General features: G+C 49.4%; 53 protein-coding genes and 2 pseudogenes (1 of these 55 running past the window's edge). 17 read left to right on the forward strand and 38 right to left on the reverse strand.

What is annotated here, in order from left to right; genetic code table 11:
* Positions 1-76 precede the first annotated feature (76 nt).
* Positions 77-373 (forward strand): annotated as a pseudogene (locus QN379_RS09125) (hypothetical protein); the annotation flags it as partial.
* Positions 374-448: 75 nt separating this feature from the next.
* Here the strand turns inward: QN379_RS09125 and QN379_RS09130 are convergent.
* The 17 genes from QN379_RS09130 to QN379_RS09210 all read right to left on the reverse strand — a co-directional run bounded on the left by QN379_RS09130 (position 449) and on the right by QN379_RS09210 (position 15,657).
* Entirely contained in the window at positions 449-865 is a 417-nt protein-coding gene (locus QN379_RS09130) for a biopolymer transporter ExbD (protein WP_322240253.1), read from the reverse strand.
* Positions 865-1,605 (reverse strand): MotA/TolQ/ExbB proton channel family protein, encoded by a 741-nt coding sequence (locus tag QN379_RS09135; protein ID WP_322233611.1) that lies wholly within the window; start codon positions 1,603-1,605, stop codon positions 865-867. Before QN379_RS09135 ends, QN379_RS09130 begins: the two co-directional genes overlap by 1 nt.
* A gap of 134 nt (positions 1,606-1,739) precedes the next feature.
* Entirely contained in the window at positions 1,740-2,426 is a 687-nt protein-coding gene (locus QN379_RS09140; RefSeq protein ID WP_416348540.1) for a TonB family protein, read from the reverse strand.
* A 28-nt stretch (positions 2,427-2,454) separates the two neighbouring features.
* Complete coding sequence (locus QN379_RS09145; protein ID WP_323506521.1) at positions 2,455-2,694, reverse strand: (2Fe-2S)-binding protein; 240 nt, start codon at positions 2,692-2,694, stop codon at positions 2,455-2,457.
* Positions 2,695-2,801: 107 nt separating this feature from the next.
* Entirely contained in the window at positions 2,802-3,134 is a 333-nt protein-coding gene (locus tag QN379_RS09150; RefSeq protein ID WP_322233604.1) for a hypothetical protein, read from the reverse strand.
* A 138-nt stretch (positions 3,135-3,272) separates the two neighbouring features.
* Positions 3,273-3,476 carry a hemin uptake protein HemP gene (gene hemP / locus QN379_RS09155; protein WP_322233603.1) on the reverse strand — a complete coding sequence of 68 codons (204 nt, stop codon included), beginning with the start codon at positions 3,474-3,476 and terminating at the stop codon, positions 3,273-3,275.
* 455 nt (positions 3,477-3,931) lie between these two features.
* Positions 3,932-5,185 (reverse strand): class I SAM-dependent RNA methyltransferase, encoded by a 1,254-nt coding sequence (locus tag QN379_RS09160; RefSeq protein WP_323506522.1) that lies wholly within the window; start codon positions 5,183-5,185, stop codon positions 3,932-3,934.
* 241 nt (positions 5,186-5,426) lie between these two features.
* On the reverse strand, positions 5,427-6,035 hold the full coding sequence (locus tag QN379_RS09165; protein ID WP_322233600.1) for a 2-hydroxychromene-2-carboxylate isomerase: 609 nt from the start codon (positions 6,033-6,035) through the stop codon (positions 5,427-5,429).
* A gap of 87 nt (positions 6,036-6,122) precedes the next feature.
* Complete coding sequence (locus tag QN379_RS09170) at positions 6,123-6,545, reverse strand: CopD family protein (RefSeq protein ID WP_322233596.1); 423 nt, start codon at positions 6,543-6,545, stop codon at positions 6,123-6,125.
* Positions 6,546-6,628: 83 nt separating this feature from the next.
* A complete protein-coding gene (locus QN379_RS09175) occupies positions 6,629-7,900 on the reverse strand; it encodes a glutamate-5-semialdehyde dehydrogenase (RefSeq protein WP_322233595.1) in 1,272 nt (423 codons plus the stop codon).
* Between the two features lie 118 nt (positions 7,901-8,018).
* Positions 8,019-9,035, reverse strand: coding sequence for a DNA polymerase III subunit delta (holA, locus tag QN379_RS09180; RefSeq protein WP_323506523.1), 1,017 nt, complete (start codon positions 9,033-9,035; stop codon positions 8,019-8,021).
* Positions 9,036-9,047: 12 nt separating this feature from the next.
* The gene (gene lptE / locus QN379_RS09185) at positions 9,048-9,656 is read right to left on the reverse strand and encodes an LPS assembly lipoprotein LptE (protein ID WP_323506524.1); all 609 of its coding nucleotides are present in this window, start codon (positions 9,654-9,656) and stop codon (positions 9,048-9,050) included.
* A 238-nt stretch (positions 9,657-9,894) separates the two neighbouring features.
* The gene (leuS, locus tag QN379_RS09190) at positions 9,895-12,540 is read right to left on the reverse strand and encodes a leucine--tRNA ligase (RefSeq protein WP_323506525.1); all 2,646 of its coding nucleotides are present in this window, start codon (positions 12,538-12,540) and stop codon (positions 9,895-9,897) included.
* Between the two features lie 192 nt (positions 12,541-12,732).
* Positions 12,733-13,164 (reverse strand): biopolymer transporter ExbD, encoded by a 432-nt coding sequence (locus QN379_RS09195; protein ID WP_322233587.1) that lies wholly within the window; start codon positions 13,162-13,164, stop codon positions 12,733-12,735.
* A gap of 54 nt (positions 13,165-13,218) precedes the next feature.
* Positions 13,219-13,911: a MotA/TolQ/ExbB proton channel family protein gene (locus QN379_RS09200; protein ID WP_322233585.1), complete on the reverse strand. Its 693-nt coding sequence runs from the start codon at positions 13,909-13,911 to the stop codon at positions 13,219-13,221.
* Positions 13,912-14,234: 323 nt separating this feature from the next.
* Positions 14,235-15,041 carry a 4-hydroxy-tetrahydrodipicolinate reductase gene (dapB, locus tag QN379_RS09205; RefSeq protein ID WP_322233583.1) on the reverse strand — a complete coding sequence of 269 codons (807 nt, stop codon included), beginning with the start codon at positions 15,039-15,041 and terminating at the stop codon, positions 14,235-14,237.
* Between the two features lie 22 nt (positions 15,042-15,063).
* Positions 15,064-15,657 carry an outer membrane protein assembly factor BamE gene (locus QN379_RS09210; RefSeq protein ID WP_323506526.1) on the reverse strand — a complete coding sequence of 198 codons (594 nt, stop codon included), beginning with the start codon at positions 15,655-15,657 and terminating at the stop codon, positions 15,064-15,066.
* A gap of 74 nt (positions 15,658-15,731) precedes the next feature.
* Here QN379_RS09210 and fur point away from each other — a divergent pair, with 74 nt between their 5' ends.
* Positions 15,732-16,151 (forward strand): ferric iron uptake transcriptional regulator, encoded by a 420-nt coding sequence (gene fur, locus QN379_RS09215; RefSeq protein ID WP_322233579.1) that lies wholly within the window; start codon positions 15,732-15,734, stop codon positions 16,149-16,151.
* Between the two features lie 127 nt (positions 16,152-16,278).
* On the opposite strand, the gene hrcA is transcribed toward fur, so the two are convergent.
* Together hrcA and QN379_RS09225 are read right to left on the reverse strand one after the other, a co-directional pair.
* On the reverse strand, positions 16,279-17,301 hold the full coding sequence (gene hrcA / locus QN379_RS09220; protein WP_322233576.1) for a heat-inducible transcriptional repressor HrcA: 1,023 nt from the start codon (positions 17,299-17,301) through the stop codon (positions 16,279-16,281).
* Positions 17,302-17,452: 151 nt separating this feature from the next.
* Complete coding sequence (locus QN379_RS09225; RefSeq protein WP_322233575.1) at positions 17,453-18,190, reverse strand: HAD family hydrolase; 738 nt, start codon at positions 18,188-18,190, stop codon at positions 17,453-17,455.
* Positions 18,191-18,254: 64 nt separating this feature from the next.
* Here QN379_RS09225 and QN379_RS09230 point away from each other — a divergent pair, with 64 nt between their 5' ends.
* The 7 genes from QN379_RS09230 to can all read left to right on the forward strand — a co-directional run bounded on the left by QN379_RS09230 (position 18,255) and on the right by can (position 28,030).
* Positions 18,255-19,181 carry an NAD kinase gene (locus QN379_RS09230; RefSeq protein WP_322233573.1) on the forward strand — a complete coding sequence of 309 codons (927 nt, stop codon included), beginning with the start codon at positions 18,255-18,257 and terminating at the stop codon, positions 19,179-19,181.
* 137 nt (positions 19,182-19,318) lie between these two features.
* Entirely contained in the window at positions 19,319-20,998 is a 1,680-nt protein-coding gene (gene recN / locus QN379_RS09235; RefSeq protein ID WP_323506527.1) for a DNA repair protein RecN, read from the forward strand.
* 154 nt (positions 20,999-21,152) lie between these two features.
* Positions 21,153-22,259, forward strand: coding sequence for a ferrochelatase (gene hemH / locus QN379_RS09240; RefSeq protein WP_322233569.1), 1,107 nt, complete (start codon positions 21,153-21,155; stop codon positions 22,257-22,259).
* A gap of 563 nt (positions 22,260-22,822) precedes the next feature.
* Positions 22,823-23,362 (forward strand): nucleotide exchange factor GrpE, encoded by a 540-nt coding sequence (gene grpE, locus QN379_RS09245; protein WP_322233567.1) that lies wholly within the window; start codon positions 22,823-22,825, stop codon positions 23,360-23,362.
* A 144-nt stretch (positions 23,363-23,506) separates the two neighbouring features.
* On the forward strand, positions 23,507-25,450 hold the full coding sequence (dnaK, locus tag QN379_RS09250; protein ID WP_322233565.1) for a molecular chaperone DnaK: 1,944 nt from the start codon (positions 23,507-23,509) through the stop codon (positions 25,448-25,450).
* Positions 25,451-25,785: 335 nt separating this feature from the next.
* Positions 25,786-26,925: a molecular chaperone DnaJ gene (gene dnaJ / locus QN379_RS09255; RefSeq protein ID WP_322233563.1), complete on the forward strand. Its 1,140-nt coding sequence runs from the start codon at positions 25,786-25,788 to the stop codon at positions 26,923-26,925.
* A gap of 436 nt (positions 26,926-27,361) precedes the next feature.
* Entirely contained in the window at positions 27,362-28,030 is a 669-nt protein-coding gene (gene can / locus QN379_RS09260) for a carbonate dehydratase (RefSeq protein WP_322233561.1), read from the forward strand.
* 224 nt (positions 28,031-28,254) lie between these two features.
* On the opposite strand, the gene panB is transcribed toward can, so the two are convergent.
* From panB to QN379_RS09295, 7 genes are all read right to left on the reverse strand, one after another.
* Positions 28,255-29,094, reverse strand: coding sequence for a 3-methyl-2-oxobutanoate hydroxymethyltransferase (panB, locus tag QN379_RS09265; protein ID WP_322233559.1), 840 nt, complete (start codon positions 29,092-29,094; stop codon positions 28,255-28,257).
* 1 nt (position 29,095) lies between these two features.
* Entirely contained in the window at positions 29,096-29,743 is a 648-nt protein-coding gene (locus QN379_RS09270; RefSeq protein ID WP_323506528.1) for a deoxynucleoside kinase, read from the reverse strand.
* A gap of 216 nt (positions 29,744-29,959) precedes the next feature.
* Positions 29,960-30,439, reverse strand: coding sequence for a 2-amino-4-hydroxy-6-hydroxymethyldihydropteridine diphosphokinase (folK, locus tag QN379_RS09275; RefSeq protein ID WP_323506553.1), 480 nt, complete (start codon positions 30,437-30,439; stop codon positions 29,960-29,962).
* Positions 30,440-30,450: 11 nt separating this feature from the next.
* Positions 30,451-31,830, reverse strand: a complete 1,380-nt coding sequence (gene pcnB, locus QN379_RS09280) for a polynucleotide adenylyltransferase PcnB (protein ID WP_322233556.1) — start codon at positions 31,828-31,830, stop codon at positions 30,451-30,453.
* Between the two features lie 217 nt (positions 31,831-32,047).
* Positions 32,048-32,719 (reverse strand): HAD family hydrolase, encoded by a 672-nt coding sequence (locus QN379_RS09285; RefSeq protein ID WP_322233553.1) that lies wholly within the window; start codon positions 32,717-32,719, stop codon positions 32,048-32,050.
* Positions 32,716-33,456 (reverse strand): DnaA regulatory inactivator Hda, encoded by a 741-nt coding sequence (hda, locus tag QN379_RS09290; protein WP_322233551.1) that lies wholly within the window; start codon positions 33,454-33,456, stop codon positions 32,716-32,718. Before hda ends, QN379_RS09285 begins: the two co-directional genes overlap by 4 nt.
* A gap of 107 nt (positions 33,457-33,563) precedes the next feature.
* Positions 33,564-34,646, reverse strand: a complete 1,083-nt coding sequence (locus QN379_RS09295; RefSeq protein ID WP_323506529.1) for an AI-2E family transporter — start codon at positions 34,644-34,646, stop codon at positions 33,564-33,566.
* A 153-nt stretch (positions 34,647-34,799) separates the two neighbouring features.
* Here QN379_RS09295 and purM point away from each other — a divergent pair, with 153 nt between their 5' ends.
* Positions 34,800-35,843, forward strand: a complete 1,044-nt coding sequence (gene purM, locus QN379_RS09300; RefSeq protein WP_322233547.1) for a phosphoribosylformylglycinamidine cyclo-ligase — start codon at positions 34,800-34,802, stop codon at positions 35,841-35,843.
* Positions 35,844-36,186: 343 nt separating this feature from the next.
* Here the strand turns inward: purM and QN379_RS09305 are convergent, their stop codons facing one another.
* From QN379_RS09305 to QN379_RS09345, 9 genes are all read right to left on the reverse strand, one after another.
* Positions 36,187-37,056: a peptidase gene (locus QN379_RS09305; RefSeq protein WP_322233543.1), complete on the reverse strand. Its 870-nt coding sequence runs from the start codon at positions 37,054-37,056 to the stop codon at positions 36,187-36,189.
* Positions 37,057-37,277: 221 nt separating this feature from the next.
* Complete coding sequence (locus tag QN379_RS09310; RefSeq protein WP_323506530.1) at positions 37,278-38,096, reverse strand: transglutaminase family protein; 819 nt, start codon at positions 38,094-38,096, stop codon at positions 37,278-37,280.
* 30 nt (positions 38,097-38,126) lie between these two features.
* Positions 38,127-39,152, reverse strand: coding sequence for an alpha-E domain-containing protein (locus QN379_RS09315; RefSeq protein WP_323506531.1), 1,026 nt, complete (start codon positions 39,150-39,152; stop codon positions 38,127-38,129).
* Position 39,153: 1 nt separating this feature from the next.
* On the reverse strand, positions 39,154-40,569 hold the full coding sequence (locus tag QN379_RS09320; protein ID WP_322233535.1) for a circularly permuted type 2 ATP-grasp protein: 1,416 nt from the start codon (positions 40,567-40,569) through the stop codon (positions 39,154-39,156).
* 163 nt (positions 40,570-40,732) lie between these two features.
* Complete coding sequence (locus QN379_RS09325; protein WP_322233533.1) at positions 40,733-41,212, reverse strand: cupin domain-containing protein; 480 nt, start codon at positions 41,210-41,212, stop codon at positions 40,733-40,735.
* A 321-nt stretch (positions 41,213-41,533) separates the two neighbouring features.
* A complete protein-coding gene (locus QN379_RS09330; protein ID WP_416186784.1) occupies positions 41,534-43,585 on the reverse strand; it encodes a sodium:solute symporter family protein in 2,052 nt (683 codons plus the stop codon).
* Positions 43,575-43,907, reverse strand: coding sequence for a DUF4212 domain-containing protein (locus QN379_RS09335; RefSeq protein WP_322233531.1), 333 nt, complete (start codon positions 43,905-43,907; stop codon positions 43,575-43,577). The genes QN379_RS09330 and QN379_RS09335 overlap by 11 nt, the downstream gene beginning before the upstream one ends.
* Positions 43,908-44,170: 263 nt before the next feature.
* Entirely contained in the window at positions 44,171-45,769 is a 1,599-nt protein-coding gene (locus QN379_RS09340) for a sensor histidine kinase (RefSeq protein WP_322233529.1), read from the reverse strand.
* A gap of 9 nt (positions 45,770-45,778) precedes the next feature.
* A complete protein-coding gene (locus tag QN379_RS09345) occupies positions 45,779-46,495 on the reverse strand; it encodes a response regulator transcription factor (RefSeq protein ID WP_322233527.1) in 717 nt (238 codons plus the stop codon).
* Positions 46,496-46,930: 435 nt separating this feature from the next.
* Here QN379_RS09345 and QN379_RS09350 point away from each other — a divergent pair, with 435 nt between their 5' ends.
* The gene (locus QN379_RS09350; protein ID WP_322233525.1) at positions 46,931-47,272 is read left to right on the forward strand and encodes a hypothetical protein; all 342 of its coding nucleotides are present in this window, start codon (positions 46,931-46,933) and stop codon (positions 47,270-47,272) included.
* A gap of 397 nt (positions 47,273-47,669) precedes the next feature.
* On the forward strand, positions 47,670-48,662 hold the full coding sequence (locus QN379_RS09355) for a Tim44-like domain-containing protein (protein WP_322233523.1): 993 nt from the start codon (positions 47,670-47,672) through the stop codon (positions 48,660-48,662).
* Between the two features lie 157 nt (positions 48,663-48,819).
* Here the strand turns inward: QN379_RS09355 and QN379_RS09360 are convergent, their stop codons facing one another.
* Positions 48,820-50,238, reverse strand: coding sequence for a PLP-dependent aminotransferase family protein (locus QN379_RS09360; RefSeq protein ID WP_322233521.1), 1,419 nt, complete (start codon positions 50,236-50,238; stop codon positions 48,820-48,822).
* Positions 50,239-50,465: 227 nt separating this feature from the next.
* Here QN379_RS09360 and QN379_RS09365 point away from each other — a divergent pair, with 227 nt between their 5' ends.
* From QN379_RS09365 to QN379_RS09375, 3 genes and pseudogenes are all read left to right on the forward strand, one after another.
* A complete protein-coding gene (locus tag QN379_RS09365) occupies positions 50,466-51,785 on the forward strand; it encodes an aspartate aminotransferase family protein (protein ID WP_323506532.1) in 1,320 nt (439 codons plus the stop codon).
* A 306-nt stretch (positions 51,786-52,091) separates the two neighbouring features.
* Positions 52,092-52,301 (forward strand): annotated as a pseudogene (locus tag QN379_RS09370) (Zn-dependent hydrolase); the annotation flags it as partial.
* 50 nt (positions 52,302-52,351) lie between these two features.
* On the forward strand, positions 52,352-53,848 hold the full coding sequence (locus tag QN379_RS09375) for a M81 family metallopeptidase (protein WP_323506533.1): 1,497 nt from the start codon (positions 52,352-52,354) through the stop codon (positions 53,846-53,848).
* 151 nt (positions 53,849-53,999) lie between these two features.
* Here QN379_RS09375 and QN379_RS09380 read toward each other — a convergent pair whose 3' ends face one another.
* Together QN379_RS09380 and kbl are read right to left on the reverse strand one after the other, a co-directional pair.
* Complete coding sequence (locus tag QN379_RS09380) at positions 54,000-54,947, reverse strand: NAD-dependent epimerase/dehydratase family protein (RefSeq protein ID WP_322233515.1); 948 nt, start codon at positions 54,945-54,947, stop codon at positions 54,000-54,002.
* Positions 54,948-54,960: 13 nt separating this feature from the next.
* Positions 54,961-56,169 carry a glycine C-acetyltransferase gene (gene kbl, locus QN379_RS09385; RefSeq protein ID WP_322233513.1) on the reverse strand — a complete coding sequence of 403 codons (1,209 nt, stop codon included), beginning with the start codon at positions 56,167-56,169 and terminating at the stop codon, positions 54,961-54,963.
* Positions 56,170-56,564: 395 nt separating this feature from the next.
* On the opposite strand from kbl, the gene QN379_RS09390 reads away from it, so the two are divergent.
* Together QN379_RS09390 and recA are read left to right on the forward strand one after the other, a co-directional pair.
* Positions 56,565-57,140: an XRE family transcriptional regulator gene (locus QN379_RS09390; RefSeq protein ID WP_322233511.1), complete on the forward strand. Its 576-nt coding sequence runs from the start codon at positions 56,565-56,567 to the stop codon at positions 57,138-57,140.
* Between the two features lie 329 nt (positions 57,141-57,469).
* Positions 57,470-57,671 carry the start of a recombinase RecA gene (gene recA / locus QN379_RS09395; RefSeq protein ID WP_322233509.1) on the forward strand. It continues 923 nt past the right edge of the window, so the window shows 202 of its 1,125 coding nt (coding positions 1-202); the start codon lies at positions 57,470-57,472; its stop codon lies beyond the right edge, outside the window.

Here is a 57,671-nt window from a genome sequence, read left to right on the forward strand (position 1 = left end):
TTTAACCGCGTAACAACATCGCAGGCGCAGCGGTCACGATCGGCCAGAATGAGCGGTCACGTTGACCAGAATACGCATCAACGGAGACAAGCTGGCGACTCTTCAGTATTTCACTCTCCTCGCTGCACAGCATCGCGGGATTTGGGTGGGCATGGGAATGAAATCATCCAATACGAAGGCTTCTCAACGAGATGACATAAATCGCATGGGTTCCTTCCTTGGCCCAATGGCTCAGACGCCAGCCGATGCATCTCCTGAAGAAATGTCTTCGGGAGACCTGGAAACCGCGCGTCTATACGGCTTGCGCGTTGCTGAGATAGCAGCCAAATTGTTCTCGATTGATCCACAAGGTGGCTCGCTCAATAGCCTGTGAGATAGTGAGGCAGGGCTTTTTCGCTGAATTTGAAGTTAGTGCGGCCAAAGCCTGACCCAATGCGGTCAGGCTGGCTTATTTAGATTCAGGATCGGTGACAAAGCCAATTTTCCCTAATCCGCCAGATTGCGCCGCCGCCATTACCTGCGCTATTTTTTCGTATTCAGTGGTGCGTTCAGCGCGCAAATGTAATTCAGGCTGCGGTTCTTTTTTTGCCGCCGCCGCAATCTTTAGTTGGAGTGCGTTGCGATCAACTATTTCATCGTTCCAGTAAACTTTGCCGGCAGCATCAATTGACAGGCTAATGCTTTCTGGCTTCACCTGATCTGGCTGGTTGGTGGCACGTGGCAAATCGATTTTGACAGCGTGATTCATCACCGGAATCGTCATGATAAAAATGATCAGCAGGACCAACATTACGTCGACTAATGGTGTGGTGTTGATCTCTGGATTAAAGTCGTCGTCCGAGTCGGACAGGGAGCCCATTGACATCATGCACCTTTCACAGCGACTAACTTGGAAGTCGTTTCAGGGCTTGTTCCGTTGCCAATTTTGTTGGCATCAGCACGTGACCCTGTGACGAATAATGCATGTAAGTCAAAGCCAAATTTATTGAGTTTGGCGATGATGGTTTTGTTGCCGCGCACCAATGCGTTATAGCCAAAGGTAGCTGGAATAGCGACCGCGAGACCTAACGCGGTCATGATGAGCGACTCACCCACCGGCCCGGCGACTTTGTCGATGCTTGCCTGACCGGAAGTGCCAATCGCCACCAACGCGTGATAAATCCCCCACACGGTACCGAACAATCCAACGAACGGTGCCGTCGAACCGACTGAAGCCAACACCGCCATGCCTGTTTGCAATTTGCTGGAGGCCTCATCAATTGCCTGGCGCAAAGACAAGGTTACCCAGTCACTGGTGGAAAGTTGATCGTGTAAATGACCGCTATGAGCGGTGTGATGGCGCATGGAAACGACGCCAGCTTGGGCAACGTCGGCAAACGGATTTTCGGTGCCTAAAGTGGCAATACCTTCAGGTAGATTGGTCGTATCCCAGAACTGATGTCCTGCTGCGTGCGCTGCGCGCTGCAAGCGGATAAGTTGGATTGCCTTGGTCAGGATAACGTACCACGAAGAGATGGACATGATGACCAGCAATAACGCGACACTTTTAATCACGATATCGCCCTGTGACCAGAGCGCTTCTAAACCGTATGGACTTACTTCCATGATTGTTCCTTTATTTCTGACAATGCGATCGTTGATTTGGTTGGTGCGGCGCTTCGGTGCATAGATTGCGCGCCACACTAACGGTATGGAATACGTTTGCTAAATGGTGCTAATAGGGTGTTTGAATGCTTTATTTAATTTGAAAGCTGAAAATTGATAGGTACTATTGCATACACTGGCAGGGCTTTGCCATCCTCCATGTAGGGCTTGAAAAGCGCCCGCAAAAGCGCCTGTTTGGCTGCTTCGTCCAGACGTGCCGAACCGGAACTTTTTTGTATCTCTACGCGTTCTGCGCGCCCCTTTTCATTGATCAGCACGCGCATGACGACTGTTCCTTCTTCGCCCATACGTTTGGCAGCAGCAGGATATTCAGGACTAGGAGGTCGAATATACTCCACTCCAGAGCTGATCGTCCGGGGAACAGCAGGTGCGGCCGGTGCCGCAACCGGTGCCGGCGCAGGTGGCGAGTATTCTTCTTTTTGTGGCGGCTGCGGCGGTGCCACAGGAACAGAAATAGCTTGCTCGGAAGGCGTATTATTTACGATTACCGGTGTAGGGTGGGGCGGCGTGACATGTTTCCTCACGACTTGAACCGTCTTCGGTACAGCGGGTTGGGGTTTTGACGGCGTTGGTTCAGGTGCGCGCTCGGGGGTGATGAAGGTGGCGAACACTTCTTTCGGTATTGCTTGTGCCACTTGATGAATCAGGCCACTTTTCAGGGCGATGAAAAAACCAACATGTAACAAGATAATCGCGCCGAGCGGCCCGATACGTTTGACTTGATTCCACACGAAAGTGGAGACCTGCGGTGAAGACGACATTGTTGCGCTCATTTACACTAACGACTCTTTATGCAACGATTGCACCGTTTGGCATCGGTTGGAATACCAATGCGTGAATATGACGGTGTGCTGTGGGAACATTATTATCCAAACATTCACGCAACACATTCTTGGCGCAAGAATGGCATTTTCCACAGCTGGTTGCGACCCCTAGATTCTGCCGCAATTCCCGTATAGAAGACATGCCAGAATTAACCGCCTGGCGTATTTTCCATTCAGAGACATTATTGCAAACACAAACGATCATTTTTTACCTTTACTATCTATTAGCAATTTATTAGCAATTGATATTAACGAATGATTTAAGAAATAAGCGTAAAAACAGGTGCGGTTTTTACGCCATAAGTGACTGTTTTAATGACTGCGATTGCCCGTCACAAGACGCGCAAATAAATTATATTTTTCCTGCCGCGGCATACTACGTTCTACTAATGTAGCCCACTGTTCCGATAGTTGCTGACAAGTAGTACGCAATACCGGTGCCAGATTTGGTAACACCGCCAAAGCCTTTAAATGTCGCTCGATGACCGATGCCAATTTTGTGCAGCCGCGTGTCTCTGGCTGATTCGTCTGATGATGCGCCGTATAATGGGACATCAGATGTAATACCGCTGATACCAATAGTTCCGGTTGTGCCGGCGCTTCATTAGGTGCCGCAAACGTGATATCCAACTCTTCGTTAACCATCAAGTGCTCCTTGTCAGTGAATCGCTGGCTGTTCGGCTGGCTGGTATCGGGAACTTCATCTTTTATCGCTACATTATTCAATGAAATTAACGCAGTTCTATTCGGCATCTTCAGAAGAGCGGAATCTTCAACAACACTTCAAGCGGTCAAAATTAATTTATTCAATTGCGTCAGTCGTAACTTGTAAATTCTGCCGCCGTGATCAATTTCCAGCTCACGCATTTGCTGGAAAAGGTCCCGACTAGTAATCCGTGTGATGGTCGGTTTGACTGCTTTACTGACAACTGAAACGGATTGCTCACGGTCCTGATGTTCATTTGCGCGCTGTAACGAGTGACCCATAATAGTCCTTTATTTAAATGCGAACAATTCTTATTTAGATTATTCTCTATTTAAACAGGGATTGCAAGTGCTTTTACTATCTTTGCGATAGCTATTTTATAAAAGGCTTCTACTATGCGGTCGAAATGGTATCGTATCATCAACTTCTATCGACAGTTGTCCTGCCACAAACCAATAAAATTTTCGAGTACAGTATTTATACCACGAAATAAGAATCATTATTATCTGAAGTCGTATTTATACCTCGTATTTACAAAGTTAAGCGCTCTGCGGGATTTTTTGACTTTAGCGTTTTACAGATTCCCTAAGTCCTGATGCGGTCGTTGTATTTAGACCAGATTAGGGGGTGGGGTCCATCGTGGATTGAATAAAAAAAAGCCATCAAATCGCATTTGACGGCCCTTCAAGTTTTCTAACTTGTTCGCTATAAAGATAGCGTCATGCGTATGACAACCTTACTCTTTTGGCTTAGCTGCCTCACGGCGATTGAAGCCGGCCACCATGTCAAAGCGGAACAAGCGGCATTCCAATGCGCCGTTGAAAAATGGTGTTTTGCGCGCTTCTTTCAGACGTAGCAATTTTGGCAAAGTCAGGTCAGCAGTGAACAAGAATACTGTCCAGCCAGCGAAACGTTGCTTCAGCGTATTGCCAAAGGCACTAAAGAACGCATTGAATAGATCTTCGGTTGCCAGTGTGCTGTCGCCGCGCACGCCAATCCGCTCACCGTAGGGAGGATTGGTCAAAATAATGCCCCCGCTGCCGCTGAGTTCATTTGGCGGCCTGACTTCCTGTGCCTCAATTTGTTTCAGCGGAACTTCAAAAAGGATACCAGCGTTACGTAAATTTTCTGCCGTCATGTCGATCATCTCGCCAGAAATATCACTGCCGAAAATGGTCGGTATCAGTGGCATTGGATTTGGCTTAATGGCGCCTTTAATGGCTTGCCATTGGCCAATCTCGAAGCCATGAAATTTTTCAAAAGCAAACGCGCGTCGGGCACCAGCAGGAATGCCAGCTAACATTTGTGCAGCCTCGATCAAAATGGTGCCAGAGCCGCACATCGGGTCGAACAAGACCGTGCCGGGCTTCCAGCCAGCAGTGCGTAGCAATCCGGCAGCAAGATTTTCACGTAACGGCGCATCGCCCGTTTCAGCGCGCCAGCCGCGTTTGAAAAGTGCTTCGCCCGAAGTATCCAGATAAAGCGTGAAATTATGCGCATCCAGAAATCCGACGATCCGCATGTCGGGTGCATGGGTATCAACTGAAGGGCGCTCGTCGCAGATGTCGCGGAACCGGTCACAAATCGCATCCTTGATTTTGAGCGTTGTGAACTCCAGGCTGCGCAAGGGCGATTTAATGGCGGTGATATCGACGCGAATAGTATGGTCAACCCGAAACCAGTTCTCCCATTCTTGTTCGAGCGCCTTATCGTAAATATCATTTTCAGTCTTGTAGGCGCAGTGTGCTAGGCGCATCAATACGCGACTGGCGATCCGTGAGTGCAGATTGACAAGCCATGCGTCACTCAATAAGCCAGAGCAATGTACGCCTCCCGGCACCTGATTATGGACTCTGAGCGTCAACGCGGGAGCGGCTAGTTGTGCGATTTCATTGATTTCTTCAGCAAGTGCGGTCTCTAATCCGCGTGGACAAGGGCAAAAATACGAGTGTTTCGAACTTGCTGATTGTGCTGTGAGTGCTTGTGCCATAGGGGGTTCTCTTAATCCGTTAACTGCATCGACTGGGATGCAGCGGTGAAATGATTACTCACGAAAAAGTGAATAACGGTGGTCTTACTTGCGAACTGCTTGCAGACTATTCGGATAGTGATGGTGCAAATAGTTTGCAATTTTATTTATTGCTATCCATTGGTGCGCTCTACTTAAAGTGCCAATAAAGCATTAGTAGCCGTGTATTAAAACGTAGTGTTAAAACCGCGTGCGGATCAGATCATGCTATTTTTGCAAAGGCGCGCTCGACGAAGTCTAATCGGTCCTGGCCCCAATGACCTTCTCCATCGACAACGTACCAAGGCGCACCAAAGACATTGGCGGCAATGGCTTCATCGGTAAAACGAACAAACTCGGCCTCTACGCTAGCAGTGTCGGCAGATTTTAACAAGGTTTTGCCATCATGCCCAAGTGCTGTGGCTATGCCGATTAAGGTGTCTGTATCTGCAATGTTTTTCTCATCTTCCCACACGGCACGCATAATGACGCCAGTCAAATCTAGTGCAGCCTGAGTTCCGTGTGCCAACTGGGTCGCGATGATCAGTTTGGCTGCCTCGTCGCTGTGCACCGGAAAGTAGGTCGGTTGCAAATTCATTGGCAATCCTAAATACTCTTTCCAGCGTCGGAGATCCTCAAGTCGATAAGCTTGGCGCTGTGGTGAGCGCTTGGCTAACGGTAATCCACCTGAAACACCAAATACTTTTGACAAGTCGATTGGCTTTAATACAATTTGTACACCATATTTCTGGGCTAACGCGACAAGTCGCGCATGTCCCAGATAAGTAAATGGCGACTGAGGCGCGAAATAATACTCACAGATTTTGCTCATGTCGATTCCTGTCTCTGTTGTTTATTTTATGGTTTTTTTTATGTTTTTTATGTTTGCTTCCATTCGCCAACTAATGATCAGCCCGATTTAGAACGGCTTGACGACCACCAGAATAACAATAGCTAGCAACAAAACCACCGGTACTTCATTGAAATAACGAAACCAGACGTGACTACGCTTATTGGTACCTAATTCGAATTTCTTCAACATGCTGCCGCTGGCGTGGTGATAACCGATTAAAAGAATGACTAATAGCAACTTTGCATGCAACCAGCCGTTTCCCGGGCCTTTTCCAATACCATAACCTAGCCACAACCACACGCCGAAAACAATAGTACCTATCGCAAGAGGCAGCATGAAACGGTATAACTTGCGTGCCATCAACAATAATCGTTGTGTCGCCACCGGTTCCGTCTCTTGCGCCAGATTAACAAGAATACGCGGCAAATAAAACAGGCCTGCAAACCATGAAACGATGAAGACGATGTGCAGCGCTTTGATCCAGAGCATGAAGTATCCTTTAAAAAGTTAATTCGAAAACAGAGGGAAAATCGATAGTCTTTGTTGATTTAACAGGTTGTTTTGACAATCCTCTAGGTGCGTACTTCGCCGTGACCAAACACCACATATTTCAAGGAGGTCAAGCCGTCCAGACCCACCGGACCGCGTGCGTGTAACTTGTCATTGGAGATGCCAATTTCAGCACCAAGCCCAAATTCGAAACCATCCGCAAACCGGGTTGAAGCATTCACGATTACAGAGGCCGAGTCGACCTCACGTAAAAATCGCATCGAGCGGGAATAATTTTCGGTCACAATGCTATCGGTATGATGGGAAGAGTAATGATTAATATGTGTAATCGCTTCGTCCATATCCTCAACCACCTTCACGGCCAGAATTGCCGCCAGATATTCAGTGCTCCAATCTTCCTCGGTCGCTGCGACCACGTGCAAATAGTCGCAAGAGCGTAATATCTTGCTAGCCTCGGCATCGGCGCGCAGTTCCACGTCTTTTGTCCGATATAAACGTGCCAGTTCCGGCAAGACCTGCGGCGCAATGGCACGTCCTATTAGCAGGGTTTCCATGGTGTTGCAGGTGCCGTAACGGTGACATTTTGCATTAAAAGCAATTTTTACCGCTTTTTCTGGATCAGCCTGATCGTCTATGTAGACGTGACAAATGCCATCCAGATGTTTAATCATCGGTACCTTGGACTCCTTCATCAAGCGCTCAATCAAGCCCTTGCCGCCGCGCGGGATGATGACGTCAATATATTCCGGCATGCAGATTAAAGCGCCGACTGCGGCGCGATCAGTGGTTTCGATAACTTGCACCGCATCGCTTGGCAGGCCTGCACCATCCAGTCCTTCTTTGACCAGTTTGGCTAGCACCTGATTGCAGTTAATCGCTTCCGAGCCGCCGCGCAAAATAGTCGCATTACCACTCTTGATACATAAACCAGCCGCATCAATGGTCACGTTGGGACGTGCTTCGTAAATAATACCAATGACGCCGAGAGGAACGCGCATCTGTCCAACCTGAATCCCGGTCGGACGATATTTCATGTTCGAAATTTCACCGATCGGATCGGGAAGGGCGACGATTTGCTGCAATCCTTCAATCATGGTGGTGATCGCTTTGTCGGATAGCGTCAGACGATCCAGCATTGCTTCTTCCAAACCATTGGCGCGTGCTGCATCCAAGTCTTTTTGATTGGCGATGCGCAAGGTGTCCGATTCGCGCCGGATCGCTTCAGCGATTAACGTTAGTGCACGGTTCTTGGTTGCCGTATCGGCGCGTGCCATCAGGCGAGATGCAGCCCGGGCACGTTGACCGACGTTAGTGATGTATTGTTGGATATCCATAATTGGTAGTATGTCTGATATGTTGAGTGTTGGTCTGGTTTCGTGAAATACAGAGCCAAAGCCATGCGTCAAAATGCATTTCGGGATCTGGATACAGTAGAAACTACATGGCAGTCACTTACGAACGTGCGACTTTTAGTCCCAATTGCAATAGTGCATCCCAAGCATCACCAGCGAACGTCTTGGCACGCAAACCTTTTACCATTTTGTCGATCTGCGCTGCCTGTTGTAATGCCGCTTCCAGAGTCGTCAATGATAAGCGACGCAGTGCCGGCTCCATTAAACGTTCACGTGGCCCCCAAATACGATATTCTTTCAGCAACGCGCTGAGTGGACGGCCTTGCGTCATACCGGATTTTAGCTTCAATAAGGTGCGGCACTCTTCTGATATCGCCCAAAGAACCAATGGCAATGCTTCGCCTTCACCTTTTAAACCATCAATCATCCTGACTAAACGGGCAACATCACCGCCTAACATTGCCTCATTTAATTTAAAAACGTCATACCTTGCGACATTGAGAACAGCATCGTGCACTTGTTCGAAACTGAGCTTGCCCGGTGGATGTAATAAAGCCAGTTTCTGAATTTCCTGATGAGCGGCCAGCAGGTTGCCCTCAACCCGATCAGCGATAAAGTCGAGTGATTGACGATCAGCGCTTAGTTGTTGTCCTGCCAACCGGACACCAATCCAGCTTGGCAATTGAGTCCGTTCAACCAGCGGAATATCAATATACACACCCGTTTGCTGCAACGATCCGACCCATGCCGCTTTCTGAGTTGCCCAATCCAATTTCGGCAACGTGATAATAGTCACATTGTCGGGGTTAAGCGTCGTCGCATATTGCTGTAATGCCTGACCACCGTCCTTGCCCGGTTTGCCGGTTGGAATGTGTAACTCAATCAATTTTTTGTCGCCAAACAACGATTGCGACTGGTTGGACGCCTGTAATTCGCCCCATTTAAAACTACGATCCACCGTTAAGACATCGCGCTCTGAGCAGCCATTGGCGCGGGCACTCTTGCGAATTTTATCCGCCGCTTCGAGCGCAAGCAGATGCTCGTCGCTGGTGATGACGTACAGCGGCGCGACTGTCTTGGCCAGATGAGTATCGAGAGCGTCAATCCGCAGTTGCATCGCCGGTCCTCGTCATGGCGCTGGTTTTGTCGATGGAACTGACGGTGCCGGCGATGTTGTTGGCGATGTCGCTGTCGATGGCTCTATCACAGTATTGTTAGCAGTGTTAGCGGGTTTGAGTGCGTTCATCCGGCGCAGAATTTGCTGTACCAGATCAGTTTGCATATCGCGATACAACAGCGCTTCTTCAGCCACTTTTGATAGTTCTTGCGATTCGTTGTAGCTGATGTCACGCTTCAGTGTGATCAGGGTTTGTGGCATTAACTCCTTCTGCTGCGCATCTTTTAGACGGAATGAAAATCTCGAGTACAGCATATATTCACGCGCACGGCCTTGACTGTTGAGGGTCAAAATGACTTTTTCCTGCGTCTGCGAGATCACTTCCATCACAGCCTCAGCCCCTTTTTCATTAGGAACTACTTCAGTGGTCCCGCTAGCCTGAATATTACGTTTGAGTTCGACTCCCAGTGGTGTGCCTGTAGCAGATCCCAAATAAATAGTCTTGAAAGGAAGGTTGGCAGTGCCGCGCAAGTGAAACCCGCACGCGGCAAGCATAGCGGTAAGGGCGATGATAGTCGACCAGCGAACCAACGGTTGGCGACTCATGAAAACGCGCGTCATACAGATATTCCTTGTTTCAAGATTCGGGACGAAAATAGCTGTCCTGGCTGGCAATCGGACGGTCCACTTATGTGACTTAGTGGACCGCTTTAATAGATCAAGCAGCATGTTTTATGCGAGTTATCACTAAGCGTTTCACGGGTGATTTAATTCGCGCTTTAGCTGAGCCTTTCGTTAAGTGCTCGGTTTAAAGCGCAACTTACACTGTCCATCAAATACTCAGCGATTCATTTTTACATCAGGCAACGATATTAATCAATTTGCCCGGAACGACAATTACTTTCTTTGGTGCTCCTTCGAGATACTTTTGCACATTTTCATGCGCCAGCGCCAGCGCTTCGACGGTGGCTTTGTCAGCATCTTTGGCGATTATAATGCTGCCGCGTAATTTGCCGTTGACCTGAATCATCATCTCGATTTCGCTTTGCTCAAGCGCCTTAGCATCAACCTGCGGCCAACTTGCGTCCAGAATATCGCCATGCACTTTCGCGAAGCCGAGCTCTTGCCATAGCGTGTGCGTGATATGCGGCGCGATTGGGTTGAGAACGCGCAAGAAAATTGACAGACATTCAGTCAGTACGGCATTGCTGGCTCCCGATGCTTCGAGCTTGGTAGCTTCTAGCGTGTTGAGCATTTTCATGCAAGCCGATACGACGGTGTTGTACTGAATGCGCTTCAAGTCATGGTCGGCCTGTTGCAAAATTTTATGGACTTCGCGCCGCAAGGTTTTGAGCGGGACCGACAAATCGGCATATTGCTTATTTGATCCCGGAATAATATTCGCGGCCTGTGCGTGGCTGAAGCTCCAGACCCGACGTAAGAAACGATGGGCACCTTCGACACCCGCGTTCGACCATTCCAGCGTTTGTTCTGGTGGCGAGGCAAACATCGTGAATAAACGGGCAGTATCGGCGCCGTATTGGTCAATTTGTGCTTGTGGATCGATGCCGTTATTCTTTGATTTCGACATTTTTTCCGTGCCGCCGATAATGACTGGCTGTCCGTCGGCTTTTAGAAGCGCTGAAAGTGGACGTCCCTTGTCATCGAAAGTCAGAGTAACGTCTTCCGGGTTGTGCCAGATTTTCTTGCCGTTGGCTTCTTCGCGATAGTAGGTCTCATTGAGAACCATGCCTTGCGTCAGCAAATTGGTAAATGGCTCATCAAATTTCACCAGTCCAAAATCACGCATGACTTTGGTCCAGAAGCGCGCATACAACAAATGTAATACTGCATGCTCGATGCCGCCGATGTATTGATCCATCGGCATCCAATAGTCGTTACGCGCGTCCACCATCGCATCGGTAGAACCGGGCGAGGTGTACTTCATGTAATACCAGGACGAATCGACAAACGTATCCATGGTGTCAGTTTCGCGGCGTGCAGGTTTGCCGCAAGTCGGACAGTCGACATGTAAAAATTTTTCATGCTTGTTAAGTGGATTACCACTGCCGTCCGGGACGCAATCTTCGGGTAATAAGACTGGTAAATCTTTTTCTGGTACCGGTACGTCGCCGCAATCTTCGCAATGGATGATTGGGATCGGTGTACCCCAATAACGTTGACGCGAGATGCCCCAATCACGCAAGCGATAGGTGATTTTCTTTTCACCCAGACCATGCGCGGACAAATCGGCAGCGATGGCGTCAACAGCTTGCTGAAAGTGCATGCCATCGTATTTTCCGGAGTCGACGCAGCGACCATTTTGTTTGTCTGCATACCAGTCGTGCCAGGTTTCGGTGGAATACACTTTGCCTTCCACGGCGATCACCGGGCGAATCGGCAATACGTATTTTTGCGCGAACGCAAAGTCGCGCTCGTCATGTGCAGGAACACCCATCACGGCACCATCGCCGTAAGTAATCAGGACATAATTGCCGACCCAGACTTCGACCAGCTGGCCGGTCAGCGGATGCGTAACGTAAAGCCCGGTTGGCATCCCTTTCTTTTCCATTACCGCCATATCTGCTTCGGCAACCCCACCTTTTTTGCATTCGGCGATGAATTCAACCAGTTCGGGATTCGTTTTTGCGGCGAAGGTGGCCAATGCGTGTTCTGGCGCTACGACGCAAAAGGTCACGCCTTTGATGGTATCGACACGAGTGGTGAACACCCACAATTTGCCATCCTGAATGAGCTTGCCATCTTCTTCGATTTTATGTGGAAAAGCAAAGCGCACACCGGTTGATTTGCCTATCCAATTCGCTTGCATCAAGCGCACGCGCTCTGGCCAGCCTGTTAATTTGGTTTCGGTGTGGTCCAGCAATTCTTCGGCGTAATCGGTAATTTTGGCGTAATACATTGGAATTTCGCGCTTTTCAATCAGCGCACCTGAACGCCAGCCGCGACCATTGATAACTTGCTCGTTGGCTAACACGGTTTTGTCGATCGGGTCCCAGTTCACGGTACCGGTTTTTTTGTAGATGATGCCTTTTTCGAGCATCTTAAGGAACATCCATTGGTTCCATTTGTAATACTCTGGCTTGCACGCCGTCATTTCACGTGACCAATCAATGGCGAGTCCCATGGATTGCATCTGCGTTTTCATGTGGTCAATGTTGCTATAAGTCCACTGGGCCGGTGGTACGTTGTTTGCCATCGCCGCGTTTTCCGCAGGCATGCCAAACGCATCCCAACCCATTGGCATCAACACATTGTAGTTATTCATCCGCATGTAGCGATACATGACATCGTTGATGGTGTAATTGCGGACATGACCCATGTGCAATTTGCCGGATGGATACGGCAGCATCGAACAGGCGTAAAACTTTTGCTTATCTAGACCGTTCTTGTCTTTTGCGTGTTCGACGACTTTATAGGCATCAATAGCGCGCCAATGGTCTTGCGTCGATTTTTCGACGTCGGTCGGGCTGTATTTTTCTTGCATGGCGTGATGGACTAAAAAAGTGAATGTGAAAAAGCATAGGAGAATTATCCCTGAACCGGTGATTATACTGGTTCAGGTGCTCTCATACGATAGTGGGATTGTGGGAGTCGACGGAAGTTAACGATGAGACGATCTTTTTGCCAAAAGCGAGGCGGTTAGTATTTCACCAAGTGACCGTCTTTCAATAGGGAGTTATTTTGCTGCAGGGACGCTTTTTGGGTCGGTTACGAAGCCGATTTTTGTCAAACCGTTATTTTGTGCCAGTGACATAACCTGCGCCAACACCTGATATCGGGTGTCTTTGTCGGCCCGCAACTGCAATTCCGGCTGGGGTTGGCGTTGTGCGGCAGCGATTAATTGCGTTGTCAGTTCTGGTTCTGCGATGGGCTTGTCATTCCAGAACATTTTGCCCGCGCGGTCAATTGACAGCGATACCGTCTCTGGCTTTTCTGGAGCGGGAGCGGATTGGGCGGTCGGTAAGTTGACTTTGACCGCATGCGTGAATAGTGGTGCTGTGATGATAAAAATCACCAATAACACCAACATGACGTCGACCATGGGCGTGATATTGATATCGGCCATTGGCGCTGAGTGCTGATTGTCGTTAAATCCACCGAATGACATACTGGTTCCGGACTGAAGTTAGTGATGAGTGTATAAGGCTATTAGGAGGCTAAATTATTTTCCAACGCGACTGCCAGTCGTCAAATAAGCATGTAAATCATGCGCGAACGCATCCAACTCTGCCAGTGTAACGCGATTAACACGTGTGAACGCGTTGTAGGCCAGTACTGCGGGAATCGCAACTACCAAACCAAGTGCGGTCATGATGAGTGCTTCGCCAACTGGTCCTGCGACTTTGTCGATCTGCACAGTTCCCGATGCAGAGACTGCCATCAAAGCATGATAAATACCCCAGACCGTACCAAACAAACCGACGAAAGGGGCGGTTGAACCGACTGATGCCAGTAATGTTAATCCGCTTTCCAGCCGTGACGAAACGCGATTGATTTCTCGTCGCAATGTGCGTGTGACCAGTTCGCCAAGATCGGTGCCGGCGTTGAGCGAGGCGGCGGGTTTGCTGGTCATCGGTGACCGAATGCCTGCAGCGTCGGCCGCTTGTATGGCTAAAGGTGCGTAAACATTTTCGGTATCGACCGGTTTGATGACGGCAATCGCATCATTTAGTGTCGGTGCTTGCCAGAATCCTTCAAGCGATGAAGCGCTGCGCCGGATACGCCAGGAACTCAAGGCTTTGGACAAAATGTAGTACCAGCTAATCACGGACATCAGCAATAGCAAATAGGCTACGCCGTGAGAGACAGCATCGCCTTGCGACCAATAGTGGGCGAACCCGAGATTATCATTCATGTTGTTGATCCGGATGGTGGTGGGGCAGCATAACGATCTTTAGGTGAAGATCATTAGTTGGCAACAATTTATTACATTTTGAGCGCAACTCCAGGTCGGTTGAGTCATCAACATCAAACTCGCCATGAGAAGCTAGGAGGAGCGCTCAAAGTATGGGTAAAAATCGAGTACAAGCAGGCCGAACATGGTTAATGAACAAATTAGTGTTATCTGCTGCGCACTTCCCATGCCATAGGCGAGTCATTGTTTGTATTTTGACATCGCCCGGCCCTGAATTTGCGTAAAAATCATGGTAACAATCAGCTTATTACTCTGCTAATTACTCAGCGAAGCCCAAGAACGTCCTGCATATCATATAAACCCGTTGCTTTGTCGTTAAGAAAGCGCGCAGCGCGCAAACTGCCATGGGCATAAGTCACACGGCTGGACGATTTATGTGTGATTTCAACGCGCTCTCCATCGCTGGCAAACAGCACGGTATGATCGCCAACGATATCGCCGCCCCGTATGGAAGCGAAGCCGATGGTAGATGGATCGCGTGCACCGGTTACACCCTCGCGCGAATAGACGGCGACTTCGTCGAGTTTGCGACCAAGTGCATCAGCAATCACTTCGCCCATTTTCAGCGCTGTGCCAGACGGCGCATCGACTTTGTGGCGGTGATGGGCTTCAATGATTTCAATGTCATAGCCGTGCGAAAAACTCTTCGCTGCCATTTCAAGCAATTTCATGGTGACATTGACGCCGACACTCATGTTGGGAGCGAACAGGATGGCTGTCTTTTTTGCTGCTTCTGCGATCGCCGCCTTGCCAGCCTCATCAAAACCTGTCGTGCCGATGATCATTTTGATGCCATGCTCGGCGCAATAGGCGAGATGTGCAAGCGTGCCTTCTGGACGCGTAAAGTCAATTAAAAAGGTAGCGTTAGCCAAGCCCGTAGCAAGATCGAACTCGATATTCACGCCGGACGGCTTGCCCAGAAAAGCGGCGGCGTCGGATCCTAATCCGGGCGCGGTCTGCACATCCAACGCGCCGGTTAATGTGGCATCTTCTGCATTCTGGATGGCCTCGATCAGCATGTGTCCCATGCGACCGGACGCGCCAGCAACAGCAATTTTCATTTGATTCATCGTTATTTAAGACTTTGACTGGTTATTTTGTTGGTGCTGTCGGCGGAGGTGCGGGCGCATCCTTTGCGATGCCACTATCTTGGGTGGCTTTTTTAGCTTCTTTATTGCCGCCCGAAATACGTGCAAGATAGTCTGCCTCAGTCGGCAGGCCACCACCGTCTACGCGAACTACAAGGTTATCCTTGAAGAAAACGCTGACGCGGCTGGAAGTGATTTCGCCATTGCCTTTTTGCAAACGGAAAACATAATCCCAACGATTCGCGTGAAACATGTCTGTCAGTAATGGCGTACCCAGCGCAAAAGATACTTGCTCTGTGGTCATGCCTTCCTTGACTTGCGAGATCATCTCTTTCGAAACAAAGTTACCCTGTTGGATATTGTAGCGATAAGGAGAAAGGATTCCGAAAAAACGGGGATTCTTTATGGTTTGGACGCCATCGCCCGCTCTATCGCCAGTCGGTATTCCCGAACTGGCGTTAGCTGCATTGGCGCCGGTGGCCGAAGTCGGTCCGTCAATGAGAGGATTTTTTGATGCGCAGCCAGCCAGCAAAGCCATGGAAACAGCAGCTATTGTAAAGGCGGAGGTGCGGGCAGTACGGGAGAGCAACATTCGCATAAGTATCTTAATTGATTGAGCAATTGTGCTAAAACGCTATATGATAAAGCAGATCATCCATTTGCGACGTAAACATGCCTAACAATCCATCCGAACTAAAAGCTAGTGGCCTTAAAGCTACTTTGCCCCGACTCAAAATTTTGGAAATATTTCAAAATAGTGAAGTCCGACATTTAAGCGCTGAAGACGTTTATAAAATTTTGCTTACCGAGAATCTTGATGTCGGTTTGGCAACTGTGTATCGTGTATTAACCCAATTTGAGCAAGCTGGCTTGTTGCAGCGTAATCATTTTGAAACCGGCAAGGCCGTTTTTGAGCTAAACGAAGGATCGCATCATGATCATCTGGTGTGTCTGACCTGCGGTCTGGTCGAAGAGTTTTACGACGAAGAAATTGAGGTTCGCCAGAAAGCCGTCGCCACAGAGCGTGGCTTTGAGATTGCGGATCACGCCTTGGCGCTGTACGGTCACTGCCGGAATTGCGTAAAAAAGTAATTGGGTCATGCGCCGAGTAGCATTAATGCTGTGCGTTCCAAAGCTTCGGATCGTAAGGCATTAAACGATGCTTGCTGTTTTTCTTACTGAGCGAGACTTAGTGATCCGAAATAGTTATTAAGCCAGACTAGTTCTGGCTTAATGCATTGGAAAGCAGCTTTGCTGTAATGTCGACAATCGGTATCACGCGTTGATATGCCATGCGCGTCGGACCGATCACACCCAGCGTGCCCACGATTTTTCCGTTCACCTCATAAGGTGCGGTGACGACGCTCATCTCTTCCATTGGAACCAGTTGTGATTCGCCGCCAATGAATATTTGAACGCCGGTGGCCTTGCCTGATATGTCCAGCAGTCGCATCAAATTGGTTTTTTGTTCAAACATATCAAACAGCTTACGTAAGGAACTCATGCTCGATGACAGGTCAGTCACGCTGAGTAGATTGCGCTCACCTGAAATGACAACTTCGTCAGCATCGTCGGTCATCGCCTCGCTACCGGCCTCAACTGCGGCCAACATGAGTCGATTCATATCATCCCGCAACTGGCGAACTTCGGTTTGCAGGCGTAAGCGAACGTCATCAATACTATGGCCTCCGTAGTTTTGATTGATAAAATTGGCCGCTTGTACGAGCTGTGAAGGGGTGTAGTCGACATCTGTTAACAAGAGTCGATTTTGCACATCGCCGCTAGGGCCGACGATGACGAGCAGAATACGTTTTTCAGAAAGTCGTAAAAATTCAATCTGCTGAAACACCGATTCACGCCTTGGGGTTAGTACCACGCCTGCAAATTGTGAGAGCGATGACAACACTTGCGCAGCGTTGGCGATGATCTTTTGCGGCGAGTTAGTTTGCAGTCTTGCCTGCATTCTCGATTCGAGCACGCCCTCGTCAATCGGCTGGACCGTCAATAGTGTGTCGACAAAGACACGATAGCCGCGGGGCGTTGGTACCCGTCCCGCTGAGGTATGCGGACTCGCAACAAAACCCATTTCTTCCAGATCGGCCATGATATTGCGTATGGTCGCGGGAGATAATTCCAGCCCGGAAATTTTTGAGAGTGCGCGCGAGCCTACCGGTTGCCCATCCGCGATGTAGCGTTCCACGAGGGCTTTGAGAAGAGTTTGAGCGCGAGTATCAAGATGCATGGCGATTATTGGTAAGTGCTGGCGTGATTTGCCATGAGCCAGGTCTGACAGGTGTCTGGCCCTTAATAATTGTATTTATACACTGTTAAGCCGAATCGCGCCTATTCGTCGGCGTGGATTTTCTCTATCAAAAGAGATTTTATGAGGGATTTTACGTGCTGGCGGATTGATCTTCCAGCCATGTTTCAAGCTCATGTAACGTGACGCATTGAGCATCTGCTACGATTCCAACGGGCAATACGCGGTCAAACCGATTAATCCAAACGCTTCGCAAGCCAGCTTCACGCGCGCCCACCACGTCTAAAAGCGGATCGTCACCCACATAGACCGCTTCTTCGGGTCTGACATTAAGGGCTTGGCACGCCGCATGGAAGATCGCGGGATCAGGTTTAGCGCAGCCGAAGCTATGCGCGGCGATGGATATAGCGAAATGCTGTGACAGGCCGATTTTCTCCAGATCCGCAAATCCGTTCGACACTGAACCCAGTAATACGTGTTGTCCTAAGCGAGATAGCACCGGTTGAACGTCGTCAAAGGGCGTCACCGCATGACGCGCCTCAGCAAACAGCGCCATGGCGGCATCAATCTTGCTAATATCTTCGCCAACAGTATTAAATGCTTCAGTCAGTCCAGCGTGTCGTAAAGCCGATAAATTAATTTTGAATAGGGCATTAGTGGCACTCAACGCTTGACGCCGTTGCCGCAGACTGGCGATCGTAAATGCCTCCGAGACGGCCGGTGCGTTGAGGCAAAGCCAGTCATACAATAATTGCTCTGCGCGGATCAATACCGGTACGATTGGCCAAAGTGTATCGTCCAGGTCGAACAAGACGGCTTTAATGGGTGCAGCGCTGGGCGAGTGTTGACGGTGACTAGCGATATTATTCATGGAATCGTGGAGTATCCTCTAGAGAAGCTTTAATGCAGACCCAAATTATGGTCTAATCGGCGGCATGTGGCCTATAAAATTATCTCATCAACAGAATTTACCTAGTTTGCCTAAAACTATTGCGATCGTTGGCAAGTATTTTGCCGCCGGTATTGACGACTCATTGACCGAGGTGGCCGACTTTCTTCAGGTGCGCGGACATAAAGTCGTGTTTGAGGCCGAGACCGCGCAAAATATTGCCTTAACCGGATTCGAGGCGATGACGCCCGAGCAAATCGGCCAGCAAGCCGATGCCGCGATCATTGTCGGCGGCGATGGCACGATGTTGGGTATTGCGCGTCAACTGGCACCTTACAATGTTCCGCTCATCGGTATTAATCAAGGGCGACTTGGTTTTATGACCGATATTTCTCTTGAACGCATGCTTCCGGTATTGGGGGAAATGCTGGATGGAAATGTCGAGTCGGAACGGCGGACCTTATTACAAGGCGTGGTCAAGCGTGACGATGTCGTTATTTTTAGTGCGCTAGCGTTTAATGACATTGTTGTCTCGCGCGGCGGTACTTCCGGCATGGCAGAGTTGCGGGTCGATGTGGATGGTCGTTTTATGTATAACCAACGTTCCGATGGCCTGATCGTTTCGACTCCCACCGGTTCTACGGCATATGCGCTTTCTGCTGGCGGGCCTTTGCTGCATCCATCGTTGAATGGCATTGTGTTGGTGCCGATTGCACCGCATGCGTTGTCCAATCGTCCGATTGTCGTGCCGGACAGTAGCGAAATCGTCATTGAAATTGTCAATGGTCGGGAGATCAATGTTAATTTTGATATGCAGTCGCTGACCAGTCTGCAACTTGGGGACCGCATCGTCATCCAGCGTTCTGAGCACGCGATCACTTTTTTACATCCTGCTGGCTGGAGTTACTATGAAACCCTGCGCCAGAAGTTACACTGGAATGAGTATCCTTCGGCAGACGGTCATTTGCGTTAATTGCGGAATGGGTGCGGTGTCCTGCGCGATCAATTGCAGTACACTGCTGCTTCGACGGTATTGTCACCAGCGCTGACCGCCGATACCTTAGTCCGCTTTCCTGAAACCGATTTTGTTCTACAACCTGATTCGATTCCATGCTGCGCACCCTTTCCATTCGCGATTTTGTTATCGTTGATGCCATTGAGCTTGACCTGGCCTCTGGCTTTACTGTCTTCACCGGTGAAACCGGTGCGGGGAAATCCATCCTGATCGACGCGCTTGCTTTGGCGTTAGGTGGGCGGGGTGACGCCAGCGTCGTACGCGAGGGTGCGGCCAAAGCAGACATCAGCGCCGAATTTTCGGTATCAAACCGCAGCGAAGGCAGCCCGATTGACACCAGTGAAGCAGTCAGAGCATGGTTGACCACGAACGAATTTGAGAGCGAAGAAGGTGGTGTACTGCTGCGCAGGGTGATAGATAACGCAGGACGTTCCAAGGCCTACATTAACGGCATTGCCGCGACCGCAGGGCAATTGCGCGAACTCGGCGAAATGCTGGTCGATATTCATGGGCAACACGCGCATCAGTCGCTCTTGAAAGCGGATTCACAACGTCTACTGTTAGATGGACAAGCAGGATTGCAGGACGATTTGCAAATCGTTGCGGCTGCGTATAAAAAATGGCGTGGATTGGCGCGTCAACGTCAGGAATTTGAGACAAACGCCAAGAACGTTTTGCTGGAGCGCGAGCGCCTCGAATGGCAAGTGAGTGAGTTGGAAAAACTAGCGGTCAAGCCGGGCGAGTGGGATGACATCACCAACGAGCATAGTCGCTTGTCGCATGCCGCCAGCTTGATCGAAGGCGCGCAAGAGGCGCTGAATATAATTTCAGAGTCTGATATTCCCATGCTGTCGCAGTTATCAGGACTCAACATCAAGATTGGAAAATTAGTCGATCTGGATGCGGATATGAAGCCGGTATTGGAAGCCCTGGAACCAGCGCGGATTCAGTTGCAAGAGGCGGTGTACGCCCTCAATGATTATCTGAGCCGGGTTGAGCTGGATCCTGCACGCCTGAACGAAGTGGATCGCAGGTTAGAGGCAATTCACTCCGCTTCACGTAAGTTCAGGCTCGAACCTGATGCTATACCGCAGGAGCTCGTCACGCTCTCCGTCCAATTGCAGCAATTAGCCGATGCCAGCGATCTTGATGCTTTGCGCGCGCAGGAAGAAAAGCTTAAGACGATCTATCTTGGATTGGCGCAAAAGTTATCAAAGGCCCGCGCCAAAGCGGCCAGAAATTTGACGAATACCGTGACGATAGCGATGCAAGAGTTGAGTATGAATGGTGGACGTTTTGTAGTCGCTTTAAACCCTTGTGAACCTGCTGCGTATGGCATTGAACAAATTGAGTTTTTGGTCGCTGGCCATGCCGGAGTTGCGCCTCGACCCTTGGCAAAAGTTGCTTCCGGAGGCGAACTGGCGCGGATTGCCTTGGCAATTTCGGTCATTACGTCAAGCGCCACGGCTACCCCAACGTTGATATTTGATGAGGTCGATAGTGGAATCGGTGGCGGCGTCGCCGAGGTAGTCGGCCGCTTGCTAAAACGCCTTGGTCAGGCGCGTCAGGTGTTATGCGTCACCCACTTGCCGCAGGTCGCGAGTCAAGCCAATCAGCATTTTCAGGTAAGTAAACAAAGTGCTGCCAACAAAACCGTATCGGCAATTGATGGCCTTGATACCAAGGGCAGAGTGGAAGAAATCGCGCGGATGTTGGGCGGTCTTGAAATTACCGCAACAACGCGTAAGCACGCACGCGAGTTACTGGCTTCATAGTGGAACGTCGAAGGCGGTGTTGCGCATTATCCAGATAATGCGGCGGCGCGGTCAATGACGCGCGCTAAGTAAGAAGTTTCAAGGAACTGGTTTTATTCAAGCTTTCAAGTGCGCTCACTATATTGTGCCGCAGATAATTTTTTAGGAATTTCGCATGCGCTTTCGTAAAGAGCCACCTTTCACTCACGGCACGACATCAAAAACAGCAGTCGTACTGGTAAACCTGGGAACACCTGACGCGCCAACATCTAGCGCGGTGCGGCGGTATTTGAAAGAGTTTCTTTCCGACACGCGAGTGGTTGAAATCCCACGGGCAATCTGGTGGTTGATTTTGCATGGCATTATTTTGCCGTTTCGTTCAGGAAAATCAGCCCTGAAATATGCGTCGATCTGGACCAATGAGGGCTCACCACTCAAAGTGCACACCGAAAAGCAGTCAACCTTGTTACGTGGTTATCTGGGGCAACGTGGGCACAAAGTGCAGGTTGCCTATGCCATGCGGTATGGCAATCCGTCCGTGTCATCGGTGCTGGACAAATTAAAGTTGGACGGCTGTGATCGGGTACTCATTGTTCCAGCCTATCCGCAGTATTCGGCGACCACCACGGCGTCCATTTTTGACGCCGTATTTAGTCATTACGCCAAGGTACGCAATGTGCCCGAGTTGCGTCTTATCAAGCATTATCATGATCACGAAGCCTATATTCATGCGCTAAAAGAGTCGGTGCTGACGCATTGGGCGATGAATGGGATGCCGGATAAGTTGGTGTTGAGCTTCCACGGTGTCCCCAAGCGGACATTGCTGCTGGGTGATCCGTATCACTGTGAATGTTATAAAACGGCGAGATTGCTGGCACAGGCGCTAGATTTGTCACAAGAGCAATATATGGTGACATTTCAATCGCGTTTCGGGAAGGCGGAGTGGCTGCAACCATATACTGCACCAACATTAGAAAAATTAGCCAAACAAGGCGTCGAGCGCGTTGATGTCATATGCCCAGGATTCACCAGTGATTGCCTGGAAACATTAGAAGAGATTGGTATCGAAGCAAAGGCCGATTTCTTAAAAGCAGGCGGTAAGGAGTTTTATCTGATCCCATGCCTGAACGAATCATCAACATGGATTCAAGGCTTGGCGACGTTGGTAGAGGAGCAATTAATCGGTTGGCCAACCCATTTGTCCCCCAATGACGTTGCTGAGCAAAAGCTGCAAGAGAAAGTGCAAAAAGATGAGGCGTTGCGCGTCGGTGCTGAGAGATGAAGTAATTAATGCCACGAATCATGGGTACGAATGCTGTGCTGTCGTGGTCGGCAGATTCTACTCCTTAATGCAATTAATAGATTTTCTATTAATAAATCGCGACTAAATGTGAATAGCTTATCCAACCGGCCGCTAGTGAAATATACAGCAGCATGAAGGCCGAAATAAGAGATAGTTTCATGGTATTCACCTATTGACGAGTCAACTTTTAATAACTTTTAATTTTCAATTTGAATGCCTTGAAATTTGAATAAATAAGAGTAAAAGCCAAATGATAGTGCGCTTGATGCGTCGCAGCAAATTCAAAGGGGTAAAATGTGAAACAAATTGTTGCAACGCCACACATTTGACACGCCATAATCCCCTTGAAAAAGTAGGGGATAGCCCCATTTGGCAAGTCATAGATCAGTTTGTCCCGCTTTAAAGTGGTTTTAAGGGCGCCGAAAAGCCGCCGGAAAACTTTTTTTTGCACACGTGATAACGCAAAACCTTAAAACATCGCAATACACCGCATTAAACGGATTTAACACATCATTAAGTCATTGATTGCAGGAGATTTTTGAATGGAAGACATGGAAAAGCAGACCGCGCAAGTTGAAACCGAAAATACCATCGCTCAAGAACAAGCGGCGGTCACGCCTGAATCAGCATTAGAAGTCGAATTAGCAGAAGCGCTAGCCAAAATTGCTGATTTGCAAGATGCATTTTTGCGTGCCAAGGCAGATACCGAGAACGTTCGTCGTCGTGCCCAGGAAGATATCGCGCGCGCCAGCAAGTTCGCTATCGAAAATTTTGCCGAGGCAATGGTTCCAGTGAAGGACAGTCTGGAAATCGCATTGAAACTGGAAACACCTTCTGTCGAGTCGTTAAAGGAAGGTGTGGAAATGACGTTGAAGCAGTTGGTTGCAGCGTTCGATAAAAATCGCCTTCTCGAAATTTCGCCAGAACCGGGCGAGCGTCTTGATCCGATGAAGCATCAGGCGATTTCAATGGTACCAGCCGAGCAAGAGGCAAATACCGTCGTGAGCGTGTTGCAAAAGGGCTACATGATTTCAGACCGCCTGTTACGTCCGGCGCTGGTCACTGTTGCTCAAAGTAAATAAGTCGGCATTAAGTGAAAATAAGCGTGTAAATAAGCGAGAAAATCAAAAATAATCGCTTATTTCCGCTGAAAAGGCTTGAAAGCTTGATTTTTCTCCCAATATTTAGCATATCAAAATTCAACAAATTTAGTAAAGGACAGCATCATGGGTAAAATTATCGGTATTGATCTGGGTACGACAAATTCTTGTGTTTCCATCATGGAAGGCGGCAAGCCTAAGGTTATTGAAAACTCCGAAGGCGTGCGTACTACGCCATCCGTGATCGCTTATCAGGAAGACGGCGAAATTTTGGTCGGTGCACCTGCTAAACGTCAGGCTGTCACAAATCCAAAAAATACGCTGTACGCAACCAAGCGTCTGATTGGTCGCAAGTTCGACGAAAAAGAAGTGCAAAAAGATATCTCGTTAATGCCTTACGAGATCACTAAAGCCGACAACGGCGATGCATGGATTGCTGTGCGCGACAAAAAACTGGCACCGCAGCAAATCGCTGCAGAAGTGCTGCGCAAGATGAAGAAAACCGCTGAAGATTACCTCGGCGAAGAAGTCACAGAAGCGGTTATCACCGTTCCTGCATACTTCAATGATGCACAACGTCAGGCAACCAAAGACGCTGGCCGTATTGCTGGTCTTGATGTGAAACGTATCATCAATGAGCCAACCGCAGCCGCATTGGCTTTTGGACTGGACAAGACCGAAAAAGGTGATCGCAAGATTGCTGTGTATGACTTGGGTGGCGGTACTTTCGACATCTCGATCATTGAAATCGCCGACGTTGATGGCGAAATGCAGTTTGAAGTGCTGTCGACTAATGGCGATACTTTCCTCGGTGGTGAAGATTTCGATCAACGCATGATTGATTACATCCTCGACGAGTTCAAGAAAGTTAACGGTATCGATCTGGGTAAAGACGCGATTGCACTGCAACGTATTAAAGCGTCCGCTGAGCGCGCTAAGATTGAGTTGTCATCGTCACAACAGACCGAAATCAACGAGCCGTACATTGCCATGGCTAACGGCGCACCAGTCCATCTGACCATGAAGATGACACGTGCCAAGCTGGAGTCTTTGGTCGAAGAGTTGATCGAAAAGACCATTGCACCTTGTCGTATTGCGATTCAGGACGCGGGCGTCAAAGTATCTGACATCGACGATATCATCCTGGTCGGTGGTATGACGCGTATGCCTAAAGTGCAAGAGAAAGTAAAAGAATTCTTCGGTAAAGATGCACGTAAAGACGTCAATCCAGACGAAGCGGTTGCCGTTGGTGCCGCGATTCAAGGTTCGGTATTGTCTGGTGATCGTAAAGACTTGTTGTTGTTGGACGTAACGCCTCTGTCGCTCGGTATCGAGACAATGGGTGGCGTGATGACCAAGATGATCAAGAAAAATACGACTATTCCGACCAAGTTTAGCCAGGTTTTCTCGACAGCAGACGACAATCAGCCAGCCGTAACAATTAAAGTGTTTCAGGGTGAGCGCGAAATGGCTGCCGGTAATAAAGGCCTGGGCGAATTTAATCTGGAAGGTATCCCGCCAGCATCACGCGGTACGCCACAGATTGAAGTGACTTTCGATATCGACGCGAACGGTATTTTGCACGTCGGCGCGAAAGACAAAGCAACCGGCAAGGAAAACAAAATCACCATCAAGGCAAACTCTGGTTTGACTGAAGATGAAATTCAAAAGATGGTGCGTGATGCTGAATTGAATGCTGAAGACGACAAGCGCTTGAAAGAGCTAGCTGAAACGCATAACCAAGGCGATGCTCTGGTGCACTCAACCCGCAAATCGCTGGCTGAATACGGCGATAAGTTGGAAGCGGCAGAGAAAGAAAGCATCGAAGCAGCGATCAAGGAACTGGAAGAAGTGTTGAAGGGTAGCGACAAAGCCGCCATCGACAACAAATCAGCAGCCTTGAGCACTGCGGCGCAAAAACTTGGCGAGAAGATGTACGCCGATATGCAAGCGCAGCAAGCTGCGGCTGGCGGTGCTGAAGGTGCTGCCGCAGGTGGTGGCGCATCAGAAGGCAAGCCAAAAGAAGACGACGTCGTTGACGCCGACTTTAAAGAAGTAAAAGATAAGTAAAACCCGTCCGGGCAGTGGTTTGGAGGGTTCTCCAAGGTACTGCATTGACGCGCCGGACATAGCTTAAAGCTCTGTTCGGCGTTTTCGCTTTGAACAAATTGCTATCTTGCTGCAACTGCGGGATTGATTCTGGCCTTGAAATTGCTTGAGGTTTTTGCAAATGCTTCAGCTTTAGGCGAAGTTAATGATCAGAGTGCGATGTTTAAACGCCTTCGCTGGGTTTAATTGTCGGACATCGTTAAATTCGGTAGGGAAGTTCTGACCGAATGGTGAGCTGTCGCAGATACGCTAAAAATAGCAACTGTGTTCTTAAATAATAAGTAAGGTGCCAAAACATGGCGAAACGTGATTTTTACGAAATTCTGGGTGTAGCGAAAAACGCTTCTGATGAAGAGATCAAGAAGTCGTACCGCAAACTCGCGATGAAACATCATCCGGACCGTAATCCGGATAGTAAAGGCGCCGAAGATAAATTCAAAGAAGGCAAAGAAGCCTACGAGATGCTATCGGACCCGCAAAAGCGCGAGGCCTATGATCGCTATGGTCACGCGGGTGTCGATCCTAATATGGGTGGAGGCGGCGGTGGCGGTGGCGGTGGTTTTGCCGACGCTTTCGGTGATATCTTCGGGGACATCTTTGGTGGCGGCGGTGGCGGTGGCGCGCGAGGTGGTCGTGGCGCCGGTCCTCAGGTATATCGCGGCGCAGATTTGCGCTACAACCTGGAAATCACGCTGGAGCAAGCTGCGCATGGTTTTGATACCACGATTCGGGTTCCTTCGTGGGATGCGTGCGAACCTTGTCACGGCAGTGGTGCCAAGCCTGGAACGCAGCCGGTAACCTGCCCAACTTGCGGCGGTCATGGTCAAGTGCGGATGCAGCAAGGATTTTTCAGCATCCAGCAAACCTGCCCTAAGTGTCATGGCAGCGGAAAAGTGATTGCTGAGCCGTGCGCGTCATGTGCAGGCGCTGGACGTATCAAGCGTAACAAGACGCTCGAGGTGAAAATCCCGGAAGGTATCGACGACGGAATGCGCATTCGGTCATCCGGCAACGGAGAGCCGGGCACAAACGGCGGTCCTCCTGGCGATTTATATGTCGAAATTCATATCAAGCAACATGGCGTATTTCAGCGTGATGGTGATGATTTGCATTGCGAAATGCCGATCTCATTTGCCAAAGCAGCTTTGGGTGGTGAAATTGAAGTGCCGACGTTAAATGGCAAAGTCTCCTTTACCATTCCTGAGGGAACGCAATCTAGCAAAACCTTCCGTCTACGCAGCAAGGGTATCAAAGGCGTGCGTTCAGGTTATGCGGGTGATCTGTTTTGCCATGTTGTGGTTGAAACACCAGTCAAGCTTAGCGATCGTCAGAAAGACCTTCTGCGTGAATTCGACGAACTGACTACTGAAGGCGGTGCTAAGCACAATCCTCAGAGTAAATCGTGGAAAGATAAGGTTAAAGAGTTTTTTGAATAGGGTGTAATGGCGCTTAACCTAGGCGGGTTCGATGTCCTAAATCTGTCTATAACTTTTAGCTTGCGCCTTCAATAGCCGCTGATCCGTAATGGTTAGCGGCTATTGTCTATTTTACTTTCGCTGTCTTATTTCAAGCTGTGGTCCGCGACTGGACTGATAGCTAGCCATATCCAATAAATTGGTAATTCGGAATCGAATACAATCGTAGTTAGCATTTTCTCGCTACACTCCCATCGCGCTTATGTGTTGTTTTTAACAAATGTTAGCTCTGAAATGCATGTGTCGATTACCAATATTTAGGTGCAAATTATCGTCACTTTTAGCAGGGCTTTCAAAAAAAAAGTTCTTACGCGCCATTTTCGATAAAATGTCGTGCACGCGGGCTTACATGAGTTGCATAAACATCATGTTGATAATCCGTTAATTTGATTGGAAAATGATGATAGAACATAAAAATGTCCTAACCACGGAACAACTTTTCGAAAGCAACCGTCAATGGGCTGCCGGGATGACGGCACGTGAACCTGGATTTTTCAAAACATTGGCAGCACAACAGTCACCAGAGTATTTCTGGATTGGGTGCTCTGATAGCCGGGTTCCGGCAAACGAATTATTGGGCCTTCGTCCGGGTGAATTATTCGTACATCGGAATATTGCAAACGTTGTTGCGCATAGCGATCTGAACTGTTTATCGGTGCTTCAATTTGCAGTTGATGTGCTGAAGGTCAAACATGTATTCGTGGTCGGTCATTACGGCTGTTCCGGCGTTCATGCGGCGTTGACCAAGCGCCGGGTCGGGCTTGCTGACAACTGGTTGCGTCACGTCCAGGACGTGCATCAAAAGCATGAGCGCTATTTGGGTGAGGCTTTACCGGAACAATTGCGTCATGATCGCCTGTGCGAGCTCAATTCGATGGAGCAAGTCGGTAACATCTGTCAAACCACGATCGTTCAAGATGCTTGGGAGCGAGGGCAGGAACTGACGATTCATAGTTGGGTGTATGGCTTGCAAGACGGCTTGCTGAGAGATTTGGGCGTCACTGCCAGTGGTCCGGACGACTTGGCGAAAGCGATGATCTGCAGCCTGAAGCGGTATGAAGATTGAGATAAAGTAAGAAAAATCGGATTTGGGCACGCTAGCGCGAAAACGATTTCAAAATAAATTGATCTTTGAAGAGCCGTTTATAAGAAAGTAAATCGCTCACAAAAAATCCCCAATCAGGAATGTCCGATTGGGGATTTTTGTATTTTGATCGATTATCTTGCTCGATTTATCTTGCTCGATTTATTTTGCCGTTAAAGCGTTTAAGAGCGGATTAAAGAATATTCCTAAAAGCAATGCTCCGGCGCAGGAAATGACTTGTCCTTCACCGCCGCGATATACGCTTTGATGGCTGAATCAATATTCGGTTGGCCTTGCATAAAATCTTTAACAAAGCGTGCTTTGTGACCCGGAAACACGCCCAGTAAATCGTGCAACACTAACACTTGCCCGGAGCAATCCGGACCAGCCCCAATGCCTATCGTTGGTATAGTAAGCAATTCAGTGATTTCCTTGCCCAGCACCGCCGGGATCGCTTCGAGAACCACCATGCTGGCACCGGCAGCCTGCAATGCCAATGCATCAGATTTCAGTTGTTCCACCGCAGCGCTGGTTTTACCCTGTACTTTGTAGCCGCCCATCTGATGCACAGACTGCGGCGTAAGGCCGAGATGTGCACAGACCGGAATCGCGCGTTCAGTGAGAAAGCGCACGGTTGGCGCGAGCCACGCGCCGCCTTCCAATTTGACCATTTGTGCGCCAGCCTGAATCAGCTGTACGGCGTTGATAAAGGCGGTCTCCGGCGTGCCGTAACTGCCGAACGGTAAATCGGAAAGCACGAGTGCGGTGGGCTTGGCGCGACTGACACTGGCTGTGTGATAAGCAATATCTTGCACGGTTACCGGCAATGTTGACGAATGTCCCTGACACACCATGCCGAGCGAATCACCAATTAATATAGTGTCAATTCCGCAGCGATCCAGCAGCGCGGTAAAGCTAGCGTCGTAACAAGTCAGCATGGTAATTTTTTCGCCCTTATCACGCATGTTTTGCAGCACTGGTATCGTTACCGGTTTCGTCCGTGCCTGCGCTGATGTCGCCGCTTCGCCTTGCAAATAGCCTGCCATATTATTCTCCGCGATTAAAAAATTCACGCTTGCCACGCATGCTTTCGATGCGATCCAGCAGCAATGCGAAATCACCATCATTGCCTGATAGATCCATATGTTGATTATTCACGATCAGTAAAGGGGCGGCTTCGTAATCGTAGAAAAAGCGGCTGTAACTCTCACATAATCGCTTGAGATAGTCGAGGGTAATCCCCGATTCCATTGGAATGCCACGTTTTTTAATGCGTTCAATCAGCGTGTCAGGTTCAGCTTGCAGATAGATGACCAAATCGGGTGTTGGTGTTTGTGGACGTAAGTGATCGTAAAGTTGTTGATACAGTTTCAGCTCTTCGTCAGCTAAGGTCAGATTAGCGAAGATAGGGTCTTTATCGAGCAAAAAATCTGTAACTATCGCGCTCGAGCCATCGAAAAGATCGGTCTGTGAAAGGCTGCGCAACTGATTGACGCGTTGGAACAAGAAAAACATTTGTGTCGATAGCGCATAACGCGATTGATCGGCATAAAACTTTTCCAGAAATGGGTTACTTTCCGGTTGCTCGAGCAGAACTTGTGCGCCAATGTGTGCCGCGATTTTTTGCGTTAAGGTGGTTTTACCGACTCCGATAGGGCCTTCAACCACGACGTACCTGTAATTATGTAGATTCATATTCGAAAGATAAAAGGGATCGCTTAACTCACATACGATGTGAATGAATAAGTGGCAATATTGTCATGAGAACAGTCGCAAAAAAGATTGTGGTCATGTTGCGTTGGTCTGTACTTAGCGAGCATGGTGTAACAAGTTTAGCGTAAACGCTTTTGGGCGTTGGCCCAATATCGCCGAAGATCACACGTTCCGCTGGTGTTATCAATATTGATTCAGTTAAATTTTGGCAATCGACTGATCTGCCACTTGCGGCATGAACTGATGCGCTGGCCCGTGTCCGGGTATGGTGATAAAAGGGTCAATTTGCAACAGCGGGATCAAGACAAAAGCGCGTTGTATCATGCGGGGATGTGGCACGGTCAAGATCGCATCGGCGATCGTCATCGCGCCATATAACAATAGATCCAGATCCAGAGTACGTGGTGCATTCGGATAGGGACGTTCGCGGCCGAAACGTTGCTCAATGTCCTGAAGCGCTTGCAGCAACGCATGCGGCGTTAATACGGTATCGAGGCTGACCACAGCGTTGACGTAGTCATCGCCGCTGGAATCAATCGGAGCCGTGCGGAACAGGCTGGATTGCGCAATGATTGATGTCTTGGGCAATCTGCCCAGTTGCATAATACCGTTAAGCACGTGTGCCTTGGCGTCGCCCAAATTCGCACCGATACCAATGTAACTTTTGACAGGATGCAGATCAGCCACGCTTAAGCACCGTCCTGCGTGCCGCTACTGTTACCGCTGTTGCTGCTGCCAGGACTGCGCGGACTCCGGCGTCGCGCACGTTTTTTTGGCGGCGGGCCTTCGTTGGTCAACTTTGGTTTCTGTGCCAGCAAAATTTCACGGCCGGTACCGTCGGCTTCCATAAAAGCGGTCCACCATTCGCCCAGTTCGCTATCCAGTTCACCGGAAGCGCAGCGCAATAGCAGAAAGTCGTAGCCCGCACGCAAGCGTATATGTTCCAACAATTTGTATGGCGCTTTACCTACGCGACGTTCAAAACGCGGTTGCATAGCCCAGATATCGCGCATGTCTGAAGCGATTTTCCGTTGCAACGCCAACTTGTCGGTTTGGGCATCCAGCACATCATCCGCGGCAAGATGCAGCGCCGGAATAGGAAATTCGCCAGCAGCTTTGTAGGCCGTCCATTTTTCGAGTACTTGATGCCACAGCAACGATGCAAAGAGAAAGCCGGGCGAAACGGGTTTGCCTTGCAATACCCGCTGATCGGTATTTGCTAATGCCAGCGTGACGAATTTTTCGCCCATCGGTTGCTCAAGAACCACGTCCAGCAGCGGCAGAAGGCCGTGATGTAAGCCTTCTTTGCGCAGTTGTTGCAGACAAGCCAGCGCATGCCCGCTCATGAGCAATTTCAGCATTTCATCAAATACGCGTGCAGTCGGCACGTTATTGATGAGGGTTGCCATAATAGGAATCGGGGCGCGGGTGTCCGGTTCAATCGTAAAGTTTAACTTGGCGGCGAAGCGAACAATCCGCAACATGCGCACCGGATCTTCGCGATAGCGGGCCTCGGGAACGCCGATGATGCGCAAGGTCTTGGAGCGAATATCCGCAATTCCTCCGTGATAATCGAGGACACTCTGGCTACTTGGATCGTAATACATGGCGTTAATCGTGAAGTCGCGTCGGATTGCGTCTTCATGTTGCTCGCCGAACGTGTTGTCGCGTAACACCCGGCCATGCTCATCCTTTGGCGCGCCTGTCGATGAGGCGCCACGGAAGGTGGTGACTTCGATCAACTCTTGGCCAAACATGACGTGGACTATTTGAAAGCGCTTGCCGATCAAAAAGGCGCGTCGAAATAACCGTTTGACCTGCTCCGGCGTAGCGTTAGTGGCGACGTCGAAATCTTTTGGTTTAACGCCCAATAGAAGATCGCGGACCGCACCACCGACGATGAAGGCCTTGAAACCGGCTTCTTGCAAGGTGCTGGTGACACGGATCGCATTGGGCGAAACGAGTTGAAGGTCAATGCCATGTTGCTTGGGGCTTAGCACCACCGGCTTGGTGTGGTCTTCCACCTTTTTTTTGGGTCCGAGAATGGAGCGAATCAGCTTTTTGATCATTGTGTCTTGATTATATGTTGGCTATATGTCGCCTCGACTACAGACGAACTCAAAAAACCACCTGCATCTACCAAGCTTGTCTGTGCGATGCATGCTCTCGTTATTGCAAATGGTGTGATTGTATTAACACTTAAACTTGCATTTGCATGAGATTGCATAGTTGGCAGCATCGCCAATCCAAATTGGGGCGTTTGTTACGGTTTTTCTAGAGATGTGTCTATTCGTCGAACAACTGCAGTATTGACCAACCGTGTGCGTCAGCATGTGCTTTTAGCTGGGCATTTGGGTTGGTAGCGATCGGATCGGTCACCAGCATCATCAGCGGTAGATCGTTATGCGAATCGCTATAGAAAAAAGACCGTGGAAAGCTGGAGAGCGTCATATCCATCGTTGCCAGCCATGCGTGGGTATGAATAACCTTACCAGGGCCGTATGTCGGCGTGTCTAACAGTTTTCCGGTGATTTCTCCGTCATCCGTAGTTTCTGGATCGGAGGCAATCAAAAAGTCTACGCCAAGTGCCTTCGCAATCGGTTCGGTGACAAAACTATTGGTGGCTGTCACGATGGCGACCAGATCGCCCGCATCGTGATGCTGTTGCAGAAGGTCTAACGCCTGCGGAGTAATCCGCGGCACGATCACTTCTTTCATGAATTGTTGGTGCCAGGCGTCAAGCTGCTTACGCGGAAATGTAGACAGCGTGCCGAAAGTGAATTCCAAATACTTTACCGGATCGAGTGTACCCGCTTGATACTGGGCAAACCATTCGGCATTACTTTTACTAAATAGATCAGCATCCACCGCACCGATGCGGATTAAAAATTGGCCCCACTCATAATCCGAGTCGATCGGCAGCAGAGTGTGGTCAAGGTCGAATAGGGCCAGATTCATAGTGATTTTTCTTCAGATTCGAGTTGTAACAGGCTGCGTAACAACGGCAGGGTTATAGGACGCTTAGTTTCTAGCGAGTAACGATCAAGTTCGTCCAGTTTTTCCATTAATGAGCGCATATCGCGTCGAAAATGCGTAATGAGATAGGGTAGCACGCCACTCGACAAGGTGAGTCCACGTGCTTGCGCTGCTTGTGACAATGTTGAGATTTTTTCTTCATCGCTGAGGCCATTTAGTTGATAAATCAGGCCCCATCCAAGTCGCGTTCGCAAATCTTCACGTATGGTATGGGTTAATTCTGCCGGCGGTTGTGCGCCGCTGGTAATAAACCAACCGCCATGCTCACGAATTTGATTGAATAAAGCAAACGCCAAAATCTGATCTTCTGCGCATAGCTTGTCGCAATCATCAATCAGATAGCCGGTATCTTCGGCAGAAAAATGAAACAGACCAGCGCTATAGGACTCGTTGTATTCAATTGCATGATGCGCGTTTAAATCAGCAGCGCTGATCAGATGGGCGTTAGTAATGCGTGCAAAGGCTTGCAACAGATGGCTTTTTCCGGCACCGGATTGACCCCATAAATAGACGAATCGATCTCCCGGTGCGGTTGCTGAGGTAGTCGATGGCGCTGTCAATTGGCGCAAAAACTGCAACACTTCCTGATTGTTTCCAATCACGAAAGTATCGAGCGTTTGCGCGTCGTCGGCAGTAATATCGAGTAGTAATTGCCTCATGCTTGATTTTTCATACTTTTTACAGACTTAATTGCGTATTGAGTTGCGTATTGAGTTGCGCATTGAACGCGCTATTAAATTCCGTACGTTGTTGATATAAATGCATTTTACTGAGTATAAAAACTACTATTCAGATAATGCATGCGAATATGTTTCACAATGACCGACATAATCGCCGAAGTTGGTAGCGCCAGCAAGATGCCGACGAATCCAAATAGTTGTCCGAATGCCATTAAAGCAAAAATTACCACCAGCGGGTGCAAGCCAATCCGCTCACCGACCAAACGCGGCGTCAGGAAGAAACTTTCAAGCATTTGACCTAATCCATAAACAATTGCCACTGCCGCTAAACCGTGAAAACCGCTGAACTGTAACATCGCTGCGATCAGCGCCAGCGCTAAACCGAGACCAAAGCCCACGTATGGAATAAACACCAGCAAACCGGTGATGATGCCGACCGGCAGCGCTACGTCAAAACCTGCAATTGCCAGGCCGGTTGAGTAATAAATCGCCAGAACCAACATCACCAACAATTGACCGCGGAAATATTGCGCCAGCAATCCATCTACTTCAAGGGCCATGCTATTGGTCTTGGCTTGCCAGCGACGCGGGACCATGTGACCTAATGTGGCAATAAATCGATGCCAGTCTTGCAATAGATAAAATAACACGATTGGGACTAACAGTATCGTTGCGATCCAACCTAATACCGCGGTTCCACCGACTTTGACCGAAGCCAGAACCGCAGCCCAGATTTCGTCACCGCTGGTTGCCATTTGTTTGGTCAGCATCTCTTTGATACCACTACTATTTAGTCGAAAATGAATACCAAAGTCTTCCAGGTGCGGGCCAATAAAACCATCTAATTTGGTCAAAAAGTTTGGAATTTGGTTTTGTAACAACGGAAATTCAGTCCGCAACACCGGTATCACAATGAGGATAACTGCCAGAATCGCAAGCGATAGTATCAGCATGACAAGCAATACCGCCAACGCCCGTGGAAAAGGGTATTTTCCAATCCGCCGCCTAGCTAGCCAGTCAACACCCGGGTTCAGCGCGTATGCGAGGATGGCAGAAGCCACAAATGGCGTCATGATCGGCCCCAAAGCAACAAAAAGCGCAATGAGCAATATCGCCACAACTAGCCATAACATTGTTTGTTTTTGTTCGTCAGTAAAAGAAAATGGCATGTAATTGGGGGATAGTTGAATCGGTTTGATAAAATAGCGCTTTTATCGCGGTAACGGAACAAAGTAAACTCACTAATAGAGTGTTTACTTATTGTTGTTTTGCTACGCGCGGACGTATTCCTCTATTTTACCGCCTCTGCTGCCAATCACATCATGACTTCAACAACCAATGTTTCTCTTTCTTATCGCGACGCCGGCGTTGACATGGACGCCGGCGACGCTTTAGTCGAGGCTATCAAGCCCTTTGCCAAGCGCACAATGCGTGAAGGCGTCATGGGTGGCATCGGCGGTTTTGGTGCTCTCTTTGAAATCAGCAAGAAATTTAAGGAGCCAGTGCTGGTCTCTGGAACCGATGGCGTCGGCACCAAGCTGAAATTAGCATTTATGCTGAACCGCCACGACACCGTTGGTATCGACCTGGTCGCCATGAGCGTCAACGATATTTTGGTGCAAGGTGCCGAACCGTTGTTTTTCCTGGATTATTTCGCTTGCGGAAAACTTGATGTTGCCATCGCCACCGACGTCATCAAGGGTATCGCTCAAGGTTGCGAGCAAGCTGGTTGCGCGCTGATCGGTGGCGAAACCGCCGAAATGCCAAGTATGTACCCGGAAGGCGAATACGATCTTGCCGGTTTCGCGGTGGGCGCGGTAGAGAAGTCGAAATTGATCGACGGTACCAAAATCACGCCGGGCGATGTCATTCTTGGTCTGGCATCGTCTGGCGCGCACTCCAACGGCTATTCATTGGTACGCAAAATTATTTCGGTTGCACAGCCTGATCTGGACGCGGACTTCCACGGTCGTCCACTAGCGGATGTTTTGATGGCGCCGACCCGGATTTACGTCAAGCCATTGCTGGCCTTGATGGATGCGATGGAAGTCAAAGGCATGGTCCACATTACTGGTGGCGGCCTGGTAGAAAACATTCCGCGTGTATTGCAAGACAATCTAACCGCTGAACTGCATCGCGATGGCTGGACGATGCCACCACTCTTTACATGGCTGCAACAGCACGGCGGCGTGGCTGATGACGAGATGCATCGGGTCTTCAACTGCGGTATCGGGATGGCGGTAATTGTGGCTAAGGAAAACGCTGACGCTGCGTTTGCACAATTGCAAGCTGCCGGTGAGACGGTTTTCAAAATCGGTACAATCCGCACACGTGCTGAAGGCGAAGCACAGACGATCGTTTTGTAAAACGTTTACAGTAATTTGTATTAAAAAAGGCTACGAAGAAATTTTCGTGGCCTTTTTTACGTGGAAACCAATGATGTAAAAGTAAATACAATCCTTGCATTTATACAGTCGCGCGGTGAAGCGCCTGCCTTCTGCGTTGGGCGACGTCGGACCGTCTCCATTATGAAAGCATATTTTGTGAAGTGCCAACCAGTCAGGGGAATTTTTTTAAAGGTTCGATCCGATGTTCGACGAATGGTGACTACAAAGAATTTATTGAGATAGTAAAAAATACGACTGAATTTGATACACGTCACCGAAAGAAAAATCCTAATTCAGGCGACGTGAAGTAAATCAAATAAATCTACTTTTGCCCCGTTTCGTCATTCTGGGCCAGCGTTTGTAGTGCCGCTGGCGTGCCAACCCAATTGATTTCTTTTGGCATCGTTACCAAGGGTTGACGTTGATCGGTTTTCAACGCTGCTGAATCGACGGCAGTTGCTACCGTGTGCCAGACCGGGTCTTCGATTTCGTCGAAAACTTCTCTCAAGCGACTAGACCAACCGCTCGAAATGGATTTGAAATATTCATTTTTCGAATCGATAGTGACGAAGCGGGTCAAGGCCAATTGTCCACTTTCATATACCAGCAGATCTAGCGGCAAGCCAACCGATAGATTGGAGCGCAACGTTGAATCCATTGAAATCAGCGCACACTTCGCAGCCTGATCTAGGGTGATTTCCGATCCAGCCAACACGCGGTCGATGATCGGTTTGCCGTATTTGGATTCACCAATCTGGAAGTAGGGATTTTCGTCATGCGCTTCGATGAAATTACCTGCCGAATAAATCTGAAACAAACGGCAGCGCTCACCTTTGATCTGGCCACCAAAAATGATGCCGACGTTGAAGTCGATGCCAAATTTTTGCAAGGCGCTCGCATCGCGCTCGTACACCAACCGAATAGCGGCGCCTACTATTTGCGCTGCCTCGTACATTGAGGTGGCGTTCCAGATACTTTTGCCATCGGCATTAGTGTGTTCTGAAATGATTTGTTTAATCGATTGCGAAATGGATAAGTTGCCAGCAGTCATCATGACTAGCATGCGTTCGCCAGGATTCTCAAAGACACTCATTTTACGAAAAGTGCTGACGTGATCAACGCCAGCATTGGTGCGCGAATCGGACAAGAAAACGAGTCCGGCCTTCAGGCGCATAGCAACACAATAAGTCATGATGTAGAGCTCAAAATACAAAAAATGGATTTTACAGCATAGCCATTTAATCCTGGTTATCTAACTAGTAACACGCACATCAAGATGCAACAAGTCGATTTTCCACTATATTTCATGTTGGAACTATTATATTTTGAATGTGTATTTAAGCTCCGTCAGGGATTGCTTTTCATGCGTTGAAACGAAGTGTCATGCATCAGCATATCTTCTAGTGCGCACTATCATGGACTTAAACTTAGCGCTTTAGCGCTGACATGGACACTGACACTCAAGGTTTCTTCTCCGCCACCACGACGAACGCCCCGAACTGGTGCGGCTGAGTCGTAATCGCGGCCGATCGCCAGCCGACAATAGGCATCGCTGGCAAAGCACGCGTGGGTGACATCAATGCTTACCCAGCCTGTAAAATCTGACTGGGCCACCCACACATCTACCCACGCGTGGCTTTCAGCGTGATCGCTATTCCCCGGATCGATATAGCCGGACACGTAACAGGCCGGGATGCCAACAGCGTGGCAGCAGGCAAGAAATAAATGTGCATGATCCTGGCAAACACCTTGGCCCAGTCGTAATGCATCATCTGCGCTGCTGGTGACTAGCGTGGAGCCACTTTGATAGGTGACCGCATTGCAAATGGCTTGCGCCAGCGTGACTAAATCCTCGCTGTTTGGATTACGTGATAAGTGACGATGGGCAAACTCGATGATCGTTGGCGTCGCTTGGGTCAGCGATGTTGCTACGGTGAACACGAGTGGAGAAACTGCACCGGTTTGTGGCAATCGCCCCAAGTACAAGGGGGTGACCGCGATGCTGCCTTCGGCAACGATCCTGACTTCGTTATGCCGACCCGTGATGGTCAACATATGACTCAGATTGCCGAACGCATCCGTGAAGGGATTGCGCACACCGGAACTGGTGATATGCCAGTTAAGTGTGCGCTGATGCTCTTCGGGACGTGGCGTCAATCGCAACTGTTGAATCGTGTAGGTTAATTCTTCGGTATAGTGATAAAGCGTCTCGTGCCTGATGGTCAGCAGCATGATAGTTAGCGGAAGTGGAGCAGAGGCCGGTCAGGCCGCTAGTGGAACCAGAAAGTCACGGCTGATACGATTGCCCAATTCAAAGATGCGCTCGAAAAATACCGTCAAATAATCGTGCAGACCGGCCTCAAGAATTTCATCAATGCTACCGAATTGAAGTTCAGCATGCAACTTGCCAGCGAAGCGCTCCGTATCAGCTGATACATTATTGCTGACGTGTTTCAGATTATTGAGGACCTCTTCCATACATGCCGCAAGTGAGCGTGGCATGTCCGCGCGCAAAATCAGCAAGTCAGCGACGCGTGCCGGCGTGATGACGTCACGATACACCTTACGATAAATTTCAAACGCTGAAACCGAACGCAAGATTGCTGCCCAATAGTAGAAGTCAATTTGCGGCTCGGTCTTCGCTTCGAGTGCCTGTTCGTGCTTTTGTTCCTGATCTTGCGATTGGGACTGAGATTGAGATTGAGATTGAGATTGTTTTTGCTGCTTCTCATTGGCGCTATGAAACTTGACGTCAATGATCCGTGCAGTATTATCTGCACGCTCCAAAAAAGTCCCGAGGCGGATAAAGTGAAATGCTTCATCCTTCAGCATGGTGCCGATTGTCACGCCACGTGAGAGGTGCGAGCGATGTTTGACCCATTCGAAAAATTCTGCAGGGTTTTGATCTAGCGCATCAGTTTTCAGATAGCCCTGCATTTTTAGCCAGGTGGCATTTTGGATTTCCCAGGCTTCCGTGGTTAATGCTCCCCGCACTGCGCGTGCATTTTCCCGCGCCTGAGTAAGGCAGGCGGAAATAGAGGATGAGTTAGCCGGGTCGCGGACCATGAAATCGATGACGTTTTGCGGTGTCAATGTTTTATGTCGCTTATCATAAGCCTCCTGCAGCTCGGAGATGCCGAGGAGGGCACGCCAGCCTTGCTCAACGTCTTCATCCGCCTGCGGCAACATGCCTGTTTGCAAATGTACATCCAGCATGCGTGCAATATTTTCAGCGCGCTCGGTGTAACGGGCCATCCAGAATAAGTGATCTGCGGTGCGGCTCAACATGTTATTTCTCCAGTATCCAGGTGTCTTTGGTGCCGCCGCCTTGGGACGAATTGACGACGAGCGAGCCTTCTTTGAGCGCCACGCGCGTCAGTCCACCACGTACCATCGAAACGTTTTTTCCCGAAAGAACAAATGGTCGCAGGTCGATGTGGCGCGGGGCAATCCCGGCCTCAACATAAGTAGGGCAGGCTGAGAGCGCCAATGTTGGCTGGGCTATGTAGCCTTCTGGATTGGCGATCACGCGAGCACGGAAATCTTCGATTTCTTGCTTCGTCGATGCCGGACCGACCAGCATGCCATAACCGCCAGCGCCGTGGACTTCCTTGACGACCAGATCTTTAAGATTCGCCAAGGTGTATGCCAGATCGTCTTTTTTGCGACACTGAAAAGTCGGGACATTATTGAGAATCGGTTTCTCTGCCATGTAAAACTTGATCATGTCGGGAACGTATGGATAAATCGATTTGTCATCAGCCACGCCGGTACCGATAGCGTTCGCCAACGTGACGCCGCCCGCACGATAGACCGATAGCAAACCGGGCACACCAAGTGTAGAGTCCGGACGGAACGCCAGCGGATCCAGATAGTCATCATCGATTCGGCGATAAATGACGTCGACGCGTTTTGGTCCACGCGTGGTGCGCATATATACTGCGTTATCGTCGACAAACAAGTCTTTTCCTTCGACTAGCTCAACGCCCATTTGCTGCGCTAAAAATGCATGCTCAAAGTACGCTGAGTTATACATCCCCGGCGTCATGATCACGACCGTTGGATCGGTAACACCAACTGGTGCCACGGAGCGCAAATTATCGAGCAACATGTCAGGATAATGATCAACCGGTGCGATTTTATGACGTGTGAATAATTCTGGAAACAGGCGCATCATCATCTTGCGGTCTTCTAGCATATAAGACACGCCGGACGGGACACGCAGATTGTCTTCTAATACATAAAATTCGCCTTGACCAGCGCGTACGATATCGACGCCTGCAATGTGCGCATAAATATCCGAGGCCACTGAAATACCCTGCATTTCAGGGCGGTACTGCGCATTGCGGAAAATTTGTTCCGCAGGGATCACGCCGGCCTTGATGATGTTTTGATCATGATAAATATCATGGATGAACATATTCAGCGCCTTAACACGCTGAATCAGCCCTGCTTCCAGCACCGACCATTCGGCGGCATGAATGATGCGTGGAATAATATCGAAAGGGATCAGTCGTTCGGTACCGGCGTCGTTGCCATACACTGCAAAGGTGATGCCGACACGACGGAAAATGACATCTGCTTCAACGCGTTTTCTAGCAATCGTTTCGGCCGATTGCTGTCCAAGCCAGTTTGAAAACTCACCATAATGGGGACGAGCAACGTCGGAACCATCGGTGTACATTTCATCGAAAAAATTTGCCATAACTTTACTTCGCAGTTGTTTTGTACGTAAACATCAAAAGATTTCCCCTGATGACCAAGGTCAGCGCTGATGGCATTTAGTCTCGTATTAATTTTATCAAAATAGCATTATTCGTACTGAGTGGCAACTGCCCTGCATGGTTAGCCAAGGCAGTTTTAAGCCGTTATTCGCTATTGATAGTTGAGCTTTCAGTTAACTCGGAAAACCAAGGTGTTGGTTTCGGTACTGCGCACGGAGCGGGCGCATCGATTGAGGTGAAATTAGCGGGGCCAACAACTTCCAGATATTCCATGTCGGGAGAGTAGTCGAATAAAAAATGCACTATACCGGGGCGCTGGTGCACGCAATCACCCGCGTTGACCAGCGTTAATTGGTCCTCATACATGAAGCGTGCCCAACCTTTGAGCATGTAGACCATATGAAACTTTGCTTCATGTCGATGCCAGCCAGTGCCTTCTTCTGGTGCCATGTTCGCCTTCACCAACTGAGCGATGACCTGGCCACCTGTGGCCGCACTAATACCTAAATCGCGATATAGGAAAAAATCCCGGAGACCACCAGGTTCAAATGCAGTATCGCCCTCGCGTATATGAGAAAACGCGGTTTTTGGAACGGTTTGGTCATTGGTGTTTTGCGCATCCATTGCACTGTCCTTTCATGCAAAATACGAATTAAACACGACCATGACGACAATCAATGTCATGGTGACCATTGATAAATCGGTCGCATGGACTGTTGTAGAGTGACTTTAACAGCTACATACAACACATACTCGTAATAAAATTTCAGTAGTAACTTTACTCCTGAATCGCCTTCAAGCGGCGCTCGAAATGACGATTGAGATGATAGAAATTACTCTTTTTGTCTAGCAATTCCCGTGCCAGATAGCTGATGTTTATGGTAACAATTTGCTTAAGGGGAAATCATTCCCTCCCAGCAAGATCGCTTGGCTGCTCGCAGCGCTTCAAGGCGCACGAATATAATCGACCAACGCCATCGTGCGTGCATCCGGTGGTGGTGTCAGTAAGCTGACGACTATCATCGTCAGCAATCCAGCTGGGACGCCAAAAACGCCAGCTGAGATGGGAGCAATGTGAAACCACTGCCCCGTGACGGACCCGCCCAATGCAGGAAGGGTGTGCAACATGTAAAACACGCACATGCCGAATCCGGCAATGATCCCGGCAATGGCACCGTGTTGATTGGCTCTTTTCCAAAATACACCAAGCATGAGCGCGGGGAAAAGTGCCGAACCGGCGAGTGAGAATGCCGCTCCAACCATAGACAAAATATCGCCGGGTTTTAACGACGCGGTATAAGCCGCCAGCAACGCCACGACGAGTAGCAGCAATTTGGAAATCGTAACGCGCTTTTGTGTGGAGGCCACCGGATCAATCATTTTGTAATAAACGTCGTGTGATAGCGCGTTAGAGATCGTTAAAAGCAGGCCATCGGCAGTGGATAGCGCTGCTGCTAAACCGCCCGCAGCAACCAATCCTGAAATGAAATAGGGCAATCCGGCAATTTCTGGTGTCGCCAATACGATCATGTCACCGTCCAGCGATATTTCCGATAACTGTACGATACCATCATGATTCAGGTCGATGATGCTGACCAGCGGATTAGTTTTGTCGATATTGGCCCAATACGACACCCAGTTTGGTAGATGCGCGTACTCGGTCCCGACCAATGAAGTATAGATGTCGTACTTGACCAATACCGCTAAAGCAGGGACCGTCAGGTAGATCAATAAAATAAAAAACAGCGTCCAGAAAACCGATTTACGCGTTTCTTGTACCGATGGCGTGGTGTAGTAGCGCATCAACACATGCGGCAATGCGGCTGTCCCTAGCATCAGGCAAAACACTACTGCCAAAAAGTTGTTACGTTTAATATCCGATGCTTCTTTATCCTTGCCCGGAAATGGGGTTGCTTGTGGCGTGGGTGGCTCGGCGTGCGCCAGATTGAGGGCTTTGGCATCTCTCCATCTCTGCTGGGCTTCTTCCGGTGATTTTGGATATTCGCTCAACTTACGATTGGCAACGCGAATGTCGATCAGCGAAGTGTCACTGCTATGTTTTAAGGCTTTAAGTTCGCGCTGTGCTTCGATCCGACCTTGCGTCCAGGATTGAGGCAAATTGTTCAAGCGCTTGTCGAATGCTTCGGCACGTGCTTTGTAAATACTCCGCACCTCTAATTCTTTGGGATCATCGCTCAACGTTTTTTCAATATTGCTTAATTGCGTCATGACCGAGCCATATGCAAATTGCGGAATTGGATTATGTGTATGTTTGGCTGATAGCCAGATGACGGGAATCAAGTAGGCAAAAAGAATGATGATGTACTGCGCCACTTGCGTCCACGTAATCGCGCGCATTCCACCTAAAAATGAACAAACCAAAATGCTGGCAAGACCGAGAAAAATGCCAACGGAAAAATCGACGCCAGTGAAGCGCGACGTGATAAGTCCGACACCATAAATTTGTGCCACCACGTATGTAAATGAGATGAGTACAGTGGCGATTACCGCCAAAATGCGAACTGGATTGCCGCCATACCGACCACCAATGCGGCCGCTGTAGCGTGCGGCCAAAAAGTCCGGAATAGTGTACTGACCGAATTTGCGTAAATAAGGCGCAATGAGGAGCGCAACCAGACAGTAGCCGCCGGTCCAGCCAATGATATAGGCGAGACCATCAAAGCCCTGCAAATATAAGCCCCCGGCCAAGCTGATGAAAGTTGCTGCCGAAATCCAGTCGGCAGCCGTTGCCATGCCGTTAAAAATTCCCGGTACACGTCTTCCCGCAACGTAATATTCCGACACGTCGGATGTCCGGCTAACGACGCCAATGCCCGCATACAGGGCGATGGTAGCGAACATGAACATATAACCAATCCAGGAGCGTGGAAATCCTTCTTTTTCGAGGATGGCGAGAATGATCAGAAAGCCAATGAAGCCTGCGGTGTACCAAGCGTAATAGCGCGTCAAACGCGATAAGAATGACTTACTTTTCATTATTGAGTTCAGCCAGTTGAGACGACTTCATTGCGCGCAGCTTTGGATCGGGCAAAGTCATATCGGCATCACGGTCAAATCGTCCCATTTGCCAGGTATATATACCGACGAGTAGGAGGTAAATCACGACCAATCCTTGTGCGGCCATATAAAAAGATAAGGGCCATCCGAACACGGTAACGCTTGATAATTCTCGCGCAAAGAAAATCACAAGAAACGTGACCGAAAACCAAATCAGTAACAGGCTGAAAGTCAGTTTTTTGGTCCTGCGCCAGTGTCTGGCATTGCGAGCAGCGATATTCTGAGGGACGGATTGGGCCATGGTTTTAGTCAACAATCAAAGAATCAAAAACATTGAACGCGCTACAATCTGGCGAGTACTTTAAGGGACTTTTTATGCAGCTCCTTTACCTTTGAACCTCAAGATTGCGGAGGCAGTAAGCTGCATTTATTTAACATTTTCTGTGCTTATTTTCTACTGACTTGCGACTTTCCTCTGCTTATTTTTTCCTGTATTACAGACTTCTTACACTGGCTTTTTAATCATATTTTTTACTCACGCAACCGCTAAACTGCAATACGCTTTTAGCGATATTCATCACGAAAATTAGCTGGGGAAGTTTGCTTGAATGTGACGCGAAATAAACACCCTGGCAGCTTTTGATCGTCGCAACGAGGATTGTAAAAAATACTGACGTCAGCGTCATGTTGTTGGGCTATTTCCCGCACGATAGCGAGCCCTAAACCGCTTCCGCTCCGATTGCTGTCAAGTATGCGATAGAAACGCTCGAACACACGTTCACGCTCCGCTGGCGGGATACCTGGGCCGGTATCTTCTACTTCCAGAATTGCCTCTTGCTTATTTTCTCCGGCACGAATGCGCACCGTCACGTGGCCTTCTGGCGGCGTGTAATGCAACGCGTTATCAATCAAATTGCTCATCAACTCTCGCAGCATCATTGGATTGCCGATGACAAGGAGAGGTTGTGGCGCTTCTTCGAAGCCCAGATCGATACGCTGTGTAAACGATGCTTGTACCCAGTCGCCCACGACGTTGCGTGCCAACTCTGACAATTCAATAGGAATGAGAGCGGTATTTTCCTGGGTTTGATTTTCTGCACGCGCTAACGAGAGCAGTTGATTTACAAGGCGCGTGGCAGAATCTGAACTCTTCGCCAATTGCTCAAGGGACCGACGAATATCGTGACCGTCCGTTTGGCGCAGCGCCAGTTCGGATTGCATGCGCATGCCCGCCAACGGCGTTTTCATTTGATGCGCGGCGTCAGCGATAAAACGTTTTTGGGTTTGTATCGTCTGTGAAAGACGTGAGAGCATGTCGTTGAGCGAGCGTACTAAAGGCGATATTTCCTCGGGAACCTGACCGGAATCAATGGGGCTTAAGTCATCAGGTCGTCGAGCTCTTATCCGTTGCTGCAATTCGGATAGCGGTGATAAACCGCGCGACAAGGCAAACCAGACGAGTGCGAGTGCGATCGGCAGAATCAAAAACTGCGGCAAGATCACTCCCTTGATGATTTCATTGGCTAACTGTGCACGTTTTTCCAGCGTTTCCCCTACTTGCACCAACGCCATCGGCGGCGCCGGATCATTGATGTTGGCGCTAGCTGCATCGTTACGCAAATCGACATACGTGTACGCCACCCGCACGTCGGTGCCATGCATCGATCCATTATGAAATTGTACGGTGCCTGCATGCGGTGGATCCTCATCCGGGGCAATCGCTGGCATTTCCCGGTCGCCGTCGACATATTCACCCTTGGGGCCGGTGATCAAAAAATAGATATTGTCGATATCATCGGCACGCAAAAAATCGCGCGCTGCACCCGATAAGCGGGTAACGACCTTACCGTTGGCTTGACTAACCTGTTGTGATAAGACTGTGACGCTATCATCCAATGCGCGGTCAAATGGCTGGTTGGCAATGGACTTAGCCACTAAATACGTGATGGCGATACTCATCGGCCATAGTAATAGCAATGGCACCAACATCCAGTCAAGAATCTCGCCGAATAGTGAGCGTTGAATGCGTTCTTTCGATTCACTTTCTAACGCCACGCTCGGGTCGAATCCGAGATCGAGACCGATCTCGGATTCGACTATATGATCCCGATCCGAGAGGGGTATGCTGGAAGCCTGCGCGGCCATGATTTGGTCGTCACGCATCTGAGGAAATTATTTTGTACTGGAGAAGGTAGCTGGCGGCGTTTGCGGGGCAGGCACCTCAGCAATTTTTTCGAGGCAATAACCCAATCCGCGCACAGTCGCAATCCGCACACCGCCGACTTCGATTTTTTTGCGTAACCGGTGTACGTAGACTTCAATGGCATTATTGCTGACTTCTTCACCCCACTCACACAAGTGATCGACCAACTGTTCCTTCGATACCAGACGACCGGTCCGTTGCAGCAACACTTCCAGTAATCCGATTTCTCGCGCGGATAAATCCAGCATCTGATCGCTGATATAGGCGATCCGGCCAACCTGATCGTAAGATAACGGACCATGTTTGATCACGGTCGGGCCACCGCCAGCACCTCTGCGCGTAAGCGCGCGCACGCGCGCTTCGAGTTCCGAGAGCGCAAATGGCTTGGCCATGTAATCATCGGCGCCCAGATCAAGCCCTTTGACGCGCTGTTCGATGGAGTCTGCTGCGGTTAATATCAGCACCGGCAAACGTGAGTTACGTGCGCGCAGGCGGCGTAGTACTTCCAGACCAGCCATTTTCGGCAGTCCTAAATCAAGGATCAACAGATCGAAATCTTGTGTCGATAATGCCGAGTCAGCTTCCATACCGTTCAGCACGCAGTCGGTCGCGTAACCGGATTGGCGTAATGAACGGGTGAGTCCGTCGGCTAAAACACTATCATCTTCAGCGAGTAAAATACGCATGGCTAAGTTTGCCTTTTGGATGTTCTATGATCGGGATATGGCGCTGGTTATGATTGTTTTCAGCAGCTATCGTCGTCGGCTTACATTCTGGGCTTTATTCGTCGGTTACATTCAGCGTCGGTCAGTGTTTTCGGTTGCGCGTTGCTAATAATACTTGTTACTTTATTGTTACTTTTGTCTCAAGCATAGTCTAGGGCGTTTCCGCCATAGCGGCAAGCGTTGTAACTATTTAAGACCATCGGTTACTGAGTGTATCTTTAGCGTGCACTTTATTCACAAATTAATCTGAGATTTGGGGTAAGTGGCTAATGGTGCGGCCGATTGAGGCGACGACCCGGCACTTTTGGTATAATAAAGAAGTTGTTCCTTTGAAATTTATTATTGCGATTATTCATGATCCGAGTGTTGATACTTTTCTTGACGTTTTTGCTGCCTATGCAAGTATTTGCAAGCGGTGTAGACGCGCATATTAAGTTCGCACTGGCGCAAGACAATCATGCATTGGTACAACATGAGCAGCTACAGCAACAATCGCAATTTCTTGATATCGCCGATGTGATGGCGTATCAAAAAAGCATGAGTGAAGATTGTTGCTCGTTCGGTGATGATGAAGATTCAGCTGAACTCAATTTGCATGCCGACCTGAGCGACGAACCAGTGCCAGCACTTGGCTTCAACTTCAGACCAAATTCATCTCCGTTAGCCGCGGCGCACGGCAATGACGGCATGCGTGAACCGCCTTTCTTACCCCTCATTTCTCCTCCACCTCGAGCATAAACACTGTTGGCTAACTGCGTTTTCGGTTAGTCAGCAATATGCGTTGGCCGAATTGTTATCGGCTTAATGCGTATATTTCACGCTCTATTTCTGTAAATCTTCATTTTTAGTTGTTCTGCGATCCTGCTTGTCGCTACACGTTCGCGCAGCCGCTAATGTACGCCACCTGGTTTCATCATCCGGTCGCATCAATTAGTGTTTAGCGCAATGGTGAGTTAAAGGTCGCAAGGGGCGCTACGTTGTTATTTGCATTGTCAATTAATTGCAAGATTTTCACCTGATGGCAGACTAGCTTACGTGGGTAACAACCGCTAAGCGAGGAAAGTCAGGAAGTTTTTAGCGAGTATGGCCCTTCAAGTGGCCCTATTTCACACTGATTTAAATCTCGGGAGTTAGCATGAAAAAAATGTTTATTGCGCTGATGGTCGTTGCGATGACGTTGTCAGTCGGCGTTTCATCGGTAGAAGCAAAACGTATGGGCGGCGGTGGTTCGTTTGGGAAAAAATCCCAAAGCATGAATCGTCAACAGGCCACGCCAGCACAAAATCAGGCAGCTGCTAAAGCCGCTCCACCTGCTGCGGCCGCAGCAGCAGTTGGTGGCGCAGCCAAGTCCAGCGCATGGAAAGGAATGCTGGGCGGCGCGTTGTTGGGCTTAGGTCTTGGTGCGTTGTTGTCGAGCATGGGTCTTGGCGGGGCGATGGCCAGTATGATCAGCACTATTTTAATGGTGGGCTTGTTAGCGGTGGCGGGTATGTTCATCTACCGCATGGTGCGTCGGAAAATGGATAGCAACAATGGCATGAAGCCAGCATTCTCCGGATCTGGCCCGATGAATAACGTTCGCAGCGCAAGCTTTACGCCGGAAATTGCGTCACGTATGTCAAATGTGGAACCAGCGCAAAAGACCACATTTGACTCAAACACATTTGATGCGCCAACCAGTACCGGTGCAACGACTGGCACTGCTTTTGGCGCTGCAAGCGCATCTTCAGCGGCGGGCAGCAATGCGATTGATGTACCGGCAGATTTCGATACAGCGGGTTTTGTGCGCCATTCAAAAACCAACTTTATCCGTTTGCAAGCGGCGTGGGATAAGGGTGATACCGATGATATCCGTGATTTCACTACACCTGAAATGTTTGCCGAATTGAAAATGCAATTACAGGAACGTGGTCAATCGGCCAACAAGACGGACGTGATCACGATTGATGCTGAATTCCTCGGCTTGGAAACCATTGGTAACGACTACATGGCTGGCGTCAAATTCTCGGGCATGATCAAGGACGATCCAACAGCACTGGCAGAGCCGTTCAATGAAATCTGGAATCTAACCAAGCCTATCAACGGCAATGGTGGATGGACTTTGGCTGGTATAGAGCAAGTGGCCTAAGTTATAAAACCTTTGATGGCGCTCACTTGACGGTGAACGCAGGTCTTGCTGAGCTGAAAATAAAAAACCGTCTGCGAGAAATTGCACGCGGTTTTTTATTATTTTTACCTGCTTGTATGATGGGAAAAGAGGTAATGCGTCAATGCGTGCCTCAAGCTTAAATGCTCTGGAAGAAACTCACCAATTCAGGCACGTCTGAATACGCTACGTTGAAGCGAAACCAAGGTTGCGCTGGTGCAGCTAGATGAAAAAAGTCTCCCGGCGCAAGCCAAATTCCTTTTTGTCGGGCAAGGTCGGCAATATCACGGGCCGATAAATCAGTATGTTCAAATTTTGCCCAAGAAAACATACCCCCGCGTGGTGTGGCAAATGGCGTCAATCCAGCTTCGATCAGTCGCGCATTGACGCGCGCTTGCGCATTTAACAAAGCGGCAGAAAGGTTCTCAACGTGACGACGGTGATGACCTTCAGTCAATGCGCTGTGTACCAACCGCTCGGTAATTTCCGAGTTAGTGAGTGTAAGTACCATTTTGGTATGGACCAATTGTCGCGCTAATTCACGCTGGCAGGCGATGTATCCCAGTCGAAGCGAAGGTGCGACTGTTTTGGAAAAGCTACCAACGTAGATCACCCGCTGCAAGCCATCAAGCGCGGCCAGCATCGGATCGTTTGGTTGGCCTAACTCCCGAAAAATATCGTCCTCGACCACCCAAAATCCGTTTCGCTCTGCCGCCTGCAAAACCCTCATGGCACAAGCGGGCGTATAGGAAGTGCCCGTTGGATTGTGCAACACACTGGTCGTGAAGTACAACACGGGTTTATGTGTCCTGGCTAATATCTCCAGTTGCTCGGTATTAACCCCGCTTGGTGTGCGCGGGATGCCGATCACGTTCACATCCGCCATCCTCAACATCGCGATTAAATTACAATAACTAGGATCGTCGACCAACACGGTATCACCGCGCTTGACCATAGTTCTGATAATCAGATCAAGCGCTTGCGTCGCGCCATGTGTCGTAAGGATGTGGTCAATCGGCACCTCAAGCGACCATTGTGCCAAAAATTGACTAATAGTCAGCCGTAGTGGCGCATAGCCGTAAGGATGACCGTAGCCAACTTGCTGCGCGCCAGGCGCTCGGATGATGCGCCGTTCGGCCTGATGCAGACCATCGTCGTCCAGCCATTTTCCCGGCAACCATCCGCATCCCGCTTTGATCGGAACACGCTCATCTGCAAACATTTCGGATAACAACCAGGCAGAATCGATCACCGGCTCAGGCGGATTAAAGGTGGGTATTGGTTGTGTCTGCGTGGATTGATAAGCGATGAAAAAGCCAGCGCCACGGCGCGCCGCCACCAAGCCGCGCGCTACAAGCCGTTCATAGGCTTCCACGACCGTTGACGTTCCAATGCCCTGATCAATACCGAATTGGCGTACGGATGGTAACTGTTCGCCTGAACGGAGCATGCCTTGGGCAATTAATTGCGCAAGATTCGTGGCAATCTGATCGACCAAACCGATGGGGGAAGCGCGGTCCAGCGATAACTGGATGGATTTGGCGCGTGCTTGTTTCATGACAATTCCTGGCGATTTTAGATAAAATTTCGACAACTAGTTCGACAATAATTGCGCAGTCCAAAGAGCGAGGCAGAAAAGGTATTAAAAAAGCAACCTAAAAAACACTTTGTCCGAGCAATACAGTTTTTCAACTAAAGCAAAAGTGTATCTAACAATACTGGGCGTGTCCCGTAATAATCAGTTATTAATATGAATGATTAACAATCCTACCTGAGGTGCGCGCAATGACAACTAACACCAGCCATGCTGATATGTCTGCTTTCTGGATGCCTTTCACTGCAAATCGCGACTTTAAAGAAGCGCCACGCCTGTTGGAATCGGCATCCGGTGTGTACTATAAAGATGTGAAAGGGCGCAAGATTTTGGACGGCACTGCCGGTTTGTGGTGTGTCCCGCTGGGACACGCGCAGCCAAAAATTGTCAAAGCGGTACAGGACATGGTTGCCAAACTGGACTTTGCGCCTACATTTCAGATGGGGCATCCGTCCGCTTTTGAGTTGGCCGACCGTTTGAAGCAATACACTAATAACCGCTACAGCAAAGTGTTCTTCACCAATTCCGGCTCCGAATCGGTTGATACTGCGTTGAAAATGGCAATTGCCTATCACCGTGCGCGTGGTGACGGTACGCGCACTCGCTTGATCGGCCGCGAGCGTGGCTATCACGGCGTTGGCTTCGGTGGTATCTCGGTCGGCGGCATTTCAGGTAATCGCAAATCCTTCGGGTCGCTGTTAGTGGGTGTCGACCATATGCCGCACACTCATAATCTTGAACAAAATGCTTACACCAAAGGAGAGCCGGAATGGGGCGGTCATCTGGCGGACGATCTTGAACGCATTGTGGCTTTGCATGACGCCTCAAATATCGCCGCCGTTATTGTTGAGCCGGTGGCTGGATCAACCGGCATTTTGGTCCCGCCAAAAGGCTATCTGAAACGCTTGCGTGAAATATGTACCAAGCACGGCATCCTGCTTATATTTGATGAGGTGATCACTGGTTTTGGTCGTCTCACGACGCCATTTGCGTTTGATTACTTTGGCGTTGAACCGGATCTGGTGACGACAGCAAAAGGTTTGACCAATGGCGTGGTACCGATGGGCGCAGTATTTGTAAAGCAACATATTTACGATGCGTTCATGGACGGCCCGACTGGAATCGAACTGTTCCATGGTTACACCTATTCTGGTCATCCGCTGGCCTGTGCCGCCGGACTGGCGTCTTTGGATATCTTTGAAAACGATGGCATTCTGGATCACGCAAAGAGCATCGCCAGCTATTGGGAAGATGCAGTGCATTCGTTGAAAGGCCTTCCGCACGTTGTTGACATCCGAACCATTGGTTTGATCGCAGGGATCGAACTCACCTCGATTGTGGGCAAGCCCGGCGCGCGCGCTTTTGATGCTTTCAAACAGGCGTTTGATGATGGCATTCTAATTCGCACCACAGGCGACATCATCGCGTTATCGCCACCGTTAGTATTCGAAAAAACGCATATCGATGAACTGATCGGCAAACTATCCGGTATTTTAAAAACCTTGGATTGAGCCAAAAATAAGAACTGGATTTGCACCAAGTTATGCCGACGTTTTTAATGCCACGCTCGGCAAACCAGTTGCACAAGTCGTTCTCGGTATCGCGTAGGAAGTCGTTGCAGCGATTGCTGCAGTCAGCACTACGTTTTTTCATGTCGCCGATAGCAGTCATGCAACCTCGGCCGAATGCCGCTAGTTGGGGTGTCAAGTTTGCATTTCAGAAAATGAAGTAATCTGGAATGCGAAAAAATAATTACGCAAAATAATGGCATGATTAATCTCATGCCATTATTTTTTATCGGCTTCGCTGAGGATTTTCTTGGATACGCGAAGATGGACGTGGTATTCGGTGCCGGTCACAATGCGATTTATACTGCTCGCGTTGCGTCGTCCGGAATGATTTTTGTGCCGTGCAAAGATGGCGTCAGCCACAATGAAATCGAGGATGCTAAACCAGAACATCTGAAAGCGGGTGCGAACGTCTTGCTGCACGCCATATTAAACAGCGCAATTCGTATCGCTGATTAATTAAGAATAGGCTGAATTAATCTGGTAATGAATTTTTGAGGAATAAGAAAATGCTATTGAAAATCGTTGTCGCGCGACTGAATCACGAGACGAATACGTTTTCTCCTATCACTACGCCGCTGGATGCTTTCGCGCCGCAATGGGATGAGGCGGCCTATCGTGATCAGAAAGGGGCACGTACCGCCATGGGTGCATTTCTGGATATTGCGGACGGGTTGGGCGCTACGATAGTGACACCAATCGCGGCCATGGCCAATCCAAGCGCGGCCGTCGCTGCAGATGCTTACACGCTGATGAATGACGCTATCTTGCGGGCCATCAGCGTGGGTTGCGATGCGATCATGCTGGATCTTCACGGCGCGATGGTAGCGGAAAACGCTGAAGATGGTGAAGGTTCGCTACTCCAAAAAATACGCGAGATAGCGCCTGATACCCCTCTGTGCGTCGCCCTTGATCTGCATGGCAACATTACACAAAAAATAATAGATAACGCGGATATTATTGTCAGCTTCAAGACCTATCCACACATCGACATGTACGAAGCTGGCGAGCATGCCGGTCGTTTGCTGGTTGATATGTTGCAACAAAAAAGTCATCCGGTAGTCGGGTGGTGTCAGTTGCCATTGCTGTCGGCCTCACTGACTAGCGACACATCGACCAGCGCGATGCAGCGTGCAGTGCAAGCCGCGATCGCTGCGGAATCTGAAACGGGTGTCTTGGCGGTATCGATCTTCGCCGGTTTTCCGTTGTCGGATTTCCGCGATGCAGGGATGTCGGTAGTAGTGGTGACCGACAACGATGTGGATCTTGCCAATCAGGTAGCAGAAAAAATTGCCCGTTCGATGTGGTGCGAGCGTGATGGTTTTGTGTATGACAGCAAGCCCTTAAAGCAGTCGCTGGCGAACGCAAAAGAGATGGCCGCAGGTGACGGTGCCGGACCAGTGTTATTGCTTGATCATAGCGATAATGTCATGTCTGGCGGCACGTGCAACACGCTCGATGTGCTTGAAGTCGCCATGGCCGAAGGTCTTACAGACATCGGTGTCGGACCAATCAGTGATCCAGAAGCGGTCTCAAAATTGGTCGCTGCGGGTATCGGCGCGACCGTCACCGTTACGCTAGGCAACAAGGTCGCCCTCACCAAACAAGGCATTACTAAAACACCGCTAACCTTGACTGGCCAAGTGTTAGCGATAACGGATGGACAATTTTCGGTAACCGGTCCTATCTATACTGGTTCCACCATACAAATGGGGAAAAGTGTCCTGTTCGATATTGGCGTGGCACAAATCGTTGTGACCGAAGAGCGGGTGGAACCTTACGACCTTGGCGTCTTTACTAGTATGGGCCTTGATCCAGTTAAAAAAACGTTCTTGTTGCTGAAATCGCGTATGTATTGTCGTCCGGTATTCGGACCGATTAGTAAAGGCTTGGAGGAGTGCGACTCCGATACTGGCGGTCCGACCAGTTCGAATTTTGCGTTATTTCCCATCAAGAATGTACGCCGCCCCATTTATCCGCTGGATATGGATACGCGTTGGCAGTGAACGCACTACATGGTGCAAAAGTCCTGAAGAGTGCCGAGTCAATGCTAGAAGAGTGATAAAGACAGTGACGGATGTCGGTAAAGCGAAGTAGCGACTTACTGAAAGGCGCATTCATCAATTCGCTTCATCGTCCCGGTTAATGCATCATTCACTATTTTGCGTGAATATTTTCTAGCATATCCCGCACCATTTGATCCAGACCAATTTCGGCATGCCAGTTCCAGTCGGTGCGTGCTTGCGTATCGTCCAGACTCTGCGGCCAACTGTCGGCGATATCTTGTCGATCATCCGGTTGATAAACGATCTCGAACTGCGGCAACTGTTGCCTGATGGCTTGCGCTAACTGCGCTGGGTTGAAGCTCAATCCAGCCACATTATAGGCCGACCGTATCCGCACTTGCGCTGCTGGTGCCTCCATCAGTTCGATAGTAGCCCGAATGGCATCGGGCATATAAATCATCGGCAAGGTGGTTTCCGGATAAAGAAAACATTGATATTGTTCAGCACGTTTGGCAGCATGAAAAATAGCGATTGCATAGTCAGTCGTGCCCCCGCCGGGAGGCGATTTGAAGCTGATGATACCCGGATAGCGGATGCTGCGGACATCAATATCGAACTTGCTGAAATAGTACTCGCACAGTCTTTCACCGGCTTGTTTACTGATGCCGTAAATGGTGGTTGGGTCCATGATCGTCATTTGCGGCGTATTGATGGCTGGCGTATTTGGCCCAAATGCGGCGATTGAGGATGGCCAAAATATCCGTAAAGGTTTACCGACCTGATTGCGTTCCCGCGCCAGTTCTAAAATGTTGAGTAAGCCATTGATATTTAATGTCCATGCTTTCAACGGTGCTTGCTCGCCGGTGACCGATAACATCGCGGCCAATTGGTAGACCTGTGTAATCTCATAACGGTTGATGACTTCTGCAAGCAGATTGCTATTGAGTACGTCGAGACGCTCGTAGCAAGCCGCGCCATACGAACTGGAAGGGCTGATATCGGCCGCGATGATATTGGCGGCACCATGTTTTTCTACGAGCGCATCCACTAACTCGCTGCCAATTTGACCGTTAGCACCAATGACCAGAATCTTTTCCATTTTGTTTTCCGTCTTAATGTTTCAAGAGGCCGAGCTCATGGCCGACTTGCGCAAATGCTGCTAATGCCAGATCGAGTTGTTGCGTGCTGTGGGCGGCCGACATTTGTACGCGCACCCGCGCCTGGCCCATTGGTACGACCGGATAGAAAAAGCCGGTAACCAGAATGCCCAATGCATACAAGCGTTGCGCAAATTGTTGGGCTATCGGCGCATCGAATAGCATCACCGGCACAATCGGATGCGTACCCGGTTTGATGGTGAAGCCCAACTGAGTGATTTCGCGCCGGAAATGCTCCGTGTTTGCCTGCAAACGATCACGTAACTCGGTCGAGTTTGAAAGCATATTTAATACCGTCAACGAGGTCCCTGCTATGGATGGTGCCAACGTGTTGGAAAACAAATAGGGGCGAGATTTTTGCCGCAATGTTTCAATCACTTCACGCCGTGCAGCGGTAAAACCACCCATTGCACCGCCGAGTGCTTTACCGAGCGTTCCGGTGATGATATCTATCCGACCCATCACATGATGATGCTCGTGCGTACCGCGTCCGGTCGAACCCATGAAGCCCGACGCGTGGCATTCATCGATCATCACCAGTGCGCCGTATTTGTCAGCCAGATCGCAGATTTTGTCGAGCTGTGCAATCGTGCCATCCATCGAAAATACACCGTCAGTGACAATGACCTTATGACGCTTGTCGCCAGCCGCCTGCAACTGAATTTCGAGATCGGTCATGTCGTTATGGGTGTACCGAAAACGCGCGGCCTTGCACAGACGAATGCCATCAATGATTGATGCGTGATTCAGTGTGTCGGAGATGATCGCGTCTTGCTCGTCAAATAATGGCTCGAACAAGCCGCCGTTGGCATCAAATGCCGCCGCGTACAAGATCGTGTCTTCCATCCCGAGGAATCTAGACAAGGCTTGCTCCAATTGCTTGTGCACGGTTTGCGTGCCGCAAATAAAGCGTACCGAGGATAAACCGTAACCATATTGCTTGGTGGCATCAATCGACGCCTGAACCAATTTTTCTTCGCCGGAGAGGCCGAGATAATTGTTCGCACAAAGATTGATTAGAGTGCGGCCGTCGTCACAGACAACTTCGGCGCCCTGACGCGAATTGATAACGCGTTCCGGCTTATAAAGTCCTTGCTCGCGCAGAGCGTTCAGGTTGGTGTCGAGACTGGCGAAGAAGCTTGCTTTTGAGGATGTCGGCGTCATTTCAATTCCTTGTCGTTTTTTATGCAGACGGTTTTAATACCCACGGTTTTAATGTTCACTATCTATCTTAAAACTTGTACGGCGATCGTGTGCATTTTCGTATTGTGAGCGGTTGCCCAAGGCCAAATGACGGCCCCATTTATCGTTTTGAGTCTTATGTCTTTTGTCAATTTTGTAACCATAAATGTGGCTGTAAAATCCGGTAGCGGAACGCTTTAGCAAACGGCGTCGGCCTACGCTTAACACCTAGTGGGGTATTGGGATCTATTTGATCTATTATCGACTGTTGCATCTGTTACTATGAAGTTCAATATAAAGATATGAATCCACTATATCGAACAAATATTCAATATAGTGGATATTAACGACTGCCATTAAACATAGCAAGTAAATTTATGCATTCACCTATTGCTCACAACACACCACCCGAAGTCGGCGCGACGCTTCAACGGCTACGGCTTAAGCGCGGTCTGACGCTTGACGATTTGTCGCGTGCGGCCGGCGTGTCTAAATCCATGCTGTCGCAAATTGAACGTGAAAAAGCGAATCCGACCATAGCGGTGACATGGCGATTGGCCAACGCTTTAGGTATTGGTATAGAAGAATTGCTCGCTACCGAAACGTCGGAACGGGAAGCTATTCACATCATGGAACCGCACGAAACGCCTACTTTGCCTGGTCTTCACGCTGGTTACGTCCTGCGCATTCTCGGGCCGATGGAATTGGCCGGCAAATATGAATGGTACGAATTGACGTTGGCACCGGAAGGGGCATTAGTTTCCACACCGCACGATCCTGGCACGATGGAGCATTTAACGTTGTTGAATGGTGGTGTCGAGGTCGTCGTGGATGGCGTGAAGAAAAAGCTGAAAATTGGTGGCACTGCACGCTACCCCGCCGACAAAAATCATGTGATACGTAACACAGGAAAAACCGAGGCGAGAGCTCTATTGGTAGTGATTCACCGATAAATCCAGAGGGCTTACGCAAATCGCCCAAGCGGCGTTTTGCTCTCCTGGCCGCGTTTTGCTTTCCTTGCCGCTGCTAGCCCCGGTACTGGCGTACTGTCTGCGTCGGCAGGGTTGGCAAGCCCGTTGCTAGGACGGTTAGTTTGTATCCTCTTGCATCAAGATTTCAACCAAAATTCCACACGGGTTTACAATGCGGGTAAAGAAAGTGGTTGCAGCTGGTTTGCAACATTATCTAACTTTAAGTTTACAACGCTTGCAATTCGCACTGTTTTTTTATACAGTACTGTTTATTAATACAGTCTTACACCCCTTTTGCCGAAAGAAAATCCATGGACGATAAAAAATCCGCAGCAAATCCTGATAAAAGCAAGGCACTTGCCGCAGCATTGGCACAAATCGAAAAGCAATTCGGCAAGGGTTCGATCATGCGCATGGAAGATGGTGCCGTGGTCGAAGAGGTCCAGGTCGTTTCCACTGGTTCATTAGGTCTTGATATTGCGCTAGGCGTTGGCGGATTGCCGCGCGGTCGTG

The sequence above is a fragment of the Glaciimonas sp. Gout2 genome (assembly GCF_035018905.1).
Lineage (GTDB): Bacteria > Pseudomonadota > Gammaproteobacteria > Burkholderiales > Burkholderiaceae_D > Glaciimonas.

Bases quoted from the DNA above. Each gene is read 5' to 3' on its own strand.
- hda (WP_322233551.1), bottom strand. From the start codon at position 33,456: ATGAGGCAATTACTACTCGATATTACTGCCGACGACGCGCAAACGCTC.
- QN379_RS09350 (WP_322233525.1), top strand. From the start codon at position 46,931: ATGCAAGTATTTGCAAGCGGTGTAGACGCGCATATTAAGTTCGCACTG.
- holA (WP_323506523.1), bottom strand. From the start codon at position 9,035: ATGCAACTGCGGATTGACGCTCTCGATACTCATCTGGCCAAGACAGTC.
- QN379_RS09295 (WP_323506529.1), bottom strand. From the start codon at position 34,646: ATGCCATTTTCTTTTACTGACGAACAAAAACAAACAATGTTATGGCTA.
- panB (WP_322233559.1), bottom strand. From the start codon at position 29,094: ATGGCAGGCTATTTGCAAGGCGAAGCGGCGACATCAGCGCAGGCACGG.
- QN379_RS09270 (WP_323506528.1), bottom strand. From the start codon at position 29,743: ATGAATCTACATAATTACAGGTACGTCGTGGTTGAAGGCCCTATCGGA.
- QN379_RS09130 (WP_322240253.1), bottom strand. From the start codon at position 865: ATGTCAATGGGCTCCCTGTCCGACTCGGACGACGACTTTAATCCAGAG.
- recN (WP_323506527.1), top strand. From the start codon at position 19,319: ATGCTGCGCACCCTTTCCATTCGCGATTTTGTTATCGTTGATGCCATT.
- QN379_RS09390 (WP_322233511.1), top strand. From the start codon at position 56,565: ATGCATTCACCTATTGCTCACAACACACCACCCGAAGTCGGCGCGACG.
- QN379_RS09365 (WP_323506532.1), top strand. From the start codon at position 50,466: ATGACAACTAACACCAGCCATGCTGATATGTCTGCTTTCTGGATGCCT.
- QN379_RS09135 (WP_322233611.1), bottom strand. From the start codon at position 1,605: ATGGAAGTAAGTCCATACGGTTTAGAAGCGCTCTGGTCACAGGGCGAT.
- QN379_RS09175 (WP_322233595.1), bottom strand. From the start codon at position 7,900: ATGGATATCCAACAATACATCACTAACGTCGGTCAACGTGCCCGGGCT.
- QN379_RS09320 (WP_322233535.1), bottom strand. From the start codon at position 40,569: ATGGCAAATTTTTTCGATGAAATGTACACCGATGGTTCCGACGTTGCT.
- grpE (WP_322233567.1), top strand. From the start codon at position 22,823: ATGGAAGACATGGAAAAGCAGACCGCGCAAGTTGAAACCGAAAATACC.
- QN379_RS09195 (WP_322233587.1), bottom strand. From the start codon at position 13,164: ATGTCATTCGGTGGATTTAACGACAATCAGCACTCAGCGCCAATGGCC.
- QN379_RS09310 (WP_323506530.1), bottom strand. From the start codon at position 38,096: ATGCTGCTGACCATCAGGCACGAGACGCTTTATCACTATACCGAAGAA.
- QN379_RS09325 (WP_322233533.1), bottom strand. From the start codon at position 41,212: ATGGATGCGCAAAACACCAATGACCAAACCGTTCCAAAAACCGCGTTT.
- QN379_RS09210 (WP_323506526.1), bottom strand. From the start codon at position 15,657: ATGCGAATGTTGCTCTCCCGTACTGCCCGCACCTCCGCCTTTACAATA.
- QN379_RS09330 (WP_416186784.1), bottom strand. From the start codon at position 43,585: ATGAAAAGTAAGTCATTCTTATCGCGTTTGACGCGCTATTACGCTTGG.
- QN379_RS09230 (WP_322233573.1), top strand. From the start codon at position 18,255: ATGTGGCCTATAAAATTATCTCATCAACAGAATTTACCTAGTTTGCCT.
- fur (WP_322233579.1), top strand. From the start codon at position 15,732: ATGCCTAACAATCCATCCGAACTAAAAGCTAGTGGCCTTAAAGCTACT.
- leuS (WP_323506525.1), bottom strand. From the start codon at position 12,540: ATGCAAGAAAAATACAGCCCGACCGACGTCGAAAAATCGACGCAAGAC.
- QN379_RS09140 (WP_416348540.1), bottom strand. From the start codon at position 2,426: ATGTCGTCTTCACCGCAGGTCTCCACTTTCGTGTGGAATCAAGTCAAA.
- QN379_RS09145 (WP_323506521.1), bottom strand. From the start codon at position 2,694: ATGATCGTTTGTGTTTGCAATAATGTCTCTGAATGGAAAATACGCCAG.
- dnaJ (WP_322233563.1), top strand. From the start codon at position 25,786: ATGGCGAAACGTGATTTTTACGAAATTCTGGGTGTAGCGAAAAACGCT.
- kbl (WP_322233513.1), bottom strand. From the start codon at position 56,169: ATGACGCCGACATCCTCAAAAGCAAGCTTCTTCGCCAGTCTCGACACC.
- pcnB (WP_322233556.1), bottom strand. From the start codon at position 31,830: ATGATCAAAAAGCTGATTCGCTCCATTCTCGGACCCAAAAAAAAGGTG.
- hemP (WP_322233603.1), bottom strand. From the start codon at position 3,476: ATGGGTCACTCGTTACAGCGCGCAAATGAACATCAGGACCGTGAGCAA.
- QN379_RS09340 (WP_322233529.1), bottom strand. From the start codon at position 45,769: ATGCGTGACGACCAAATCATGGCCGCGCAGGCTTCCAGCATACCCCTC.
- QN379_RS09170 (WP_322233596.1), bottom strand. From the start codon at position 6,545: ATGCTCTGGATCAAAGCGCTGCACATCGTCTTCATCGTTTCATGGTTT.
- QN379_RS09305 (WP_322233543.1), bottom strand. From the start codon at position 37,056: ATGACTTATTGTGTTGCTATGCGCCTGAAGGCCGGACTCGTTTTCTTG.
- QN379_RS09200 (WP_322233585.1), bottom strand. From the start codon at position 13,911: ATGAATGATAATCTCGGGTTCGCCCACTATTGGTCGCAAGGCGATGCT.
- QN379_RS09285 (WP_322233553.1), bottom strand. From the start codon at position 32,719: ATGAATCTGGCCCTATTCGACCTTGACCACACTCTGCTGCCGATCGAC.
- QN379_RS09160 (WP_323506522.1), bottom strand. From the start codon at position 5,185: ATGGCACAAGCACTCACAGCACAATCAGCAAGTTCGAAACACTCGTAT.
- can (WP_322233561.1), top strand. From the start codon at position 27,362: ATGATGATAGAACATAAAAATGTCCTAACCACGGAACAACTTTTCGAA.
- QN379_RS09360 (WP_322233521.1), bottom strand. From the start codon at position 50,238: ATGAAACAAGCACGCGCCAAATCCATCCAGTTATCGCTGGACCGCGCT.
- QN379_RS09355 (WP_322233523.1), top strand. From the start codon at position 47,670: ATGAAAAAAATGTTTATTGCGCTGATGGTCGTTGCGATGACGTTGTCA.
- QN379_RS09345 (WP_322233527.1), bottom strand. From the start codon at position 46,495: ATGCGTATTTTACTCGCTGAAGATGATAGTGTTTTAGCCGACGGACTC.
- QN379_RS09315 (WP_323506531.1), bottom strand. From the start codon at position 39,152: ATGTTGAGCCGCACCGCAGATCACTTATTCTGGATGGCCCGTTACACC.
- QN379_RS09380 (WP_322233515.1), bottom strand. From the start codon at position 54,947: ATGGAAAAGATTCTGGTCATTGGTGCTAACGGTCAAATTGGCAGCGAG.
- QN379_RS09375 (WP_323506533.1), top strand. From the start codon at position 52,352: ATGCTATTGAAAATCGTTGTCGCGCGACTGAATCACGAGACGAATACG.
- dnaK (WP_322233565.1), top strand. From the start codon at position 23,507: ATGGGTAAAATTATCGGTATTGATCTGGGTACGACAAATTCTTGTGTT.
- hemH (WP_322233569.1), top strand. From the start codon at position 21,153: ATGCGCTTTCGTAAAGAGCCACCTTTCACTCACGGCACGACATCAAAA.
- lptE (WP_323506524.1), bottom strand. From the start codon at position 9,656: ATGACGCGCGTTTTCATGAGTCGCCAACCGTTGGTTCGCTGGTCGACT.
- dapB (WP_322233583.1), bottom strand. From the start codon at position 15,041: ATGAATCAAATGAAAATTGCTGTTGCTGGCGCGTCCGGTCGCATGGGA.
- purM (WP_322233547.1), top strand. From the start codon at position 34,800: ATGACTTCAACAACCAATGTTTCTCTTTCTTATCGCGACGCCGGCGTT.
- QN379_RS09150 (WP_322233604.1), bottom strand. From the start codon at position 3,134: ATGGTTAACGAAGAGTTGGATATCACGTTTGCGGCACCTAATGAAGCG.
- QN379_RS09165 (WP_322233600.1), bottom strand. From the start codon at position 6,035: ATGAGCAAAATCTGTGAGTATTATTTCGCGCCTCAGTCGCCATTTACT.
- QN379_RS09225 (WP_322233575.1), bottom strand. From the start codon at position 18,190: ATGAATAATATCGCTAGTCACCGTCAACACTCGCCCAGCGCTGCACCC.
- hrcA (WP_322233576.1), bottom strand. From the start codon at position 17,301: ATGCATCTTGATACTCGCGCTCAAACTCTTCTCAAAGCCCTCGTGGAA.
- QN379_RS09335 (WP_322233531.1), bottom strand. From the start codon at position 43,907: ATGGCCCAATCCGTCCCTCAGAATATCGCTGCTCGCAATGCCAGACAC.